The following is a 51301-nucleotide window of genomic DNA, read 5'->3' as shown; positions in this document are numbered from 1 at the left end:
GGCGGGGGTTTATTTTTCAATCCAAAATCTTCGTGCAAATCCTATTGAAAAATGTTATCATCTGTATATGAGGTATTGATAAAAATTCCCAACAATGGGGCAAAGCACGGAGGGTAATACATGCTGGAACAATCTTACTACGATGAAGCTGATAAGATTATTGCTGCATATGGGACAGAGCCAAGATTTCTGATCCCGATCATTCAGGATATTCAGAGCGAATATAAGTATCTTCCGCCGGAATTATTACGATATGTGGCGGACAAACTGAATATTACAGAGGCAAAAGCTTACAGCGTAGCAACATTCTATGAGAACTTTTCATTTGATGCAAAAGGAAAGTTCATTCTTAAGGTGTGCGATGGAACCGCATGCCATGTCAGAAAATCCATGGATATCTTAAATCAATTGTATAAAGAACTTGGATTGTCAAAAGAGAAACACACAACAGATGATATGATGTTCACATTAGAGACAGTATCCTGTCTTGGCGCATGCGGACTCGCACCGGTCATGACGGTAAACGATGTTGTTCATCCGGCTATGACACCGGAGAAAGTAACTGCATTGATAGCAGAATTGAAGGAGGGTGCGAATGAATAGAATAACAAATGTATCGGAGCTTGACGCAGCAGTAAAACAGGCAGAAGAGATGTTGCATGCGGATTCGCACAGGATCCTTGTCTGTGCAGGAACCGGATGTCTGGCGGGTGGCTCTCAGAAAATATACGACCGGTTCTGCGAGATGGCGAAGCAGTCGGAGGGCGTGAAGGTAGAATTTGTCCCGGAGGCGGAGGATACAGTTATAAAAGAATCCTGTCATGTCGGCGTGAAGAAAAGCGGCTGTCATGGTTTCTGCGAGATGGGGCCGCTTGTGCGAATCGAGCCATATAATTATATCTACATAAAAGTAAAGGAAGAAGACTGCGAGGAGATCTTCAACGAGACGATCCTGCACGGAAGACCGGTAGAACGTCTGATGTATCACAAGGATGGTATTGTCTACAGACAGCAGGAAGAAATTCCATTTTATAAGAAACAGACCAGACTGGTACTGAAAAACTGCGGACATATCGATGCAGAAAATATCAATGAATATCTTGCGGTCGGTGGATATCAGGCACTTCGTAAGGTGTTATTTACCATGGAGCCTTCGGAGGTTATTCAGGTCATCAGTGACTCCAATCTGCGTGGACGTGGAGGCGGTGGTTTCCCGACCGGATACAAATGGCAGCAGGTTGCCAGACAGGCGGAGAAGATCCGATATGTTGTCTGCAATGGTGATGAGGGAGATCCGGGTGCGTTCATGGATCGAAGCGTGATGGAAGGCGATCCGCATAAGATGTTAGAGGGGATGATCATTGCTGCATATGCGGTTGGTGCGCAGGAGGGATATGTCTATGTAAGAGCAGAATATCCGCTGGCAGTCAGCCGTTTGAAGACTGCGATCGCACAGGCAGAGGAAGCGGGATTTCTTGGTGAGAATATCTTAGGCTCCGGTTTCTCTTTCCATATACATATTAATCGTGGCGCGGGAGCATTTGTCTGCGGAGAAGGAAGTGCGCTCACGGCATCGATTGAGGGACAGCGCGGAATGCCGAGAACCAAGCCGCCAAGAACCGTAGAGCAGGGCTTATTTGCCAAGCCGACGGTTCTGAATAATGTAGAAACCTATGCAAATGTATCCATGATCATTTTAAATGGTGCGGACTGGTATAAGTCGATCGGACCGGAGAAAAGTCCGGGAACAAAGGCATTTGCATTGACCGGAAGTGTAAAGAATACGGGACTGATCGAGGTACCGATGGGAACGAAGCTGCGTGAGATCGTATATGATATCGGTGGTGGCTTAAAGGATGATATCCCATTAAAGGCGGTTCAGATCGGTGGACCATCCGGTGGCTGTCTGGTGACGGATGATCTGGAGGTCAGTCTGGATTTTGATTCATTAAAGAGTAAAGGAGCGATGATCGGTTCAGGTGGTCTGGTTGTTATGGATGAGAATACCTGTCTGGTTGAGGTAGCCCGTTTCTTTATGAACTTTACACAGAACGAGAGCTGCGGCAAATGCGTTCCATGCCGTGAAGGAACCAAGCGGATGCTTGAGATCCTGGAGCGGATCGTTGCCGGAAATGGTACGTTAGAGGATCTGGATCTGTTAGAGGAACTGGGACAGGCAATCACTGACACAGCCCTTTGTGGACTTGGTAAGAGCGCAGCCCTTCCGGTACTTAGTACGCTGAAGAATTTCCGTCAGGAATACATCGAGCATGTGGTTGACAAACGATGCAGAACCGGAAACTGTAAAGCACTGGTTCGCTATAAGATCGATCCGGAAGCATGTAAGGGCTGTTCCAAATGTGCGAGAAACTGTCCGGTTGGTGCGATCACAGGCGAGATCCGGAAACCATTTGTCATTGATACAGCCAAATGTATCAAGTGTGGTGCATGTATCGATAATTGTGCGTTCCATGCAGTATATACAGAGAATTAAGGAGGGAGACGAACATGGATTATATTACGATCAATTCAATCAAAGTGCCGATCGAGGGCGAGAAGAATGTTCTGTCTCTGATCCGAAAGGCAGGGATCGACATCCCGACATTCTGTTATCATTCAGAATTATCCATCTATGGCGCATGTCGTATGTGCGTGGTAGAAGATGACAGAGGAAAAATATTTGCAGCATGCTCCGAGACACCGAGAGCGGGCATGGTGATCTATACGAATACAAAGAAAGTGCAGCAGTACAGAAAGCTTATTATCGAGCTGTTGTTATCCTCTCATTGCAGAGACTGTACGACCTGTCAGAAGAATGGCATGTGTGCGCTCCAGTCACTTGCCTATAAGGTTGGTGTGCATGCGGTTCGTTTCCTGAATAATAAAAAAGAAGAAAAGATCGATATGAGTTCACCATCTATCGTCCGGGATCCAAATAAATGTATCCTGTGCGGTGATTGTGTGCGTACCTGCGATGAGATTCAGGGACTTGGTGTTATCGATTTTGCATTCCGTGGTTCGAAAATGAAGGTGCAGCCGGCATTTGACAAGCCGCTTGCAGAGACAGACTGTGTAGGATGCGGACAATGTGCAGTTGTCTGCCCGACCGCAGCGATCTCGATCCGTACCAATGTAACCGATATCTGGGATGCGATCGAAGATCCGTCTATCCGGGTGGTCGCACAGATCGCACCGGCAGTCCGCGTGGCAGCTGGAGATAACTTCGGTATACCAAAGGGCGAGAACTGTTTTGGCAAGCTGGTATCAGCACTTCGTATCATGGGCTTTGACATGGTATTTGACACAAGCTTTGGTGCCGATCTTACGGTTATGGAGGAATCCAAAGAATTTGCGGCGCGTCTTGCGTCGGATGAGAAGCTGCCATTATTTACATCCTGTTGTCCGGGCTGGGTCAAATATTGTGAAGAAAAATATCCGGAATTTGCAGATAATCTGTCAACCTGCCGTTCTCCACAAGGAATGTTCTCAGCAGTGATCAAGGATTATTTTGCGGAGAAAGATAAAGAAGATGGTAAGAGAACGATGGTTGTATCGATCATGCCTTGTACAGCAAAGAAGGGAGAGATCCTCCGACCGGATAATTTCACGGATGGCAGACAGGATACCGATTATGTCATCACAACGACAGAGGTTGTGCGGATGATCAAGCAGATGGGACTGCAGTTTACCGAACTGGAAAATGAATCCGCAGATGCACCATTTTCCGTGGCTTCCGGTGCAGGCAAGATCTTCGGAACGACAGGTGGTGTAACGGAAGCGGTGCTCCGTCGCCTTGCGGAGGACAAATCCTATAACACGATCCGTGAGATCAGTTATACAGGTGTCCGGGGATTTGAAGGAACGAAGGAAGCAACGATCGAGTTAGATGGCAGAGAAGTGAAGATCGCAGTTGTACATGGTCTTGCAAATGCAGGACGGTTGCTTGACCGTATCCGATCCGGCGAAGCAAGCTATGATTTCGTTGAGGTTATGGCGTGCAGACGAGGATGTATCATGGGTGGTGGTCAGCCATCCGGCGCAGGCCCAAGAACCAGACGGAGCCGTATGGAAGGTATGTACAATGCAGACGCAAGTTCCAATGTCCGTTTCTCCGAGGAAAACCCGGCAGTTCGCCAGTTGTACGATCATTTTCTTGCCGGAAAAGAACATCGTCTGCTGCACCGGAATCTGTAGAGTTGTATTAATTTGTTGTAACACATAGAATCTGTGATTTTTAACAATTGTCATTCACCATTTGGTGTGCTACACTTAATTCGTAAATTTTTTGCGAAAGGGATTGACAAAGGATGCAGAAAGGAAAAGGCTTAAGCACAGCACAGCACAGCACAGCACAGCACAGCACAGCACAGCACAGCACAGCACAGCACAGCACGCTTAAATAGCGCTTTTTTGCATACCATAAAATATAGAATTGCAGTTGAGAAGACCTGGAACAGGATAATGGAAGATTATCCTGTTTCGGGTCTTTTTTGCGCTTGTGTCAACCCAGAGTAAAAAGAAGAAATTGGAAGGAGAGACAATATGAGAAACAAAAAACAAATGAACAAATTGGCTTTGCAGACAAAATTAAAACGTCTGCTGATCGCCGGAGGACTGGCAGCATTAGTAGCAGTACCACTGTTATCGGGAAATGCAGGTATGCGGAAAGTTGATGCAGCACAGGGGGATGTGAAGATCAATTCAACGAATTTCCCGGATGAAGGATTTCGGAAATATATTTCTAAGAACATTGACCGAAACAAAGATGGTGTATTATCAAAAGCGGAGATTAAGAAAGTTACTGAAATAAAACTGGAGCATTATGATGAAACTGGAAATGAATATGTTTATAATGATCTGACCGGTATTGGTGTGTTTACAGAATTGAAAAGACTGGAATGTGAAAGCCAGAAATCTCTTTCCAAACTGGACCTGCACAAAAATACAAAACTGGAATTCGTAAATTGTGGTCATAACGGCATAAAAGAATTGAATGTATCCAAATTAACGAAATTAAAAGAACTGAGTTGTTATGATAATAAACTGACAAAGTTAGATGTCAGCAAAAATGTAAAACTGGAGATATTAACTTGTGACAGCAATAACTTAACTGGTCTGGATCTTCGTAAGAATACAAAATTGGTAGAGTTGTATTGCAGCAGTAATAAATTGACAAAACTCAATCTTACAAAAAATACAAAACTTCATGATCTGTGGTGTGATAGTAATAAACTGATAAAATTAGATGTCAGTAAAAATACGAAGTTGTCTAGAATTGTTTGCAGTAGTAATAAACTTACGAAGCTTGATGTTACCAAGAATCTTGATCTTGTAGACTTGTATTGCGATACCAATAAACTGACAAAATTGAATGTTGATAAAAACGAAAAACTTATAGGTTTGGTCTGTTCTGATAATAAGCTGGCTCAGTTGCATCTTACAAATAATAAACAGCTTGTAAAGCTGGAATGTGCAAAGAATCAGTTGACCCAGTTGGATACCAGTCATAATAATGCCTTAGTATGGGTAGTGTGTACAAATAACAGGTTAACGAAACTGGATTTTAGTGCAAGTCCTTTATGTAATTCTGTTGTTTGCAATGAGAATAAATTGACAGAAATTATCGTACCAAAGAATATGGAAAACGATAGAATTTACTATGATAAAAATTTGAAGGTATCCATAAAGAAGAAGACAAAACCAGTCAAAAATGGAACCTATTTTGTTGAGGATACTTATAATTATCCATATTGTACCTTCCGTGTTACAAGTACAAAGGCCGGAAACCGGACAGTATCTCTTGGAGCATGGACCAATGCAGGTGCTTTCGGCACAAAAGGCTGGAAAAGCTATATGAAAGGAGTAAAATATGGAAATCAGACTTATAAGCTGACGTCCATTGATTCCGGAGCATTTGCAGGTGGAACATTCTCTGAATATGATGGAAATAATAATATTGTGATCGGAGGAAGTATTAAAACAATTGGTTCCAAGGCATTTGCAGGAACAAAAGTTTTAAAGACGATCACCCTTGGAACATCAGTTGAGAAAATTGGATCATATGCTTTTGCTAACAGCAGGGATTTAAAGGTTTTAAAGATCAAAACAACCAAGCTGACATCCAAAACGTTGAGCAAGAAAACCTTTGCCGGTATCACTTCAAAGACTACGGTCAAAGTACCAAAGAGCAAGCTTAGCGCATATAAGAAGCTTTTCCGTAAGTGCGGACTGAGCAAGAATGTAAAGGTTAAGGCAATCTAAAAAAGCCGGAAAGAGTAATATAATATATTTGTTGCAGAGGCAGCGGTTAAGTTATTATAAAATAAAAACAAGCAGGAAATCTTTTAAAGATTCCTGCTTGTTTTATAACTATATAATATTTTTTTATGCTGCTTCTTTCTTTGCGACTGTATTTGCATTTGCTTCCGGCATCAGCTTCTTGAATAATGGAACGATCTGTGCAGCGATAATAGCTTTTACAAGATCTAATGGAATAAATGCAACAAAGCCTGAAAGGAAAGCAACTTTCCAGGTTAAGTTTCCGTTGAACTTCCACCATAACATTCCGATGATATCAATGAGGGCTGCTGTTAAAATAGCAACGATCGTATAACGGATACGATTGTATTTCTTACCCTTTGTCAGACCTGCAAAGATAGTAACGATAATAAATGAGAATGTATATCCACCGAATACTCCTGTCAGATAACCGATACCGGAGCCGCCGCCGATAAATACCGGAACGCCGACTGCACCGAGGATCATCCATAAAGCAACGATGATCGTTGAGTCGCGAACTTCAAATACCAGTGCAATGAGCATGATCATAAAGTTCAGTAACGTAATGTGTGCTGCATTTGGGAGTGGAGTTGGGATACTTAAATATGCGGATACGCATAAGATTGCTGCAAATACAGCCATCATTGTAATCTCCACGGTTGTGAATTTGTTTTTCATGTGTGTGTTCTCCTTGTTGAATAAATAATATAGGTACAATGGATGCCATCCCTCGATTGGATGAGGTTAAGGGGGATTGACAAAAATATGAAGCGGATAGCAGGGCTAAGCTATCCGCTTCCCGATAACAAATTGAATGTCAACTATTAAATGGCACCCACTGGATAACATTATAGATGCCATGTCTTTGAATGTCAACCGCAAAATGCATTTATTGGTTGACATTTGGATAACTTTACTTAGGAATTGTCATTTACCTTTCAGTGTGCTACACTAAATTCGTAAATTTTACGCGAAAGGGATTGACAAAGGATGCAGAAAGGAAGAGGCTTAAGCACAGCACAGCACAGCACAGCACAGCACAGCACAGCACAGCACAGCACAGCACAGCACGCTTAAATAGCGCTTTTTTGTATGCGATAAATATAGAACGACAGTTAAAGACCTGGAACAGGATAATGGAAGATTATCCCGTTCCGGGTCTTTCTGCGTTTGTATCAACCCGGAGTAAAAAGAAGAAATTGGAAGGAGAGACAATATGAAAAACAAGAAACAAATGAACAAATTGGCATTGCAGACAAAATTAAAACGTCTGATGGTTGCCGGAGGTCTGGCAGCCTTGGTGGCAGTACCACTGTTATTTAGTAATGCAGGAATGAGGAAAGTTGATGCGGCTCAGGGGGATGTGAAGATCAATTCAACGAATTTCCCGGATAAAGGATTTCGGAAATATATTTCTGAGAATATCGACTTGAATAAGGATGGTGTATTGTCAAAAACAGAGATTAAGAGCGTAAAGACAATATATCTGGGTTCTGCGAGTGAAGTAGGTGGCTATATATGTAAAAATCTGACCGGTATCAATATATTTACAGAGTTACAGACGTTGGAGTGTAGCTGTAATAAACTGACGACGTTGGATGTCAGAAAAAATACGAAGTTAGTAAAATTAGGTTGCGACGTCAATAAACTAACGAAGCTAGATGTTAGCAAGAACTCCAAATTAGAATATTTGTCTTGTAGGGACAATAAATTGACGAAGCTGGATGTTAGCAGAAATTCCAAGTTAAAATATTTGGATTGTTATGACAATAAACTTACAGACTTGAATATAAGCAAAAATCAAAATTTAATAGTATTAAATTGTTCGTCTAATAAGCTTTCAAAATTAGATGTGACAAAAAATAAAAAATTAAGTTTATTAAAATGTAGAGATAATAAACTGACAAAGCTGGATGTTACCAAGAATACAAGACTGATTGAATTGGATTGTAGTCGCAATAATCTGAAACAACTGAATTTGAGATATAATGAATGGCTTTCTAACCTGTTGTGTTCATATAACAAACTGACAAGTTTGGATACCAGTTATAATAAGTCATTACGCAACGTGGATTGTTATCACAATAAATTAACAAAATTGGATTTTAGTGCAAGTCCTTTATGTGATCGTATTGATTGCAGTTCAAATAAACTAACAGAAGTTATTATAGCAGAGGGCGTAAAAAAAACTAGTGTTTATTATGATCAAGAGATAGATCGTTCAATAAAAATAAAAAGTAAGAAGACAAAACCGATGAAAACCGGCGAGTATATTACTTTATTTGATGATGGGAAATTTGATTATTATGTATTTCGCATCACTGGAAGCAAGAAAGGGAAAGAAACCGCAACATGTGTATATTATAAATTGGATATAATTGCACCTTATGGTGAGCCATCAAAAAAAGTTAAAAAAAGTTTTAAATTTGGAAATACAACATATAAGGTAACAGCAATCGGGGAAAATGCATTTAAGGAGTTGAACTCCTATTGTGAAGATGAAAATATTTGTAAATCCATTATAATTGGTAATTCTGTGAAAATAATTGGTTCCAAGGCATTTGCTGGTACAGAGGATTTAAAGTACATTATCCTTGATGAATCAGTTGAAGAAATTGGATCATATGCTTTTGCCAACAGCAAGGATTTAAAGGTTTTAAAGATCAAATCCACGAAGCTTACATCCAAAACGCTGAACAAGAATGCATTTGCCGGTATTACGTCAAAGACGACAGTCAAAGTACCAAAGAGCAAGCTTAGTACATATGAGAAGCTTTTCCGTAAATGCGGACTGAGCAAGAATGTAAAGATCAAGGCAATCTAAAAAGCCGGAAAGAGTAATATAATATACGCAAAATTATATAGCCTGCGTATCTGTATATTATGCAGAAATGCAGACTATATGAATACTGTAATTGAAACGATCTTCCAGAATATATTTGTTCCGGAGGATCGTTTTTTGTAATGACATAGAATGGTTAAGGATAATATTATTTGATAAAAAAAGAACTTCTTTCCGCTGGCGGTTTTTATATTGTAAAAATCAGTGTAATTATCTAAATGAGATATAATGATATTGAAAAGATTTTAAATTATTTGTATAGTTAAATGGTAAAAACTTTAGAATTTGTAGAGAAAGAATCGATGATTATGGCAATGTCTACAATTGATAAATATAAGGTATCTTTTGATACGGAGAATATAAATGTAAGAGATATGGTAATTGCAGGATTGGATCAGGTACAATCGAATAGTACGAAAGATTTTAATGAGGTATGTGATAGACTGGAGAAAAAATATACGAATGCAGCAATACACAATTAGGATGAGTAAACTGTCAGAACAAGATTTAGAAAGCGCTGGTGATTATATTGCTTATAAGTTGTTGAATCCTACTACTGCTGTAAATACGATGCAGGGAATAAGAAAAACAATTAACACATTACAACTTTTTCCTGAATGTCATGAGTTGGATGAAGATGTAGAATTAGCTGGATTAAGTGTTCGTAAGATATATTATAAGAGATATAAAATATTTTATATTATTGATCAATATAATAAAATTATTAATATAATCAGAATATTACATAAGTTGGAAAAAAGTAAAACATGGATATACCAGACTTTAACGAATGGAGAAGATAACAATCATGCTTAGAGTTGGCGTTACAGAACTGAATATTGGATTTGAGAATAGGGAAGAAGCAAAGAAATGCTGCCTTGAAGTTATGGAAGAAGCAAGTGCAAATGGAGTAGAGCTACTGGTATTTCCGGAGATGACACTGACAGGATTCACGATGCGGCCATGGTTGTATGCGGAAAGCTGGGATGCGGATAACATCCCGGACAGTGTTTCATTTTTTATGGAGAACAGCAGAAAATATAAGATGAAGATGGCATTTGGGTATATTCGTGCGGTTATGGCAGATAGCGACAAGATGGATGATGAAACGAAAGAACCGGTTTATGAGAACCGGCTGGTGCTTGTGGATGGAGAAAAAGTGGTACTTGATTATGCGAAGATCCATCCATTTTCATATAGCGGTGAGGATAAGGTATATCGGGCAGGAGAAAAGCTTGTACAGGCACAGGTAAAGGATATCCGGATAGGCGGATATATCTGCTATGACCTTCGTTTCCCGGAGATTTTCTCTGCAATGAGAGATCAGTATGAAGCTATCATGGTGATCGCAAACTGGCCGGAAACGAGGGCGGAACAATGGAAAACACTCTTGAAGGCAAGGGCGATCGAGAATCAGGCATATGTGATCGCAGTCAACCGGGTTGGAGATGGAGATGGGCTTCACTATATTCCGGGCTCTCATGTATATGACTGGCTTGGGCGGGATGTATCGATCCGGGTTAGTGAGAAGCTGCGTGTTGCAGATATTGATCCCGGGGCAGTCAGACATGCAAGAACAGAATTTCCACAGACAAATGACAGAAAGAATACATTTTATAAGATGCTTTATTAATGAAATGTGCTTATAGACAGTTGGATCGGCATGAAAAATACATGATATGTTTCATTTTTATTCGACTGGTTATAAGTACATTTCATTTTTTGAATAAAGATAAATTGAAAGTGATAAGATAATAGTATATAATAAATATGGATAATATATTATCAATTATAATAAAAATGACGGATATATAGATAAAATATTATCTATATAAATAATTTGCGGGGTAAAGATACATGAAACCTTTTGTATGGGAGACACCGGATGAATTAGATAAGAAATTGGCAGAAAGAGTTCGCAATATACGAAAGCGTAGATCGTTGTCACAGCAGCAGTTAGCGGAACAAAGTGGCGTAAGCTATGGATCAATCAAACGATTTGAGCAAACCGGACAGATCTCTCTGTTGGGATTGACGCGGATTGCGGTTGCACTGGATATAGCAGATGAGCTTCGGGAATTGTTTACACGGGTTCCGTACAAGGATATTCAGGAGGTTATGAATGAGACAAATAGAAGATAGGATGCTTCAGGTTTGCTATGAGGATCGTTTGGTGGGAACGATGGTGTTAACAGCAGACCGAAAAGCTGCTTTTGAATATAGTGATGAATGGCTGGAAGATGGATTTTCAATCAGCCCTTTTTCGCTGCCGCTGAAAAAGCAGGTATTTGTGCCGAAAAAAGATTATTTCGGCGGGCTGTTTGGAATATTTGCAGATAGTCTTCCAGATGCGTGGGGAAGATTATTATTAGATCGGCTGCTTAGGGCAAATCATATCAATCCGGATGAACAAGGTGTTTTAGAACGTCTTGCTATTGTGGGAGATTCCGGGATGGGGGCTTTGTGCTATCATCCACAGAGCGTTCTGGTGGCGGAGCAGGAAACGGATGATCTGGATGAATTAGCAGAAGCGTGCCATAGAATCATGAATACAGAATATTCGGATAAATTAGATGAATTATATGGGCTTGGTGGAACCAGCGGCGGAGCAAGGCCAAAGATCATGACGAGGATAGATGGGGAAGATTGGATCATAAAATTTCCAGCACATGTTGACAGGGCAGATATTGGACAAATGGAATATGATTATTCGGTCTGTGCAAAAAAATGTGGAATCGTTATGAGTGAGACAAGGTTGTTTCCATCGCAGCGACATGCAGGATACTTTGGAACCCGGAGATTTGATAGAAAAACGGATGGGAGCAAGGTTCATATGGCAACGGCGGCAGCGTTGTTAGAACTTGATTTTAATCAGCCAAGTCTGGACTACCATGACCTGATGAAATTAACAAGAATAATGACGCGAGATAATAAAATGGATGTTGAAAATATGTTTCGCAGAATGTGTTTTAATGTATTTGCACATAACAGGGATGATCATTCAAAGAATTTTTCGTTTGTATATGATACTGAATCAGAAACATGGAGATTGAGTCCGGCATATGATCTGACGTATAGCACAACCTATTATGGTGAGCATACAACATCTGTTGATGGAAATGGACAAGATCCGGGAGAAACGGAGCTTTTGACAGTAGGAGTGCAGGCAGGAATGAAGAAAAAACAATGTCAGGAGATTATAAACGAAATCAAACAACGGGTTGAGGAAGATCTGAAGGCTTATGCAACCTTCCAAACCACATAAAGCTTGTAAAATCCCGCATAATGGAGTAAAATGGAAAAAGCAATTAAGGAGGAAACTTTTATGGGTAAGGACGATTGCATTTTTTGCAAGATTGCAAATGGTGAGATACCATCAGCAACAGTTTATGAAGACAGCATATGTAGAGTAATACTTGATGTAAATCCTGCAAATAAAGGTCATGCTTTAATTATACCAAAAGAACATTATGATGATATATATAGCATGGACGCGGATACTGCTTCAAAGATCTTTACGATTGCGACAGAGGTTGCCAAGGCTCAGAAAGCGGAATTAAATCCTGACGGACTGAACATTATTCAGAACAATGGCGCTGCTGCAGGACAGACAGTATTCCATTTTCACATGCATCTTGTGCCAAGATTCATTAAGGATACGGTTACAGTTACATGGGTTCCGGGTCAGTCAGACAATGAGGAACTGGATCGGTTGTCAAAGGCACTTCGTAAGAGAATTTAAGGAAAACATGGATAAAAGGACAGAGACAGGGATAACTTCAAATCAGTTAAAGCTTCTGGCATGCATATTTATGTTATGTGACCATGTAGGACTTGTTCTAATGAATAATAACTGGATAATGCGGGCTGTAGGACGGCTCGCATTTCCTATATTCGCATTCCTGTTGGTAGAAGGGTACAGGCATACGTCGGATATCAGAAAATATTTTATCCGGCTCTTTTTGTTTGCGCTGATTTCGGAAGTTCCATTTGATCTGGCATCGACCGGACAGGTATTTGATCTGCAGAAGCAGAATATTTTCTTTACACTTGCGGCGGGGCTGGTTGTGCTTTATCTTGGAAAAGTAGCAAAATGGAATCAGATGGGCGCAGTCATCGGAATTGTTGTCATTATGGTAGTTTCAGAGGCTCTGCATTTTGATTATGGAATGGCGGGCATTCTTCTGATCGTATTAATTTATTATTCGACCAAGGATGACACGGCGGAACAAGTATTCAGAAATGCCGGTCTTGTGACCGGACATTATCCGTTTGGCTGGAAGCTGCGTCAGAATATGGGGTTTGCAATCGTATCGGCAGTGCTGTATTTCCTGTTTTACGGAATAAGGCAGCTCTATGCAGTTTTGGCAATCCTGCCGATCAGTCTGTACAACGGAGAGTATGGTCGGAAGAATAAAGTTCTTAAATATACATTTTATGTGTTCTATCCGGCACATTTGCTCATCTTATACCTGCTCAGCAAGGCGGTTTTATAGGATAGCTTTAATGAATTTTTGTCGCAAAACAGAAATTACCTATTGACTTATGGAAATATATCAGTTAGAGTATAGCTGTTTCAGAACTGCATTGCAGTTTGAATACAAATAAATATTTATAAATGCTCTTATTCAGAATGGTGGAGTCATAAGGGACTATGAAGCCATGGCAACCCCGGAACAGGTGAAAGAAAGACCTGTATGGAAGGTGCCTTCCTGAGCGAGTCTGTGATATGCAGACGTCGAACAATGAGAGGTTTGATTTTATCAATCCGCTCAGAGCGGATTTTTCTTTTGCATAAAACCAGGTGGGGATAACTTGTCTGAAAAAAGAAAAATCAAAAGCTATGTGAACGAATACGCATGGCAGTAACTATAGATAGTATTTATACAAGGAGGAAATGATGGAAAAATTATTATTCACATCAGAATCAGTAACAGAAGGTCATCCGGATAAAATCTGTGACCAGATTTCCGATGCAGTATTGGATGCATTGATGGAGCAGGATCCAATGAGCCGTGTTGCCTGCGAGACATCGATCACAACAGGTCTTGTACTTGTAATGGGTGAGATTACAACAAAAGCATATGTAGACATTCAGAAGATCGTTCGTGAGACGATCCGTGAGATTGGATACGACAGAGCAAAATACGGATTTGACTGTGATACCTGTGGTGTTATCACAGCAATTGATGAGCAGTCAGCAGATATTGCAATGGGTGTTGATAAGGCATTAGAAGCAAAAGAGCATCTGATGAGCGATGATGATATCGAAGCGATTGGCGCCGGAGATCAGGGTATGATGTTTGGATTTGCAACAAATGAAACACCGGAATATATGCCATATCCGATCGCACTTGCACATAAGCTTGCAAGAAAACTGACAGAAGTAAGAAAGAATGGAACACTTCCATATCTCAGACCAGACGGTAAGACTCAGGTAACAGTAGAGTATGATGAGAATGGAAAAGCAAAGAGACTCGATGCGGTAGTTCTCTCAACTCAGCATGGCGAGGAAGTATCACAGGAACAGATCCATGAAGATATCAAGAAGTATGTATTTGATACAGTTCTTCCTGCTGATATGGTAGATGAAGATACCAAGTTCTTTATCAATCCAACCGGAAGATTCGTTATTGGCGGACCAAATGGTGACAGTGGACTTACAGGACGTAAGATCATCGTAGACACTTATGGTGGATATGCCCGTCACGGCGGCGGTGCTTTCTCAGGAAAGGATTGTACAAAGGTTGACCGTTCCGCAGCGTATGCAGCAAGATATGTAGCAAAGAACATTGTAGCAGCAGGACTTGCTGATAAATGTGAGATCCAGTTGTCTTATGCGATCGGTGTTGCCAGACCTACATCTATCATGGTAGACACATTCGGAACAGGAAAGGTATCCGATGAGAAGCTGGTTGAGATCATCCGTGAGCATTTTGATCTTCGCCCAGCCGGAATCATCAAGATGCTTGACCTCAGAAGACCAATCTACAAGCAGACAGCAGCATATGGACACTTCGGAAGAACTGACCTCGACCTTCCATGGGAGAGACTCGACAAAGTTGATATGTTGAAGGCATATTTATAAGAGAAACAATTAAAAACCTGTCGGAAGTTTGCAGCTCTTGAATAAGGTTTATAATCACGTTTTTGCCGCATGAGATTGATTTAATATTATGACAAAGCGGTGGTATAAAAATAAGACCTACCAGAGTTTGTTATTTCTGAATAAGGTTTCATAATCCATAGTGTAGTCGACTGAGTTTCATTCAATTTTGTGCCATGTCGTCGCCGCAAAGGTTTTTATCGCGGCAGAGACATGTGCATATAAAATTGAGTGAAACAAAGGTAGGCAAACGTGATTAGAAACCTTAATCAGGAAATAACAACTTTTGGTAGGTCTTATTTTTCTTCTTTACTATCCGGTACATTCTGCTTGATCGGCTTAAACTGCAAGGAGCCGGTGTTTTTCTTTGGCTCTTCGTGATTCACGATCGCTTCTGCCATATTGAATACCTCTGACAGATCAGCCGTATTCATGGAAGAGTACTGAGCCGCCTTTTTGATGATTTTATCTGCCGGAGTTGCTTCTTTTTCTTCCTTTGCTTTTTTAGTTTCGCTGCTTAATCTGGTGGAAGTGACATCTTCAGCTTTTACGGATGGCTTAGCAGTAAGCTCTGTCATGCCATCTGTTACCGGAATGTCCGCAGGCTTTTGGTTGTTTGTATCATCGGCATTTTCTGCTGGTGTTTCGTCCAGAACAACAGCAGCGGCTATCGTATCCTCTGACTTTGTATCATTTGCAGAAACAGTATCATCCGAAGTATTATCAGTATCGATACCTGTATCATTGCCTGTGTTGTGATCTGTGTTGTCTGGTGTATCATCGGCAGCATTATTGCTGGTATTGTCGGTACCGTTTTCGGCATCGCCGCTTGTATTGTTATCAGGACCATTGCCTGCGTTGCCAGCGGTATCGTTATCGGAATCATTGCCTGCATTGTCGTCGGTATCGTTATCGGAACCGTTGCTTGCAGCACCATCAGGATCATCGTCAGGATCATCGTCAGGAAGTCCCTGCTTGATCACCCGGATCAGCATAATTCCGAGGATAATGATCAGGAAGAACATAACTACGATCACGATGATACATATAGTGATAACCTTGTCCTTGTGCTGATCAAAGAAAGAGCCATTGTTGGCATCTGTCGCAGAAGCAGTCGTGACTGCTTCTGTTGGAACTGCTGAAGCGACAAATCGGGTAAATGTTTTCTCAACGGTATCATAGTAGAACCATCCAGGTTCACCGTCCGGACTCATGGCATATACTACGAGGATCGTATCATCTTCATATTTGTGATAGGCGGTTACGGAATTTTTGTTAAACTTATAGGTGAAAGCTGTGTAACCCGACGGCACTGTAACGTCTTCGCCGGCTGTCAGAATGATAAAGCTTTTGTAAGCAGATGCAACATTGATAAATGGAACCGCAGATTTTGCAGTAGTATCAATGATATACCATGCTCCGTTTTTGCTGTCCTTATCTGTCAGATAAGCACATTTAACCAGTCCGTTTGGAGACTGATAGAGAATGATTTCGGTATCATTATATTTCTCTTTTATTTCGGCAAATCCTTCTGGAATAGTAAGCTTGCTGTAATCTTCTGTAAAATAATAATCTTTTCCATCAATCTGGATGATCGCTCTTGTATCTACCAGTTCTTCCACATTAACCGCAATGTCGTAGATATGATTATCGCCGGTTTCAGCAGTAACCTTGATAGAGATATGAGAGGTCTTTCCCGGTTCAAAATCTTCATTTCCGGTAATGGAAACGGATGATTTGCTGTCTTCCGGGATCGCATTGATCGCAAGGCTTGTGGTATCTCCGGGAACGGTTGTCTCATAAGTATATGTATCTTTTGCAAATTCAGGCTTTAATTCACCTGGTGTGATCTGGATCGAAGACAGATAACAGTTATCAGACATTTCCTCTGTGGTATCTTCCGTTGTGTCCTCGGAAGAAGTGTCTGTCGTATCTTCTGTTGTAGATTCGGAAGAATTTGTTTCTGTTGTAGCCGGGGTGTCTGTTGTATTTGGTTCGCTGGTCGTTGCTTCTGTTGTACTGTTGCCGCCAGCGGCTGTTATTGTGATCGTAGCACCTGCATCTGATGCTCCGGCATGTTCTTCGCCCCATGTATAGACATCGGAGCTTCCCGTACTGACATAGGCAGATCCTGTATTTATAGCAGAAAATGTAAAGCTGTTGGAAGCAGAAGTAATATTTCCATCGCCATATCCGGCACAGGATACGGTTCCACCTCCGCCATAGCCATCGCCGGACTGATATTCCAGTAAGGAGGAATCATAGGACAGACAATAGCTGTAAGCACCCAGTGCTTCAGAACAACTGATCGATACGGTTACTGTAACCGAACCACCCTTTTGAATGGATGAGGATGAAAGCGAGATCGAGAACTGGGTAGATGCTGCATAGGAGTGTATGCTGTTTCCATATACCAGACAGCTTAATCCCAGAACCAAGATCATACATAATGCTGCTAATTTTTTTCTTGTTTTCATTTTATATATCTCCTGTATTTTATCATCTATTCATTTACTGCTGCATGATCTGTGCTGCGCCCATCAGATATTTCTGGACTTTTAACAGATCGAGAGCAGATAACATACCACTTCGTTTGATATTTGCGGCTTTCAGGTATGGATCCTTTAAGGTAGAAGCACCGATAATATGCTTCTGTATCTTTAACAGATCCAGTGCATTGATAATTCCGTCACCATTTACATCACCGAAAATAATAACGGTATAGGTGCTGGTATTGCCCGAAACAGTTATTTTTACAATGTCACCGGTACCGATACGGTCAGATGTCTTTTCTTCACCGGATGAAGTTCTTACACTGACAGTTCCGTTTGTACATCCAAGATTGGAGACAAATGCAGATACGGTGGTTGATACTGCTACGCCGGTTATGATTCCGTCGGATACAGTATAGTTACCGTCAAATTCAGGATCTGAGCTGGAATTACCGGAAGATTTACCACGGACGATCGTTAATGTATAAGTACGTTTTGCGCCGCTTTGGGCTTTTACCGTAATTTTTACTGTATTCGTACCCTTTGACAGACTGACTTTTCCTGTTCCGGATACGGAAGCGTTTTTGTTGACCGGACTTGCAGAAATCGTAACAGAACTTGTTTTCTCTGATACGATCAGGGAATACTTGGTTGTTGTATTGACTGCAAATGTTGGTGTCAGGGAATAGTTATCAATACTCAGTGATTTGAGATAGTTGTTTGGATTGCCACTGTCTGCCGGTTTGCTGACCATGGTATCCGGCATATTTTTGTATACCGGGATACAGAATGTGATTGAATTGTTCAGTGTGCCTGCGCCACTGTAGGCATCGTATACCTTAGAGGCTTCAGAGGAAGCCGCCTGAACATTGGTCATATACTGATGGGAGTATAAGGCAGAGGTATTTGTGACATTGAATTTCTGTGTATACAAAGTATTCTGCTTCTGCAGAATGTAATTATTTCCAATGTATTGAGCGCCGCCATAGATGGATTTGTATACGGTGTTCCACGGTCTTCCGTAGGTAGAACCGGAGGATGCCCATTTAAGTGCATTTGTAACGGCGTTTCCGGTTACGCTGTCGAAACCGCCGATGTTATAGAAATTATAGATTCCCGGATATACGGAATGCTTTCCATTTGTGGCAGAACTGAGTGATGAGCCAACCTCCTGTTTGATTCGGGAGGCAATGTGGTATGGGCTGACACCGACTGCCTTTCCGGCTTTGATGATCAGTTCGGAATATGTACTGTTGGAACCGGATGGCTTGGATTTGTACATAAAGGTTCCGTTCAAAATGGATTCCACGCCGGATTTGGACTGAGAATCTTCATAAGAGAGATTCTCAAATGCAAATACGAACCGTTCATACAGATAAACACGGGGATCCAGATAATAGGAGACCAGTTTATCCGATGCGGCATACCAGCAGTTACCATCAAAGGATGCCCATGTATCGGTTTTGATGTTGTAACCGATCGTCGTGGAACGCCAGTTGTAGCGTGGATAACTGCTGGTTCCCTGAACCAGATTTTTGATCTGACCGGATTTGTTTCGTTCATTATCTACAAGATCATCCCAGTCGATTCCTGTCTGGACAGCTTTAAAAGTCCAGGATGGATGAGCCTCATGCAGTTCCCGGAGCTGTGCCTTATAGCTTTCCGGAAATCCCTGATCATTCATATAGGATTCAAAATCTTTGTCGGATTTTTTCCCTGAGGATTCTGTCGTTGCTGTTGTATTGTTTTTATCAGAAGAGTCTGTTTTGTCGATAGTGACATATGAAGCGGATACGTAGCCGGTATAGGTTGTCTTGTTATAAACAAGGGATACTTTATACCAGGAGCTGTTTGAGGTGTTCAGGATTGTAAGCTTGTGACCCCCATTTAACATAATGTTACTGCCGTGATCCGTTACAGGATTGCCGCCGGGGGCATCACGGAAATAAACATTCGTTACTCCATCTTTGATATGACCGGATTTTCCTGCGGCATCAGAAAGTCCGCTGTTCATGAAAAGACAGACCACAAGACAGCAGATAAGTGCTGCGATCGCCAGTATGGCGGATCGGTATGGTCTGTTACTTAGCCGTTTGTTATTCATATGATGCTCTCCTTTGTATATAAATGCACGATTCGATTTTTGTGATAAAAATATATAAGCCTAAAAAATACAATACTGATTTTAGTTTACCATAATCTCAGAAAAAACAAACCCCTTTTTCGTCAAAAAATTAGTGATTTCACAGAAAAAATTGGACGTGCGTACAATATAGAACATATAGGTTGAAATAGAAAATAGGACAGCGGGACAGGTCGAAAATATTTGATTATGAAAATGTGATTGCTGATTTGAAAATAAAAAGAGATGCTGACCGATATAGTGGAGCAGGCATCTCTTTTTTCATGTGTATATTTATCCGATTTTTAATTTAAATTTCTGAATATCTTTGTCAGTATCAACTTTTTCGATCTTTCCGCCCAGACCACGGATCTTTTCATCAAATTTCTCATATCCACGCTGGATATACTTAATATCTGATATAACGGAAAAATCATCTGCAACTAATGCAGCAATCACAAGAGCAGCACCGGCACGAAGATCCGGAGCAGCTACATTTGCACCAGAGAAGGATTCTACACCATCAATGATAGCGGTATTGCCTTCTACCCGGATGTGAGCGCCCATTCTGGCAAGCTCGGCAACATATTTGAACCGATTCTCAAATATGCTTTCTGTTACAATGCTGGTTCCGTTTGAAAGTGCCAGTGTGACAGCCATCTGCGGCTGCATATCCGTTGGAAAACCCGGATAAGGAAGTGTTTTGATATTGGTTGGTTTCAAACGTTTATCAGACATAACTCTTACAGAGTCATCATATTCAATTACATGAGCACCGATCTCATTTAACTTGGAAGTGATAGCTTCCAGATGTTTTGGAATTACATTCTTGATCAGTACATCACCCTTTGTTGCGGCAGCGGCTACCATGAAAGTTCCGGCTTCAATCTGATCCGGAATGATGGAATAAGTTGTGCCATGGAGTTCTTTAACACCACGGATACGGATCACATCGGTTCCTGCACCCTTGATATTAGCACCCATACTGTTTAAGAAGTTTGCAACATCAACGATATGCGGTTCTTTGGCTGCATTTTCAATTGTGGTCTTACCTGTTGCAAGAGCAGCCGCCATCATAATATTGATTGTTGCACCTACGGAGGTGACATCCATATAAATATGGTTTCCAATCAGCTCTTCTGCGTGTGTGGAGATAATACCGTTTGCAATATCAACCTGAGCACCAAGTGCTTCAAAGCCTTTGATGTGAAGGTCAATCGGTCTGGCACCAATATCACAGCCACCAGGTAATGCAACCTGAGAGTGCTTGTATTTTCCAAGTAATGCACCTAACAGATAGTAAGATGCACGAATCTTACGGATGAATTCATCATCTACGCACAGATCACTGTTTGGATTGATAGCGGCGCCACAGATGGATACGGTATGTTCGTCTATGTAGCGTACTGTCGCACCAATACCCTGGATTGCCTGAAGAAGGACACGGGTATCTCTTACATTTGGTACATTTTCTATTATAACTTCCTGATCGGTCATTACAGCAGCAGCAAGGATTCCGAGAGCTGCGTTCTTTGCACCTGCAATAGTTACCTCTCCTTCAAGAGGCTGACCGCCTTTGATCACATATTGTTCCATATTGCACCTCTAAATATTTATAAACATATTTAAAAAGTCCGGTTAAAATTTCTGTCGTTTTTCGATACTTTACCGCACAGATAACTTCTAGATTATAGCATATTTTTGCGAAAAGTAAATAGCAAGTAAAATTATTTATCTGCTTCGCAGTAAATACAACGATAAATCCGGTGTGCTCTGTCTGTAAGCTTAAAGATGTGCTGGATTCCCTGTTCGGTTGAGGTTATACAGCGCGGATTGGTACATTTCTTGATGCCTACCAGACGTTCCGGAAGCTCAATATTTTTCTTTTCCACCAGTTTTCCGTCACGGATAATATTAACGGAGATATCCGGATCGATATATCCAAGGACATCAAGGTTGATGTCGATATCCTGATCTATCTTTAAGATATCCTTTTTACCCATTTTCTGGCTTTTGACATTTTTGATAATTGCTACGGAGCAGTCCAGCTTGTCGAGATGCAGGTCATTATAGATCTGGAGTGCCTTGCCTGCAGCAATGTGATCAAGTACGATACCATTTTGAATACTGTCTATGTTCATCTGTTTGTACCTCCTATGCTAAACCAAGCAGTGTGGCAATTAATGCCATACGGACATATTTACCATTTAATACCTGACGGAAATAACATGCTCTTGGATCGTCATCCACTTCAACAGCAATCTCATTTACTCGTGGCAGCGGATGCAGGACACACATGTCCGGACGGGCAAGTGCCATCTTGCTGTTATCCAGTATGTAAGTATCCTTTAATCGGATGTAATCTGCTTCGTTGAAGAAACGTTCTTTCTGTACTCTTGTCATATAGAGGATATCCAGTTCTCCGATCACATCCTCCATAGATGAAACTTCCTTATAAGGTATATTATTCTTCTCGATCACTTCTGTGCGGATATAATCAGGAATTTTTAATTCATCCGGTGAAATAAGCACAAAACTGATATTTTCATAACGGGACATTGCTTTGATCAGAGAATGAACGGTACGTCCAAACATCAGATCTCCGCAGAAGCCGATCACAAGGTTGTCCAGCCTTCCTTTTTCACGTTTGATCGTTAAAAGATCAGCCAGTGTCTGTGTTGGGTGGTTATGTCCACCGTCACCTGCATTAATGATCGGTACATCAGATTTCATGGATGCAAGCATCGGAGCGCCTTCCTTGAAATGGCGCATAGCTATGATATCTGCATAACAGCTTACAACCTTTACTGTGTCACCAACGCTTTCACCCTTAGATGAGGATGATGAACTGGCAGAAGAAAAACCAAGTACATTACCACCTAATTCCATCATGGCGGCTTCAAAACTTAAACGAGTTCTTGTACTTGGTTCAAAAAATAAAGTAGCGAGCTTTTTGCCTTTGCATAACTCACTGTATTTTTCTTTATGATCAATAATATCCTGAGCAAGATTTAAAATGTGATCGAGCTCTTCCAAACTTAAATCCATTGGGTCTATCAGATGTTTCATGGCGGCCTCCTTACAAATTTGCTATCCCCGATTATAGCACCTGCCTGAATGCCATGCAACCGGTTTTTTCCGGTAAAATCATGGAATGTAAATAACCGCCGGGGGCATACTGTTATTCGCAAGACGTTTCCACTCGTATCCTCGTGCAGCGGTACATAAAGTTGCAAAGGACGCAACTTAAGTACCGGCCTCGGATAATGCTTGCGATATAACAGTATGCCCCAGGCGGTTATCAACATTCCATGGTTTTATGAATTTAAGAGTGTGTACATTACGGCCTTTTCAGCATGACGACGGTTTTCTGCCTCGTCTAGGATATGGTCGAGGTTCTTATCTACGACATCCTGAGAGATTTCGAAGCCGACATGCATTGGCATATCGTGGAATACGATCGCTTTGCTGTCTTTTGTGAAGTCGCCGTTTAACTGGTAAGGCATCATCTTTGCAAGGGTTTCTTCCTTTTGCTTCTGATAAGCAGGATTGTTGAAGAATTCCATATCTACCCATGTATCCGTGTAGAGGACATCCATCTTATTTGCATATTCCTTTGCTTCTTCCATGGACATGGCAGGATCAAGCTCGATATAATGACCGCTTTTCTTTGCTTCTTCATAGAAATCAGGACCACAGGCTGTCTCATTTACAAGTGGAGTCAGTCCGTATAACGTACCCTTCTTCATCTTGGAGAAGAATTCAACATGGGAGTTAAATACATTGTTCTTTGCACCGATGTACATCAGATTGACATCCAGAGTTCCAAACTTCTCAAGGATCGTGAGGGCATCTGCAAGGATCTGGCATGGATGGTAGGAATTATCACAGCCGTTGATAAATGGAACCGTAGCATTCTTGCCAAATAATTCAACAGTTTCATTTTTGATCAGACGTGCCATGATGATATCAACATTACGGCAGACATATTTGATCTCGGAAACAGGCTCGCCGAGTACAAAGTTGGAGTCCTTCCATAACTGGTTGTAGTAGGTACCACCTAACTCGGTAATGCCGGTTGCAAATGAAAGAAAGGTTCTGGTTGATGTCTTTTCAAATAAAGTATAAAGTTTCTTTCCTTTTAAGGATTCGCTGTACTTCTCCGGATTCTTCTTCATATCCAGAGCAAGGTTCAGGATATCCATCAGCTCATCTGCTGTGAATTCCTTGAAGTTTAACATGTTTTTCATAACTGACACCTCTTCTTTAAAATAGTATGTATTCGTCACTGCTTCGCATATATGCATAAATTATACAGAAAAATTGCATATATTCATATAACATAAAATAGAGAAGCAGGGCATATTTATAATATTGTTATTGAAATAATAACAGAAAAATAAATTGTATCACGATATGTATTTTTTTTCAATTTTTTTGTATTTATTTTGCAAACATGCAGGGCGATAACAGATAGATACTGGTACATTATGCATAAATATAGCAGAATAAGCAATATTTTGGTACAGACTTCGTTGACAGCAGTTTATAAATATTTTATACTTTTTGTTATATGAAATCAGAGATGCGGAAGGAGCATCGGCAAGGAGGAAAGTATGAAACAAAGAAGTATTGGTATGTGTATCTTATTGACGATCGTTACCTGTGGTATTTATGGACTTTACTGGTTTGTATGTATTACAGACGATACAAATGAGATGTCGGGTGAGAATGAACTGGCAGGTGGCGGAATGGCACTGTTGCTTACACTTGTTACCTGTGGTATTTATGGATGGTACTGGGCTTACAAGATGGGTGAAAAGGTCGATATCATCAAGAACAGAGGCGGTATGCCATCCAGCAATAGCGGTATCCTGTTTGTAGTTCTTCAGTTATTTGGACTTGGAATTATCGACTACGCACTGGCACAGGATGCGATTAATAAGTACAGCGGAACGAACGGATATGGCCAGCCATATAATGGTGGATATCAGAACCAGCAGTACGGCGGATACAACCAGAATCAGCAGCCATATAACGGCGGATACAACCAGAATCAGCAGTATGGTGGATATGATCAGAGCCAGCAGTATGGTGGTTACAACCAGAGCGGCAATAATCCATACAGCAATGGAAATGATAATAACAACCCATATAACGGACAGTAAGAAACATATATGGAAGAAAAGAAAAATCGTGTCCGAAAGATTATATATCGGGATAGCATTATTCTTTTAGCAGGAATCCTGTATGCGGTATTTGTCAGACTGACCGGTCTGGCAGTACCCTGCATATTCCGGGCACTGACCGGATGGCAGTGCCCCGGTTGTGGGATAACCAGAGCATGCCTGTCTTTAATAAAAGGAGAGATACGGACATCCTTTTCCTATAATCCGTTTTTGTACATTGCAGGACCATGTATCATATATCTGATAGTCAGGGGAGATTTGAACTATATAAAAGGAGACGCATATCGGCTGGGTACAGCGGACACGGTTTTAATCTATATACTGATCATGGCGGCGCTGATATTCGGCGTTGTGAGAAATTTATAAAAAAATTTATAAAATACCATCTTTTATTTGACAGAACATAGCATTATAAAAGTTTTAGTGTAAGATTTTGTTGAATGAAAGATGGTATTTTTATACGGCTTTTTCTTTATTTGCAAGGATGATGCCGGCACAGACAAGAACAAGTGCGACCAGACAGCGGATGTTTAAGGCAGATGTTTCATGCAGAAGCAGAGCTGATAACAGTACGCCAAAGACCGGATTCGAGAAGCCGTAGACGGCGATCCGGGATACCGGGTTGTGCGCTAACAGCAGACTCCATAATGTATAGGCGCAGGCCGAGATGAACGCCATATAGAGCAGAAGCAGGACAGCAGGAGCGGAGTCTCCCGCGATATGTCCGCCTCCAGCAAGTCCGCAAAGGATCATCACGAAGCCGCCGACAAAGAACTGCCAGCCGCTGAGCAGAACCGGATTCTCCTTATCGGAAAAATATTTGATGATAACTGAAGAGAAAGCATAAGCCACTGTTGATAACAGGATGAAGCCTTCTCCGGTGAGAGTGAAATGCGCGTCTACACCATTTCCCAGATTGATGATAACAACTCCGATAAATCCAATCAGACATCCAAGCATCTTTTTGGATGTAACCTTTTCCATTTTAAATAACAGACCCGATACAAGAATCGCCAGAAAGACGTTTGTCGCTTCAATGATCGCTGCCTTGCTTCCGGTCGTATTTGCTAAACCGATGTAAAAGAAGACGTATTGTAGGATAGTCTGGAACAATGACAGGATAAAGATACGTTTGACCGTTGTCCCGTTATGTGGGATCAAAGGCTTTTTATATATGAAGCTGCAGATAAGGATAACCATAAGTCCGGCGAGCAGAAAACGGATGCCGGCGAACAGGATCTGGGATGCGGTATCATTTCCGCCGATTGAAAACATCTGGTAGCCGATCTTGATGCAGGGAAAGGCGCTTCCCCATAAGGCACAGCAGATGAGTGCAAGTGTGATAACAACAGGTGTTTTCGTTAAAAAATTTTTCATGACAGAATAACCTCAATAATAAAAGTATAATTTTAAACAGTAACGGATGACGGCAGATTCACAGATGTGTCGTGCGGTATTACATGATCGAACTGTTCGGACATACTATAGCATAAAAGAAATCCGAAAAAAAAGACATAATTTTATTTAGAGATGAAGGTTGCAAAAACTGTATAAAAACAAATGGAATCTGTTGACAATTTGCACAAAAAAGGCATATAATTTTTGTTATCTGAGCACATAAGATTGCCAGAAAAAATAGCGCAGACATTTCATTCGTGTTTGTAGTTTTATCAAGGAGGGTTTTTGAAATGGCAAAAAAACCGTATTATATTACAACCGCTATTGCATATGCATCAGGTAAACCTCATATAGGCAACACCTACGAGATCGTGTTGGCTGACAGCATTGCAAGGTACAAGAGATTCGCAGGATATGATGTAAGATTCCAGACCGGAACCGATGAACATGGTCAGAAGATCGAGAACAAGGCTTTTGAGAACATGCAGACTCCAAAGGAATTCGTTGACGAGATTTCAGGCGAGATTAAGAATATCTGGGATCTGATGAACACATCTTACGACAAATTTATCAGAACAACAGATGCAGATCATGAGAGACAGGTTCAGAAGATTTTTAAGAAGCTGTACGATCAGGGTGACATATATAAGGGAGAATATGTAGGAAAATACTGTACTCCATGTGAATCCTTCTTTACAGATTCACAGCTTGTAGACGGCAAATGCCCGGACTGCGGAAGACCGGTACAGGAAGCAAAAGAGGAAGCATATTTCTTCAAACTCAGCAAATATCAGGACAGACTGATGAAGCACATTGAGCAGAATCCTGATTTTATTCAGCCGGAGTCCAGAAAGAACGAGATGATCAATAACTTCATCAAGCCGGGACTTCAGGATCTGTGCGTATCCAGAACATCCTTTAAATGGGGTATCCCGGTTGATTTTGATGACAAGCATATTATCTATGTATGGATCGATGCATTATCAAACTATATTACAGGTCTTGGATACGATGTAGACGGTAATAACGATGAATTATATAAAAAATACTGGCCTGCTGACTTACATCTGATCGGAAAAGATATCTTAAGATTCCATACGATCTACTGGCCGATCATGCTGATGGCGCTTGGAGTACCGCTTCCAAAGCAGATCTTCGGACATCCATGGCTGATCCAGAATGACGGTAAGATGAGTAAGTCCAAGGGAAATGTAATGTATGCAGATGATATGGTCCGCCTGTTTGGTGTGGATGCAGTCCGTTTCTTCGTTCTGCATGAGATGCCGTTTGAGAATGACGGAATCATTTCATGGGAGCTGGTTGTAGAAAGAATCAATTCCGAGCTTGCAAACACACTTGGAAATCTGGTAAATCGTACGATCTCTATGTCAAACAAATACTTTGGCGGCGTAGTTACGAATACCGGAGTAATAGAAGAAGTAGATGAAGATCTGAAGAATGTCGTATTAAACTGCCGTATCAAGGTCGCAGAATGCATGGATAAGTTAAAGGTTGCAGATGCGATCTCAGAGATCTTCACCTTATTCAAGAGATGCAACAAATATATCGACGAGACCATGCCTTGGGCACTTGCAAAAGATGAAACAAAGCAGGATCGTCTGAATACCGTATTATATAATCTGGTTGAGAGCATCGTGATCGGTGCGTCCCTTCTGGAGCCATATATGCCGGATACCTCTGTTAAGATCCTGAACCAGTTAAATGCTGCAAAGAGAAAGGTAACAGAGCTTGGAAGATTCGGTCTTTATCCATCCGGAAACAAGGTAACAGAAACTCCTGAGATCCTGTTCGCAAGACTGGATGTAAAGGAAGTTATGGCAGAAGTTGCCAAGTTTGCACCTCCTGTAGAAGAAACTATCTACGAGAAAGCAAAGAAGCAGAAGGAAGAAAAAGAGAATTCCGAAGAAAAGAAGAAAATGAAACAGGCAGAAGCTAAGGTCGCTGCACTTAACAATGATCCGTCTGTTCTGAATAAACAGCAGATCACGATCGAAGAATTTGAGAAGATGCAGTTGATGATCGGCGAGATCATTGCATGTGAGGAAGTACAGAATTCCAGAAAACTTTTATGTTCTCAGGTTAAATTCGGTGAGAACAATGTGAAACAGATCGTATCGGGAATTAAAGGCTCCTATTCACCGGAAGAAATGGTTGGAAAGCGCGTTGTTGCGATCGTAAACCTGAAGCCATGCAAGCTTGCAGGAGTTGTATCAGAAGGTATGCTGCTGTGTGCAGAGGATGCAGAGGGCAATCTGTCCCTTCTTACAACCGAGAAGAATCTGCCAGGTGGTTCATTCATCAGCTAATTAATTTAATAGAAAACGCAGCCCTACAGATATGAAGTCGTTGATTTATTGGGTGGTCTATGATAGAATTTTAATGTCTGCTTATAGTATGGAGGAAAGCAGATTTTGAAAGATTTAGAAATCTTAGCGCCATGTCCCTTTGGATCAACGACGAAAAGGGTGACGAGGATAGAGGTTATCGAAAATTCGGCGGATGCCTCTACGCAGAGTCCGGATGCGCACATGCATGCCAAATATGGAAGAGATTCCAAAACAAAGCAGCATGACCGGATAATTTGATGATGCAGTAAAATATCTGACGGACGATAAAGACAGATATACGAACAGAAAAAGAAATATGCATCATAAGCCGAAAGGAGATAATTGAATATATGTGTGGAATCATAGGTTTTACAGGCAGAAAGCCGGCGAAGGATATCCTGATCGATGGACTGGAGCGGTTAGAGTACAGAGGCTATGACAGTGCGGGTATTGCACTTTTAAATGACGATGATACATTAACGATCCGGAAGAAGGCAGGAAGAGTCAGCGAACTCAGGGAACTGTGTAAGGATGGAGATTATTCATCGACTTGCGGTATCGGACATACAAGATGGGCAACACATGGTGGAGTTACAGATGCGAATGCGCATCCGCACAGATGTGGAAATGTTGCTCTTATCCACAATGGTATCATTGAGAATTACAGTGACATCATAAGAGAGTATGGACTGGCAGATAAGCTTGTATCAGAAACAGATTCTGAAGTTGTGGCAGCCCTGCTGGATACTCTGTATGATGGTGATCCGATCGCAGCGATTCGGAAGGCGGTTAAGATAATTGCGGGTTCATTTGCGCTTTGCATTATGTTTGCAGACAGACCTGGGATCATATATGCAGTAAGAAATGTCAGCCCGATGGTAGCAGCACACAGCGAAGAAGGATCTATCATTGCGTCAGACCTGACAGCGATCATTTCATTCTCAAAAGATTATTTTGTTGTGCCGGAATATCATATCCTTACAATGACACAGGAAGGAATCCGGGTTGAGGATCTGAAAGGCAATGAAGTAAAGCCACAGATGTTAGAGATTACATGGGATATTACAGCCGCTCAGAAAGGTGGATTTCCACATTTCATGTTAAAAGAGATTTATGAGCAGCCGGAATCCCTGAGAAATACGATCACACCAAGAATTGTGAATTCACTCCCTGATTTTACAGAAGACGGGATTGATGATGAAGTATTTAAAAATTGTGAAAATATCACAGTCATTGCATGCGGAACTGCTATGCATGCCGGAATCGTAGGAAAAGCAATGATTGAATCAGAGCTTCGTATACCGGTAAATGTGGAGATCGCATCAGAATTCCGTTATAAAGAACCACTGATCAATGAGAAGACATTGGTTATCGTAACTTCCCAGTCGGGAGAGACAATTGACACATTGGAAGCAATGCGTCTGGCAAAAAGATGTGGTTCCAAGGTTATTTCGATCGTAAATGTAAAAGGGTCTACGATCGCAAGAGAAAGTGATTATGTGTTATATACACATGCCGGACCGGAGATTGCAGTTGCAAGTACAAAGGCATATTCGGTTCAGATGGCGGCAATGTATTTAATCGGCTGCAGGCTTGGACTTGTAAAAGGAATTTATTCAGAAGAGCAGGCAAAGGAATTTATCAGCAAACTGTTGGGAACAATTCCGGTAATAGAAGAAACCCTGCTTCAGGCAGATGAAGTCAAGACTGTTGCTAATTACATAAAAATGGCTCCGGATGCATTCTTTATCGGAAGGGGCATGGATTATACTCTTTCACTGGAGGGGGCTCTGAAGTTGAAGGAGATATCCTATGTTCATGCGGAGGCTTACGCAGCAGGTGAATTAAAACATGGTACGATCGCTCTGATCACAGAGAATGTACCGGTTATCGCGTTAGCGACACAGCCGGCTGTATACGAGAAGATGGTTTCAAATATAAGGGAAGTAAAAGCCAGGGGAGCATATGTTATTCTAATTAGTATGGGTGACGAAGTTACTGACACCCAGATATGTGATAAGCATATAAGAATACCTAAGCAGGATAGTTTATTTACTGTATTTGCAGCGGCTGTTATTTTGCAGTTGATCGCATACTATACATCAGATGCAAAAGGGCTGGATGTAGATAAACCGCGTAATCTTGCCAAGTCTGTTACTGTAGAGTAAATGGGACTTGAGTGGCTGGAGAATAATTGCGGAGGGCGTTATTATGAGCACAGAGAAGACATATTTGTGCGATGAGTACAAATTATATTTTAAGATTGAAGATGATGTCCAGATCCTTCATAATGAAGTCGAGCTGTACAATACATCATTTGTAGGAAACAACAGCTTTTGCCATGAAGAGTATATTGACGGACAGAGAGCACTTACATATTCGATTCCGGCCATGATTACGATGAATCAGTTTATTACAAAGAAGATTCACAGGGACGAACTGGTGGACATTATGTTCAGCATAGCTGATCAGTTGATGTACCTGAAGGCGAATGATATGCCACTCGGTAAGGTTATCCTGAATATTGGATACATGTATCTGAATCTGGAGGATATGAGTGTTCAGCTTGTGTTCCTTCCAATTGATAAACCGATGGAAAAATGCAATATGGAGAAGTTTGTCAGAGATCTGGTAAACAAGCTTGACTTTGCAAATAAGAAAGCTTCAGACTGTGGATATGAACTGATCAAATTCTTTGATCATAATTCATCCTTCTATCTGTCAGAGTTCTACAAGATGATCACAGATATGAAGAATGACAACAATGTTCATCCGGAGGATGAGCAGCATTTCATTGTCAGACCGCAGAAAGCAGAGGCAATAGAAGATAAGGAAGTTCCATTACAGACAACCGTTGTATCAACTCCAAGCTTTAAACTGGCAAAGGAAGTTAAGGATTATTCCGGTAATGATATCGGATTTGATGATGATTCAGACATTACATCAACGACTGTTTTGACGAATGCATCCAAGAGCAAACCGGGTCCTGTTATCGTAAGAACCAGAACCGGTGAGCGGATTAAGATCGACAAACCGATCTTTTGTATCGGTAAGTCTGCACAGGGTGTTGATTATCAGGTAACAGACAACAATTCTGTCAGCCGTCGTCATGCATATATCATCAACGTCAATGGCGTTTATTATCTGCGTGATAACAAATCAACCAATCACACCTATCTTGGTGGCAAGATCATCAACAGCGGCACAGACATGATGCTGATCGATGGCAGCAAATTCAAATTAGCAAACGAGGAATTCACATTCCGCGAGAAATAAACCAAAAGGCTTCGTCCTGTTTCTGACAGACGAAGCCTTTTCATATAACTATTCTGTAAGTATTTTATCAATAGGCAGAAAGACAACAGCGTGTAGTATGTATAGATAGAAAAAAGAACAATATCTTTCATGTAGCAGACCTTTTTACTCTGTATAACTTCGAACTAACCTCGGCGAGCCTCGCTAAGGTCTCGGTTACGAACGTCGGTCCTTAACGAACCACCGTTAGGTGGGAGTTTAGTACCGCTACGTGAGAAATAGAACGAGAGTGTTCTGCGTAGTGAAAGGGTATTGTTCTTTTTTTAGATGAAAAATTGGTGCTGTTGTCTTTCGCCCGTTTATTCCTCGGAAGTGTCGGCTTCCGTAGCGTCAGCGGTCTCAGTGGCGATCATTGCCTGGTCGATCTCCTTCAGGCTGTCGGATGAGATGCTGTAGTATTCACCGTCATCGTTGATAAGTGCCTTGATGACTACAGGATCCTTGTACTGTGGTTTTTCGGTATGAGAAGAAAGGATCGATGCAATACCGTTTGCAAACTTTTTATCATATTCCTCTTTCTTAACGTCATTATAGACACCGTCGTCTACGTCTTTATTAAAGGCTTCAATATAAGCAATAATTTCATCGTAGGACTGGTCAAGGATTGCCAGTGGATATATGGTTACATCCACATAGTAGTCCCCGTTTTCTTTATAGCTTTCCGATACTTCATATCGTGCATCATTGTAAATAGCGGCAGCAACAGTGGTAAAAGTCTGGTTTACTTCAACAGACTGGTTGGTATTCAGATTATAATGTGTGATCAATTGGTTTGCGAGATTGGAAAGGCAGTCCTGATACAGTGCAAGTGCATCGGTTTCATTTCCTTTATTCTGTTTCACATAATTGGTGTAATCACCTTTATAATTAACATCGAGAAGATTTTTTACATACGATTGGTATGCGGTAACTTTTTTCTGACCACAGCCGGTAAAAGCAAAAAGACAGATCAGGATCATAAATGCAGTGGTCAGGCATTTTCTTGTGTGTTTCATAGTAATAAAAATTCCTCCTAATAGTTCGGTTTGATTTCCTTGTCCAATATAGCACAAAATATGTGCTTTGTAACTAAATTAAGAAAAAATAATTGTGCAAAACTATAAGGGTGTGTTATAATCATTTCAATTAGTGCTTACAGAAAATGAGCATCTGTACTGGAATGCATAAGTATAACACACAGAAATAGATGACGATGGCAGGCGCAATGATTGCCCTGACGACAGGAAGATGCTTAAATAATAGATTATTTTGGAGGGATCATCGTGGCAAAAGACAATAATTTTGATGAGGAAGAAGTAAAGACAGAAGCATCATTTAAGACAGTAACATTTGGTGGATATGATAAGAATTCAGTTGATTATTATATTGAAGAGTTAAAGGCTGATCATGAAAAGGAAGTCAATGAGTTAAAGGCAAATGTAAACAAGCTCAGCGAAGCCGTATTAAGCCTTAAGACTATGAGAGAAGTAAACCTGACAGAGTCAAATAAGACAATTGATGGCTTAAAGGCAAAGAATGCAGAATATGAAAGCGAGATTGAATCTCTGAAGGAGCAGGTAAACGCTTATAAGCAGAAGGAATTCGAATCCGCAGGAAGATATGAATCCATTTCAAGAACACTCTTAGAGGCAAGAGAGAGCGCAGATGCGCTGATTGCCCAGACGAATAAAGAGTGTGATGCGCAGCATGCAGAGATGACTGCAAAGTGTGAAGCAATGGAGAAGGATACAACCGATCGTTGCAATGCACTTGAGACAGAGACAAATGCAAAGTGCAAGCAGATGTATGATGAGACGGAAGCAACCTGCGCAAGTCTGAAGGAGCAGGCTTACAACGACAGCGAGCGTACAAGAAATAAAGCACATGAAGCTGCAGAAGCTTTAAGTGCAAAGACAGATTATGAGTGCAGAACCCAGAAGGAAAATGCACAGAAGGAAGCAGAAGCTATTACAAACAAAGCGACCAGCGAAGCATACGTTCTCAGAAAGAATGTAAAGAAGGAATGTGATGCAGTCAGCAAATATATGGGAGAACTTCTGGCTGCCTTAGATGGTGTTGTAGATGCATGTTGTGTAACAAAGGATATTGCAGATAAGGCATTTACAGGTCTGAAGAGTGAAGCAACTTCAATGGTGTCATCCGAGGATGATAAAGAAGCTGCCGGAACGGAAGACGACAAAACAGAGGAATAATATTAACAGCGATATTTAACATACATGAAACTTTTCTATGGCTGACATGGAAAAGTTTTATGTGTCTATGGGGTTACATAAGAGAAAAGAGGGATACATTTGGAGATAGGCAAAATCAGCAATTATTCAGATTTTCTGAGTCATATTGAATATCCCGCAGTTGTATTCTGCGAGGATGGAGAAGTTTTAAGTATCAATAATGCGGCAGTAAAACTGGTTGGAAACCAGATCGATTCGATCACGATGGAGCCGGATAAGTTTATGTCCAGTGATGAGTTTTGGCCAATTTTAAATGAGAAGAAAACGATTATCTGGCATCGGCTTCTTCTGAATATAAATAAGAAAAAAAGACTGGTTGTAAGTGGATTTGTCAATCAGTTTGAATATAACGGGAAAAAGGCATATATGGTACTGTTTGAACTGCGCTCTGATGTAGCAATCGGAAGTATGAGTCTGGAACGTATCATTAACCATGCGGGCATTCTGGCACTGTATCTCTACAAGCCGGACAGCAGATGGCAGACTCGTTATGTAACAAAGAATATAACGGAATTCGGATATAAAGAAGGTGACTTTTACAGTGGAGCAGTAGGGATTCGCGATATTATAGTTAAGAATGACTATGATATTCTGATCGGGAATCTCTATAAGGCGGAGAATACAGGACATACGGATTTTGAGATGAAGGTACGTTTTGTATCGGCAGAGAGTGCAATCACTACTATGATGCTGAACTGTCACATCGTAAAGTCGCCGGATGGATGTGCTGATGGCATTGAATTATTATTTGTAAAAGAAAAAAAGCAGTCCTATGATGGGGAAAAAGGTGAATATATATTATCTGTTATGAACAAAATCAAGAGTCTTGTGATGGTAAAATCCATTAGCAGAGGACATAGCACATTGAAATACATTACACCGAATGCCAGGTTACTTGGAATGAATGTGGATGCGCTTATGGCGGGAAATAAACTGACAGAAGACTATATTCATCCACAGGATCGCGCAAGAGTTATTCAGAATGCGAAGAATGTGTTAAAGAGTGGTGGATCCGATTATGAGGACGAGTATCGTATCGTAGATGATTATGGAAATGTCAGATGGGTTCGTTCCCAGAACAGTATCACACAGGCAGGGGATTCTTCTTATACGATTGAGTTCTTTATAACAGATATTACAGAGAACAAGAAGCTGCAGAACAGTGTAGAGGAGGCTAAGAAAGAGTATGAAGACAAGCTTTCTTACATTATGAACACGAATGTAGATGAGAATGAATATACGAGCGAGAGTATCGATAAAGACAAATGGAACAGTATTGTAAAAGCATTTGCAAGCTTAAGCGGGCTATATTCAACGGTTGTATCTCCGGCGGGAGATCAGCTTGTAGAACCGGCAGGACCGTCTCTGCATATGGGAAGCTTTTATGATCTTTTTGAAAAACCTCAGTATAAGAGTATCATTGTGAAGTTAAATGAGGTGATCCTTCAGAACAATGTTCCGGTCATTATGGAGATGGATGACGGTATAGATGGAAGTATTATCTGCGGAGCCCCGATTAAGATCGGAGAGAAACACATTGCAACCTGGATCCTGTGCGGATATGATACAGCAGATGTTACAAAGATGAAGAAGGTCTATAAGATCCAGTGGAATATGTGCAATATCTTCTCAGAATATGCATATAATGACAAGGTCCTGTCCAAAGAAGCAGAACGGAGCAAATCTGTTGAGATGTTGTTAGAAGAGAAGATCCAGAGACAGAAGATTCTGACAGAAGCACTCAGTTCCATGGACAGTGATGATAATAAGACGATCAGCAATATTTTGGAAAGAACCAGTGATTATCTGGGAATCGATGTTATGGCGATCTATTCCCTGAACGAAGATCAAGAGTATATGTGCAGTCATATCTGGTCAAGAGAAAAGAGCATGTCTGCAGAAGAATATGTGGAAGAATGGCAGCGGGGCAAGAAATTCTTTGCACACAGCAAGGAACGTTCTTACGACTGCATTGTAGCAGATAAGAACCATGACTTTAAGAACTTCCAGAGCAATATGGAGCAGATCGGTGTAACGAGTTTTGTCGCACTCAGCATAGAGATCAATAATATCATCAGCGGTTGTATTGTTATGGCGAACAATCATACAGATAAGATATGGTCAGAGGATGATATTGAATTCTCGAAGGATATTCGAAACGTCATTCAGGGTATCCTTGCCAGAATAGAGGGTGATGGCAACATTCGAATGGTAAATAAGCTTCTGGTAGATACTTATAACCATATCAAGATCGGCATCTTTATCCGTGATGAAGAGACCGGAGAGGTATTGTTCTCCAATCAGCCGTTAAACGATATGCTCGGATATGATTTTACAGGAAAAGACAGTAAGACACTGATCCGTGATCTGAATGATACATTTAAAGGTGTGTCAACGGTGCAGAAGCCATTTTTGACCGAACGGAAAGAAGTGAGCTGGAGAAGTTATATCAGACAGTTCGATAAGATCATGGATTTATCCGAAGTCAGCATGAAATGGCTTGACGGAAGAAAGGCATCTCTTGTAATATTAAGGGATGTACAGGATTAACAGTAACCAGAAAGGGGACCAATCATGGCAAGTTCAGATATCGGTATAGATTTAGGTACCGCCAGTATATTGGTATATGTAAAAGGCAAGGGCGTTGTATTAAAAGAGCCGTCCGTAGTTGCCTATGACAGAGATACAAATAAAATAGTAGCGATCGGTGAAGAAGCCAGACTGATGCTTGGAAGAACACCGGGAAATATCGTAGCGATCCGCCCACTTCGTCAGGGCGTTATATCAGACTATACAATAACAGAAAAGATGTTAAAGTATTTTGTCCAGAAAGCAGTGGGAAGAAGTTACTTTGGAAGACGTCCACGTATCAGTGTATGTGTGCCTTCGCAGGTAACGGAGGTGGAGAAGAAAGCAGTAGAAGATGCAACTTATGCAGCAGGTGCAAGAGATGTATCGATTATAGAAGAACCGGTGGCAGCAGCAATCGGTGCAGGAATTGATATCTACAGACCATGTGGTAATATGATCGTCGATATCGGTGGCGGAACTTCAGATATTGCCGTTATTTCCCTTGGCGGCCCGGTTGTAAGTGCTTCCATTAAGGTTGCCGGAGATGATTTTGATGAAGCAATCGTGCGTTTTATGAGAAAGAAGCACAATCTTCTGATCGGTGAGAGAACCGCAGAGGAGATTAAGATCAAGATCGGAACCTGTTTCAGAAGACCGGAGAACATCACACTGGATATCCGTGGCAGGAATCTGGTAACCGGACTTCCAAAGACAGTAACAGTAACATCAGATGAGACAGAAGAAGCGCTGCGTGAGCCTGCATCCCAGATCTGTGAAGCCGTTCATTCCGTTCTGGAACGGACACCTCCTGAGCTGGCAGCAGACATTGCGGACAGAGGTATCGTATTGACCGGTGGTGGAGCATTGCTCCACGGACTGGAAGAGCTTCTGGAAGAAAAAACAGGAATTACAACCATGACTGCAGAAGATCCACTTCGTGCAGTTGCTATCGGAACAGGAAAATATATCGAATTACTCAACAGTAAGACAGAGTAACGCAGGAGACTTGTTGTGATAAAAGAAGGTTATGTTGAAAAAGTTATCTATAAAAATGACGACAATGGCTACGCCGTTTTCACTGTAGAAGGTGAAGACGGCGAAGACATTTTTGTCGGAACCCTTCACGGTATCAGTGAAGGAATCTACATATCTGCAGAAGGGGAATATGTCAATCATCCCCAGTATGATCTCCAATTCAAATTTACATCCTATGAAATCAAGATGCCGGACGATATGGTAAGTGTAGAACGATATCTGGGTTCTGGTATCATTAAAGGTGTCGGTGAGGCACTTGCAAAACGTATCGTAAAGAAATTCAAGATGGATTCTCTGCGTATCATTGAAGAAGAGCCGGAACGACTGGCAGAGGTCAAGGGTATCTCGGAGCGGAAAGCAAGAGAGATCGCAGTCTCTTATAATGAAAAGAAAGAGATGCAGGATGCGATCATTTTTCTGACCGGATATGGAATATCGATCAATCTGGCAGTGAAGATCTTCAATGAATACGGTCAGGAGATGTATAAAATCATCCGGTCAAATCCATATAAGATCGCTGAGGATATCAGTGGTGTCGGTTTTAAGACGGCGGATGAGATCGCTGAACGAATGGGGATCAGCAGTGATTCGGATTTTCGTATCAGGGCAGCATTGTTATATACATTGTTAAATGCGAGCCAGCTTGGACATATGTATCTTCCAAAGCAGATGCTGGTGGCAAAGACGTATTCACTTCTGGTGGATGACAATGTGCCATATAATGAAGAACTGGAAAATGAGATCGGAAGCCAGATTATAGAGCTTCAGATGGCAGGCAAGGCGATCGTAAAGGAGCTTGACGGAGCTGTAATTGCGGTCTATGCTGCGGTAAATTATTATATTGAGCTGAATTCAGCAAGAATATTGTCAGATATCGATCTGGATTTTACATCAGAGGATCGTCCACTGGATAAGATGCTTGCACAGATCGAGGAAGTAGAGAAGATTACACTGGAAGAAAAGCAGAAACTTGCGATCAAGAATGCAGTCAATAACGGCGTGGCAGTGATCACAGGTGGACCGGGTACGGGTAAAACAACAACGATCAATGCCATGATCAAGATGTTTGAGAAATTGAATCTGGAACTGTTGCTTGCAGCACCGACCGGACGCGCGGCAAAGAGGATCACCGAGGCAACCGGATATACGGCACAGACGATCCACCGGCTTCTGGAACTGTCCGGTGGCGGGATTGATGAAGAAGGAAACAGTTCCACCTATACATTTGCAAGAAATTCAAACAATCCGTTAGAAGCGGATGTAATTATCATAGATGAGATGTCGATGGTAGACAGCAGCCTGTTTTACAGTTTACTGCAGGCGATCATGCCGGGAACCAGACTGGTGCTGGTAGGGGATTCCAACCAGCTTCCATCTGTCGGACCGGGAAATGTATTAAAGGACATCATTCGTTCGGAAGTATTTTCCGTAACAGTGTTGGATAAGATATTCCGACAGGGCGAGAACAGTGACATTATCACGAACGCCCATCTGATCAATGCGGGAAAACAGCTTGCGATCAATAATAAAAGCCGGGATTTCTTCTACATACCAAGACAGGGATCACAGGATATTATCGCAGAATTGAAACATCTGATCTTAGACAGTCTGCCTGGGTTCTTCCAGGTCGATCCGATGAACATTCAGGTGCTTACTCCGATGCGGAAGTATGAGTTGGGTGTTGAGAATCTGAATAAACGGCTGCAGGAGATCCTAAACCCACCGAACAGAAGTATACCGGAGAAAGAGAAAAATGACGTTGTATTCCGTAAGGGCGACAAGGTCATGCAGATCAAGAACAATTACAAGCTGGAATGGAAGATCATGGATGCAAAAGGACGCTTCGTGAAGGAAGAGGGGGTAGGTGTATTCAATGGGGATGTCGGTTTTGTAAAAGAGATTGATGAGTTTGATCAGAAGATTGTTGTCGAATATGATGATGGAAGATTGGTAGATTACCTTTACTCCCAGCTTGATGAACTGGAACATGCATATGCTATCACAATACACAAATCACAGGGAAGTGAGTATCCGGTCGTGGTGATTCCGCTTCTTACAGGTCCGGCAAAGCTGCTGAACAGGAATCTGCTCTATACGGCAGTTACAAGGGCAAGAAAGGGTGTTGTGATCGTAGGCAATATAGGTCTGGTTAAGACGATGATCGATAATATCGACGAACAGAAGCGGTATACGACATTTGCAGAACGACTGGTAGAACTGGCATAAATCAGGAGAGGGATAATTTCCGAATGCATTGAATGTGCGAAGCACATGATATAACAGGAAAAGCAATAAAGGGGGCTATATATGCAGATACAGAACAAATGGAACCGGGCAATGATAGATCTGGTATTTCCAAGACGATGCCCGATCTGTGATGAGGTTATGCCGTATGGTGCAAAAGGAATCTGCGGAAAACATGAGTTGCTGCCATATGTGACAGAACCCACATGTATGAAATGTGGAAAAAGTCTGGATGACGAGGAGTTGGAATACTGTGCAGACTGCAGGACGCATATCCGGAGTTTTGAACGGGCATATCCGGTCTTCCGGTATGTGGAACCGGTCGCATCCAGTGTGCTCGCGATCAAATATCACAATAAACGGGAATATGTGGAATATTATGGAAGTCTTGTTGCAGAACGGATCCGGAAAGCGGGACTTGCAGAACGGCTTCAGATCATTTTGCCCGTACCGGTTCACAGAAGTAAATTACGGAAACGGGGATATAATCAGGCGGAGCTGTTGGCAGATGTGGTAGGACGGAGACTGGATATTCCGGTAGATAACGGACATCTGCTCCGTGTGTCGGATACGACACCACAGAAGGAATTATCACCGCTTGAACGTGCAAATAATATAAAACAGGCATTAGAGGTCCGGACACTTCCGGCGGAATGGAAGACGGTCTTATTAATAGATGATATTTATACGACAGGTGCGACAGTGCAGGCATGTACAGAAGCATTACAGGAGGCTGGCGTGGAACAGGTCTATGTCGGAGTGATATGTATAGGAGAAGGTCGATGAGCTTGCATCGGCCTTTTCTATTTGTGTAAGTTATGAGTCATGATCTGAGTCTGCATGAAATGGACAACTGCCGCAGGTTTTTATATGACACTTGGATTATAGAAGGTTCTGTGTTAGAATAAACAATGTCTGCGGACACTTTGTATTTGCAGACATTGTAACGATATAAAAATGAAAAAAGGCATATTGCCTGGGAGAAAATATGAGATTTCGTCCATGCATCGATATACATAATGGAAAAGTGAAACAGATCGTTGGCAGCAGCCTTCAGGATGAAGGAAATGCTGCAAAAGAGAATTTTGTATCTGAGTACGATGGCGCAGCATTTGCCCGGATGTATAAGGATGCGGGTATACAGGGTGGACATATTATCCTGTTGAATCCGGCGGGAAGCGAGTATTATGAGGAGGATTGCTATCAGGCAGAGCTGGCACTTACGGAATATCCGGGAGGCTTGCAGATCGGTGGCGGTATCAATGCGGAAAATGCCGGACGGTTTCTTGACATGGGGGCATCTCATGTGATTGTTACATCGTATGTATTTAAAAATGGAGAGATCAACTATGACAATCTGGAAGCCATCCGACGGGCAGTTGGCAAGAATCATCTGGTACTGGATCTGAGCTGCAGACGATGCGAGGATGGTTATTATATCGTGACAGATCGCTGGCAGAAGTTCACAAAGGTAAAAATGACAGAAGGAACACTGGATATGCTTGCCGGTTACTGCGATGAATATTTGATCCATGCGGTGGATGTGGAAGGTAAGGCGTCCGGAATCGAGACACATATTGCCGAGCTGCTTGGAAACTGGGGCAGGATCCCTGTGACCTATGCAGGCGGGATCGCGTCCTTTGAGGATCTGGATAAACTGAAGCTGCTTGGCAGAAACCGGGTTGATTTTACAATCGGAAGTGCACTTGATATCTTTGGCGGACATATGCGGTATCAGGATGTCGTGCGATATCCGGAGCAGTAAGAGCTGGCTAATTGTTATGGTATAAAAGTGAAAGACATATGGAGCCGGGAGGCGACGTGTTATAAATATATGTACAGTTGAGAAGGTATCGTACATAAAGAAAATATGGAGGGATAATAAAACATGAGAAAAATGAAAAAAGTTGCTGTTCTTTGTCTGACTGCCGCGATGACCATGTCACTGCTTGCAGGCTGCAGTGGTACAAAGAAAGATGCAGATGGAACGACCGCTGAGACGACAGAGGTTACGACAGAAGCCGAGTCCACTGAGGAAGAAGAAACGACAACGGAGAAGGCAACCGAAGAGGAAACAGAGGAGCCAACAACAGAGGCACTGGGTGTTTCAGATGGTGATAAAGTCATCAATATCAATTTTGATGATAAGGATACGGATGGTTTCCACACCTATACGAATGGTGGAAATGAAGAAATGACCAATGAGGATGGAGAGCTTCACATCAACATCAAAAAGACAGGAAGTGCGGATTATGCAAACCAGATCTATTACGATGGCTTTCGTCTGTATCAGGGATGCGTTTATGAATATTCCTTTGATGTAAGATGCGATATTGAGCGTACGATCGAATGGAGATTACAGATCAATGGCGGAGATTATCATGCATATACCAGTGATGTGATCACGATCGGACCGGAGACGCAGCACATTACAGCACAGTTTACGATGGAAGAGGATTCCGATCCTGCACCTCGTCTTTGCTTTAATATGGGAAAGCAGGAAGGTATGACCGGAGACGAAGCAGAGCATAATATTTATTTTGATAATATCTTATTAGAGGCAGTTGATGCCTCCGGCGCACAGCAGGTAGAAGCAACACCGGATCCTATGGCTATCAATGTGAACCAGGTTGGTTATCTGACCGGCGATTCCAAGGTTGCTACTGTGATCGGAAAAAATGCAAAGTCATTTGAAGTAATAGATGTAACATCAAACAAGTCCGTATATTCAGCAGATCTGCCGGAAGAAGCTACCTACGATCCACCATCAGAGATGTTCTGCAAGCAGGCAGATTTCTCATCCGTAAAGGATGCAGGAACCTATAAGATCAAGACAGATGATGGAGAAGAATCCGCAGAGTTCAAGATCGGTGATGATATCTATGGTGACCTGTATAAGGATGTTGTACTGATGCTGTATAACCAGCGTTGTGGAGTAGAACTTGACAGCAGCATTGCAGGCGAATTTGCACATCCTGCCTGCCATACAGGAGAAGCGGTTGTATACGGGACTGATAAGAAGATCGATGTGACAGGCGGCTGGCATGATGCCGGAGATTATGGCCGTTATGTTGTATCCGGTGCCAAGACGGTACAGGATCTGTTTATGACATACGAGGATAATGAATACAAGGCAGATGATATTGGTATTCCGGAAAGCGGAAACGGTGTTCCGGATATCTTAGATGAAGCAAGATATGAACTGGACTGGATGCTTAAAATGCAGGATGACAATGGTGGTGTATATCACAAGGTAACCTGTGATGTATTTCCTGAGACAGTTATGCCGGAGAAAGAAACGGCACAGTTGATCGCATGTCCGATCTCAAATACAGCCACCGGAGATTTTACAGCTGTTATGGCAAAGGCGTCTGTTCTGTATAAAGAATACGATGCAGATTTTGCAGCAAAATGTCTGGAAGCATCAAAGAAAGCATACGAATATCTGAGTGGCAACATGGATGCGCACGGATTCTCCAATCCGGATGATATTGTAACAGGTGAATATCCGGATACCATTTTCCGTGATGAAGCAATCTGGGCAGCAGTAGAATTGTATGCAGCAACCGGAGATGATTCCTATAAGAAAGCAGTCGATGCGATCATTGAGGGCGACGATATTGTAAACTACGGACTTGGATGGGCAGATGTCGGATATTATGCCCTGTACGATTATATTAAGTATGACGGCGGTTCAGCTAAGGCAAACGAACTGTTCTTCAATGAAGTAGATAAGACGGTAGAACAGATCAAAGACAATGGTTTTGGCGTATGGGTATCACCAACTAAGACATTTGCATGGGGAAGTAATATGAACATTGCAAATAAGGGAATGTTACTTCTGATGGCAAACAAGCTGAAGCCAGATGCAGACTATGTAAAATATGCTTCCTATCAGAGAGATTACCTGCTTGGAAGAAATGCAGTCGGCTATTGTTATGTAACAGGCTTTGGTACAAGAACTCCGCTTCATCCACACCACAGACCATCTCAGGTATTAGATGTAGCAATGCCGGGTATGTTAGTTGGCGGAGCAGACAGTAATCTGGAAGATCCATATGCGAAGGCTGTTCTTCTGGGCAAAGCACCGGAGAGCCGCTATGCAGACAATGCACAGTCATTTTCCTGTAATGAGATAACAATCTACTGGAATTCTCCATTGATCTATCTGCTGTCAGGTCTGGGTAATACAAAATAAAAAAAGAATGCACACACATGAACATGCAGCCGGCAGGGGTATCTGTTCGGCTGCACTGATATAAGAGAGTTATAGTTATGGACACAATAAAGAAGTTATTAAAAAAAGAGATTGTAAGATATGTAATAGCGGGTGGAGCCACGACAGTTGTAAATATCGTTTCATTTTATCTTCTGCGGATGTTCACCGGCTTATCCAGAAGCGGAGCGAATGTCATAGCGATATCGCTGGCGATCCTGTTTGCATTTTTTGCAAATAAGTTTTTTGTATTTACGGAGAGTAGTAAGAAGGATGCCGTGACTTTAAGCCGGGAATTTATATCCTTTGTCGGAACCAGGCTTCTTGCCATGCTGGTCGAAGTAGTTGGAACGAATCTGTTATGTGATTCCTTCCGCTGTAATGAATTCTTATCCAAGATCATTATTCAGTTCTTTGTAGTTGTGATCAATTATGTATTTGGCAAATGTTTCGTCTTTAAGAAAAAAAAGCTGTCTATACGGTTGTTTATGAAGAAAAACTATATTATTCTTCTTGCCGGACTGCTTCCGGCTTGTTTCCTGCTGGGAGTATGGATAGCAGAAAAGATCGGACCATTTGGCGGGAACAGTCTGACCATGGTGGACAGCCTGCATCAGTACCTTCCGTTTTTTTCTGATTATTATGATAAGCTTCAAAATGAAGGAAGTCTGTTTTATACCTGGGATATCGGTCTTGGAAGCAATATGTTGTCGATCATTGCCTATTATATTGCCTGCCCGATCAATTTCCTTGTGGTATTGTTCAAGCAGGAGCATATCTATATTGCGATGAGCTTGTTTATCGGAATCAAGATCATTTTATCCGGTATGTCATTTGCTTATTATATGCGGGAAAAATGTGAGGAACAGGGGAAATATCAGGCAGTGATTCTGATCTTTTCAACGGCATATGCATTAAGCAATTATATTATTGGTTATTCCTGGAACTTAATGTGGATGGATTGCATCCTGATCCTTCCGCTTATTATGGCGGGCTTTGAACGGATGACAGAAACCGGGAATTATAAGTTATATGTGCTGTCCCTGTTCTATGGATTGATGTGTAATTATTATATTTGTTTCATGATCTGTATTTTCCTCGTTATGGAATTCCTGTTGACCAATCATAAGAGCATAAAGAAATTCTTTACGGATGGTTTCCGTTTAGCGGGCTGTTCCTTATTGGCGGCCGGAATGGCAGCATTTCTTCTGATCCCGGCGTACCTTGGACTGAATACAACCGCTTCGGCAAACCGTGTATTTCCGAAAGCAGAATGGTATGGAAGCATCTGGGATCAGATCAAACAGCTTTTTTATCTGACAAAGCCGATCAAGAACCAGCAATTTGACGGCGGGCTGAATATATACTGTGGAACGATCTGTTTTGTTCTGCTGTTTGTATATCTGCTGAACCGTAGGATCAAGCTGTGGGATAAGGTTAAAAATGTGATCATACTTGTAGTTATATTTGCAAGCTTTAACAACCAGCTTTTGAATTATATCTGGCATGGCTTCCATGATCAGTATGGAATCCCGAATCGTTTTTCATTTCTGTTCATTTTCCTGCTACTTGCCATGTGTTGTGAAGTGCTGATGAAGCTTCAGAAGAAGGATATCCTGTCAGTTATGCTTGGGATTGCCTGTGGATATGCATTCCTGATCCTGGCGACAAAGAAGTGTACACTGGAAAAGGAAACCTTGTTATGGACAGAGATCTTTATAACAGCATACGCAGTATGCATGGTCGGCTTCACATTGACGAAGGGTATGTGGAAACGGATCATATCCTATGTGCTTCTGATTGTCTGTCTGGTTGAGACAACGATCAATGGAATTAAGGGATATGACAGCAATGGTTATGTAGATATCAGTCAGTATTTTGGTCTGGAATCGGAGATCCGGAATGCAATTGATTATCTGGACTGCAAGGATAAGCCATACCGGGTAGAGATGATGAATACAAAGATCGTAGACGAACCGACCTTTTATAATCTGAAAAGCGTCTGTCTGTTTGGATCGACAGTATCTGCAGATCTGGTTGATATGATGCATGATTTGGGATATTACACAGGAGCAAATGAGTTTCTGTTTGATGGTGGAAATACAGTATCCAATTCCCTGCTTGGTATAAAATATCTGCTTCAGAGGGATGGCGAGTATAATTATTTTGATGTGAATTATGTAAATGAGGTGGATGGTATACGGTTATACGAGAATCCGTATGCATTGAGCCTTGGTTATATGGTCAATAATGATCTGTTGGATTATGATGGCGATATCGGAAATATGTTTGAGACGCTGAACCAGTTTGTGAAGCTGTCTACCGGTGTGCCGGGAGTATTCTCTGAATTATATCCGGAGGTATCCACATACAGTGATAACTGTGAAGTAACGCGTCAGGGAGATCTGAGTGAGTATTATTCATACAAGCGTACTGATAGCAGCACCTGTAACTTCCAGTTGAGCTTTGATATTACGGATGAGACGAATGATATTTATATCATGGCGAATTGCTCCGGTATCAACAAGGTTCGTATCTATATTGACAATGAAGAGAAGAATTATGAAAGACTTCAGAATCAGACCTATCATGTCGGACATCTGGTAAAGGGACAGAAGGTAACGGTTGAGTATTGTTTCCGCGATACCCAGGCAAATACAGGAACTGCCCGGCTGATCGTTGCAGATATGAACTGGGAATCCTTCCTTCAGGCATATGATATCCTGCAGAGCCAGCAGCTTCTTATCGGAAAGATGGAAGATGGATATGTGAAGGGTTATATTACGATCTCATATCCGGGACTGCTGTTCACATCGATCCCATATGATGCCGGATGGACAGCATATGTCGATGGCGAAAAATATGAGATTGACAAGGTTGGAAATGCATTTATTGCATTGAAGCTTGCCGCGGGTGACCATGTGATCGAATTCAAATATTTTCCACCGGGTCTGAAACTCGGACTGATCTTTACCTTTGCATGCTGGCTGCTGTTTGGCTTCCTGTGTGGAAGAAGACAGTTTCAGAACCGGAAGGTGGAGAACGCATCAGGCAGGAGAAAACGCAGAACACAGAGTGCCGGCATAAATGAAACGGAGTCGGATGCAACAAGTGATCTGCCAGAACCGGACGACCGGAGCCTGTCAGTAGATGAAGCGGTGGAGCAGACAGAACCGGAGGCTTTAGATGATGATTATTATAAGCATGTAGATGAGATCCTGAAGGATGTATTTGATGATGATCCAAAATAAAGAACAGGCAGTACAACCATAATGCGTACACTTTTATGAACTGGGAATTGACAGATGTATAACATATATAAAAAACATGGCATATGGAACCTTGAAATTTGTTTATATCTGCCAGATTCCTGGAGATAGTGTAAGCAGATCATTAGTTATATCTAGTAAAAAATATCAAAAAAGGCCTATAGATTTTATGAAAAATCTATAGGTTTTTTTATCATCTCGTTGACCTTAACATTCATTTATAATATAATAACATGTGGAGTCAAAGTATTAGATTCAAAAAAGTAGAAATAGAGGTGCATCAATGGAGAAAATTAAGGAGTTGGGTTGGAAACCGGTCGCAGCAGCCGGTGCGGTACTTGGTCTTCTGGCAGGTATCTTAGGTGTTGCAGGTGTAGGAGTGGGTGCTCTGATCGTTGGAATACTTGCTGCAGTTGTAACATTTGGAGGAGTATTCATCGTCTGTGGTGACGGTACGAGTGGAAGTGGCGGAAAGGGAGATAAATATAAAAAGTTATTTATGAACCTGCCGATCGGTTTTGCACAGGCAAAGATCATAGATGATCCTGTAAATGGTGTCAGTTATCAGATCGTAGATGCAAACGAGATCTTTGGTGAGTATTTCAAGCTGGATGTCAGTGATTACACCGGCAAGAACCTGAAAGAAAGCAAGATCGAGGTTCTTCAGGATATCAACGCCTGGTTTACGGCATATAATAACTCCGGAACAAAAGAAGGAGATCTGATGGATGTTGAGATCACAATGGAATCTCTTCAGAAGGTATTTAACACCGTAATGTATAAGTCAGAAGCAGATTACATTAACATGGTGGTTATTGATATCACAGATCAGAAAGATACAGAGAACAAATTGTCCAAGGCAATTGTTGATGCGAATGCAGCCTATAAGACACAGGCTGAGTTCCTTGCAAATATGAGCCATGAGATCCGTACACCTATCAATGGTATTCTGGGTATGCTCCAGCTTACACTGATGGCTGATGATCTTCAGGCAGATTACAGAGATAACCTTGTAACTGCAAAGAACTGTGCGGATACACTGCTCCGACTGATCAATGATATCCTTGATATCAGTAAGCTGGAAGCAGGAAAGTACAAGATCAAAGAAGAAACATTTGATATCAAACAGGCGATCGAGGAGACGGTTGCTGCTCAGGTACCACTTGCAAATAATAAGGGGTTACAGCTCGACTGTTCATTTGGAAACAATATTCCAAAGCTGGTAAAGGGCGATGGACAGAGAATTCAGCAGGTATTAAACTGCCTGTTATCAAACGCGATCAAGTTTACGTCAGAGGGAAGTGTACGTGTTAAGATCGCATCCATGGATATGGAAGGGGAAAATAAGGTTAAGATCCGTATGGCAGTTGCAGATACCGGTATTGGTATTTCAGAGGCTAACATGAGCAAGCTGTTTATCCGTTTCAGCCAGGTTGATTCTTCTGATACAAGAAGATATGGTGGATCCGGCCTTGGCCTTGTAATCACAAAGCAGATCGTTGAACTGATGGGTGGCAACATTCAGGTTCAGAGTAAGGAAGACATTGGTTCTACGTTCATCGTAGAAGTACCTATGAAGGTTGTAAAGGCATCGGATGATGCATCAGTAGAGATTGAGCAGGAAGAAGAACCGGCTGTATTCTCAATCAATGCACACAGCAAGGCAAGAATCCTTGTAGCTGAGGATGAACCGGTTAATCAGCAGGTAATCGGTAAGTTACTTGGTATGGCAGGCTTCTCTTACGATATTGCAGAGAATGGTCAGAAAGCAGTTGAACTCTTCAAGCAGAAGATTTACGATGCAGCGTTATTTGATGTACAGATGCCTGTTATGGATGGTATCGCAGCTACACAGGAGATCCGTGAGATCGAGCAGAAAGAGAAGAGAAAGAGACTTCCAATTATCGCAGTAACAGCAAGAGCCATGTTTGGTGATAAGGAACGTATTCTTGAGAATAAACTGGATGATTACATAGCAAAACCATATAATCTGAACGATGTTGTTGAGACATTGAACAAATATATTGATGATTAACATAAGGAGGTCATTTGACAATGGCAGGTAATTTTTTTCAGAATGCATTTGAAAAGACAAAGTCATTAGCTAATCAGGCAGTTGACAGCACAAAGTGTGCTGCACAGAAGACAAAGATAAAAGGCAAGATCTCATCTGAGAATTCCAATCTTGACAGAATCTATACAGAGATCGGAAGATATTATTACAACCTGAACAAGGAAGAGGCACCGGAGGAGATCAAGCATCTGTTTGACAGTGCTGCAAAGGGATTAGAGAATATTGCAGCTCTGGAGAAGGAATACAGAGAAGTAGAAGAACAGGAACACCGTATCATGAACAGTGGCAATCAGTATCAGCAGACACCACCACAGGGTATGTATAATCCGCAGATGAACGGAATGCCACCACAGGGTATGTACAATCCACAGATGAATGGAATGCCACCACAAGGCTACAATCCACAGATGAACGGAATGCCGCCACAGGGCATGGCACCACAGATGAACGGAATGCCACCACAGGGTATGGTACCACAGATGAATGGAATGCCACAGCAGGGCATGTATAATCCACAGATGAACGGAATGCCGCCACAGGGTATGGCACCACAGATGAACGGAATGCCACCACAGGGTATGGCACCACAGATGAATGAGATGCCACCACAGCAGAATCCTGCACCTGCTCCACAGGCAGGGCCTGTACAGGAATCCGTACCTGCAGTTGCACCGACATCCCAGCCGGAAGCGGTTCCGCAGAATGAAGAAGTATCCCAGTAGTGAGTGCATAAGGTCAGAGAAATGCAAAAATCCAGATAAATATCTGCAAAATGCGTATATGACAAAAAGAAGCACAAACTTCAGAAATTACATAAGAATCAGAAAAAGATCTGTTACGGCAGGTCTTTTTTTGTTGCCTGAAAAGGGATAGATAAATGTGTGCAAAACTGACAGATATTAAATGATTGTGTCAAGTTAAGAATGGTAAAAATTAGTTTATTTTCTGCGTATTTACAATGTTTTTTCGGGATGGTAACGTATGGATACGCTGATGGCAGGACATCAGAAAAATGAAAAAAAGGAGAGTGATACAGCGTTTGTTTTTGAGAAGACATTAATGATCCTGTTGGTAAGTGCAGCAGTAGTTCTGGATTTCAAGACATGGAGGATTCCGAACTGGCTGGTATTGATCGGGATGGAAACCGGGATATTCGTGACGATCCAGAGAGAGGGCTGGAGAATGGGAGGCATACAGGTGGTACTTGGTATTGTCCTTCCGATTGCATTGCTGTTCCTTCTGTATCAATTTGGATTCCTGGGAGCCGGAGATATCAAGCTGTTTGCAGCCCTTGGTGCATTTATCGGAATGGAGGTCTGGCGGATCGTTCTGTATTCGTTTCTGTTTGGTGGGGTTTTGTCTTTGCTGTATATGGTAAAGAATGTATGGATCCCATGGCTGAAGCATCGAAGACGAAGACGGCACCGAAGGAATAAGATCCATTTTTCCATGGCAATATTACTGGGATGTCTGTTGTATTGCCAATGGGGTTGATATTTGAAGAAAGAAGCTGGGAAAGGAGGAAAAAGTGCGGCAGTTAAAACTTGGCATAGTTGGAATGGAATCAAAC

The 51301-nt window shown here is 41.7% G+C and carries 39 protein-coding genes and 1 riboswitch (1 of these 40 running past the window's edge); of the genes, 30 read left to right on the top strand and 9 right to left on the bottom strand.

Going from position 1 to position 51301, the window contains the following annotated elements:
* Positions 1 to 120: 120 nt before the first annotated feature.
* The 4 genes from OCV60_RS00425 (at position 121) to OCV60_RS00410 (ending at position 6261) form a co-directional block, all read left to right on the top strand.
* On the top strand, positions 121 to 603 hold the full coding sequence (locus tag OCV60_RS00425; protein WP_118675518.1) for a complex I 24 kDa subunit family protein: 483 nt from the start codon (positions 121 to 123) through the stop codon (positions 601 to 603).
* The gene (locus OCV60_RS00420; RefSeq protein WP_117784674.1) at positions 596 to 2494 is read left to right on the top strand and encodes an NADH-quinone oxidoreductase subunit NuoF; all 1899 of its coding nucleotides are present in this window, start codon (positions 596 to 598) and stop codon (positions 2492 to 2494) included. Before OCV60_RS00425 ends, OCV60_RS00420 begins: the two co-directional genes overlap by 8 nt.
* 14 nt (positions 2495 to 2508) lie before the next feature.
* Positions 2509 to 4194, top strand: a complete 1686-nt coding sequence (locus tag OCV60_RS00415) for a [FeFe] hydrogenase, group A (protein WP_262528945.1) — start codon at positions 2509 to 2511, stop codon at positions 4192 to 4194.
* 348 nt (positions 4195 to 4542) lie between these two features.
* On the top strand, positions 4543 to 6261 hold the full coding sequence (locus OCV60_RS00410) for a leucine-rich repeat protein (RefSeq protein ID WP_262528943.1): 1719 nt from the start codon (positions 4543 to 4545) through the stop codon (positions 6259 to 6261).
* Between the two features lie 123 nt (positions 6262 to 6384).
* Here OCV60_RS00410 and OCV60_RS00405 read toward each other — a convergent pair whose 3' ends face one another.
* Positions 6385 to 6957, bottom strand: a complete 573-nt coding sequence (locus OCV60_RS00405; RefSeq protein ID WP_117784677.1) for a biotin transporter BioY — start codon at positions 6955 to 6957, stop codon at positions 6385 to 6387.
* 538 nt (positions 6958 to 7495) lie between these two features.
* On the opposite strand from OCV60_RS00405, the gene OCV60_RS00400 reads away from it, so the two are divergent.
* The 9 genes from OCV60_RS00400 (at position 7496) to metK (ending at position 15209) form a co-directional block, all read left to right on the top strand.
* Positions 7496 to 9103 (top strand): leucine-rich repeat protein, encoded by a 1608-nt coding sequence (locus OCV60_RS00400; protein ID WP_117784678.1) that lies wholly within the window; start codon positions 7496 to 7498, stop codon positions 9101 to 9103.
* A 320-nt stretch (positions 9104 to 9423) separates the two neighbouring features.
* Positions 9424 to 9603: a hypothetical protein gene (locus OCV60_RS00395; protein WP_117784679.1), complete on the top strand. Its 180-nt coding sequence runs from the start codon at positions 9424 to 9426 to the stop codon at positions 9601 to 9603.
* Complete coding sequence (locus tag OCV60_RS00390) at positions 9584 to 9937, top strand: type II toxin-antitoxin system RelE/ParE family toxin (RefSeq protein ID WP_117784680.1); 354 nt, start codon at positions 9584 to 9586, stop codon at positions 9935 to 9937. Before OCV60_RS00395 ends, OCV60_RS00390 begins: the two co-directional genes overlap by 20 nt.
* Positions 9912 to 10754 (top strand): nitrilase-related carbon-nitrogen hydrolase, encoded by an 843-nt coding sequence (locus OCV60_RS00385; RefSeq protein ID WP_262528938.1) that lies wholly within the window; start codon positions 9912 to 9914, stop codon positions 10752 to 10754. The genes OCV60_RS00390 and OCV60_RS00385 overlap by 26 nt, the downstream gene beginning before the upstream one ends.
* 224 nt (positions 10755 to 10978) lie before the next feature.
* A complete protein-coding gene (locus tag OCV60_RS00380; protein ID WP_117784682.1) occupies positions 10979 to 11263 on the top strand; it encodes a helix-turn-helix domain-containing protein in 285 nt (94 codons plus the stop codon).
* Complete coding sequence (locus OCV60_RS00375; protein WP_173789206.1) at positions 11244 to 12386, top strand: type II toxin-antitoxin system HipA family toxin; 1143 nt, start codon at positions 11244 to 11246, stop codon at positions 12384 to 12386. The genes OCV60_RS00380 and OCV60_RS00375 overlap by 20 nt, the downstream gene beginning before the upstream one ends.
* A gap of 60 nt (positions 12387 to 12446) precedes the next feature.
* Complete coding sequence (locus tag OCV60_RS00370) at positions 12447 to 12863, top strand: HIT family protein (protein ID WP_021944027.1); 417 nt, start codon at positions 12447 to 12449, stop codon at positions 12861 to 12863.
* A 7-nt stretch (positions 12864 to 12870) separates the two neighbouring features.
* On the top strand, positions 12871 to 13617 hold the full coding sequence (locus OCV60_RS00365; RefSeq protein ID WP_117784684.1) for a TraX family protein: 747 nt from the start codon (positions 12871 to 12873) through the stop codon (positions 13615 to 13617).
* A 125-nt stretch (positions 13618 to 13742) separates the two neighbouring features.
* Positions 13743 to 13873: riboswitch (SAM riboswitch) on the top strand.
* A gap of 148 nt (positions 13874 to 14021) precedes the next feature.
* Positions 14022 to 15209, top strand: a complete 1188-nt coding sequence (gene metK / locus OCV60_RS00360) for a methionine adenosyltransferase (protein ID WP_021944025.1) — start codon at positions 14022 to 14024, stop codon at positions 15207 to 15209.
* 314 nt (positions 15210 to 15523) lie between these two features.
* On the opposite strand, the gene OCV60_RS00355 is transcribed toward metK, so the two are convergent.
* The 6 genes from OCV60_RS00355 to OCV60_RS00330 form a co-directional block, all read right to left on the bottom strand.
* On the bottom strand, positions 15524 to 17704 hold the full coding sequence (locus tag OCV60_RS00355) for a cadherin-like beta sandwich domain-containing protein (RefSeq protein ID WP_262528932.1): 2181 nt from the start codon (positions 17702 to 17704) through the stop codon (positions 15524 to 15526).
* Positions 17705 to 17738: 34 nt separating this feature from the next.
* Positions 17739 to 19823, bottom strand: coding sequence for a dockerin type I domain-containing protein (locus OCV60_RS00350; protein ID WP_262528930.1), 2085 nt, complete (start codon positions 19821 to 19823; stop codon positions 17739 to 17741).
* A 312-nt stretch (positions 19824 to 20135) separates the two neighbouring features.
* Positions 20136 to 21437, bottom strand: coding sequence for a UDP-N-acetylglucosamine 1-carboxyvinyltransferase (locus tag OCV60_RS00345; protein WP_262528929.1), 1302 nt, complete (start codon positions 21435 to 21437; stop codon positions 20136 to 20138).
* A gap of 131 nt (positions 21438 to 21568) precedes the next feature.
* Positions 21569 to 21982 carry an aspartate carbamoyltransferase regulatory subunit gene (locus OCV60_RS00340; RefSeq protein ID WP_008400467.1) on the bottom strand — a complete coding sequence of 138 codons (414 nt, stop codon included), beginning with the start codon at positions 21980 to 21982 and terminating at the stop codon, positions 21569 to 21571.
* 13 nt (positions 21983 to 21995) lie between these two features.
* Entirely contained in the window at positions 21996 to 22910 is a 915-nt protein-coding gene (gene pyrB, locus OCV60_RS00335; protein WP_021944021.1) for an aspartate carbamoyltransferase, read from the bottom strand.
* A gap of 248 nt (positions 22911 to 23158) precedes the next feature.
* Positions 23159 to 24091 (bottom strand): ornithine carbamoyltransferase, encoded by a 933-nt coding sequence (locus tag OCV60_RS00330; protein ID WP_021944020.1) that lies wholly within the window; start codon positions 24089 to 24091, stop codon positions 23159 to 23161.
* Positions 24092 to 24457: 366 nt separating this feature from the next.
* Between OCV60_RS00330 and OCV60_RS00325 the strand changes: the two genes are divergently transcribed.
* Both OCV60_RS00325 and OCV60_RS00320 read left to right on the top strand, forming a co-directional pair.
* Positions 24458 to 25009, top strand: a complete 552-nt coding sequence (locus OCV60_RS00325; RefSeq protein ID WP_021944019.1) for a DUF4234 domain-containing protein — start codon at positions 24458 to 24460, stop codon at positions 25007 to 25009.
* Between the two features lie 9 nt (positions 25010 to 25018).
* Positions 25019 to 25396: a DUF2752 domain-containing protein gene (locus OCV60_RS00320; protein WP_021944018.1), complete on the top strand. Its 378-nt coding sequence runs from the start codon at positions 25019 to 25021 to the stop codon at positions 25394 to 25396.
* A 90-nt stretch (positions 25397 to 25486) separates the two neighbouring features.
* On the opposite strand, the gene OCV60_RS00315 is transcribed toward OCV60_RS00320, so the two are convergent.
* The gene (locus OCV60_RS00315; RefSeq protein WP_117784687.1) at positions 25487 to 26407 is read right to left on the bottom strand and encodes a DMT family transporter; all 921 of its coding nucleotides are present in this window, start codon (positions 26405 to 26407) and stop codon (positions 25487 to 25489) included.
* 311 nt (positions 26408 to 26718) lie between these two features.
* Between OCV60_RS00315 and metG the strand changes: the two genes are divergently transcribed.
* From metG to OCV60_RS00300, 3 genes are all read left to right on the top strand, one after another.
* The gene (gene metG / locus OCV60_RS00310) at positions 26719 to 28755 is read left to right on the top strand and encodes a methionine--tRNA ligase (RefSeq protein ID WP_021944016.1); all 2037 of its coding nucleotides are present in this window, start codon (positions 26719 to 26721) and stop codon (positions 28753 to 28755) included.
* A gap of 371 nt (positions 28756 to 29126) precedes the next feature.
* Complete coding sequence (gene glmS, locus OCV60_RS00305; RefSeq protein ID WP_021944015.1) at positions 29127 to 30944, top strand: glutamine--fructose-6-phosphate transaminase (isomerizing); 1818 nt, start codon at positions 29127 to 29129, stop codon at positions 30942 to 30944.
* Between the two features lie 43 nt (positions 30945 to 30987).
* The gene (locus OCV60_RS00300; protein WP_021944014.1) at positions 30988 to 32052 is read left to right on the top strand and encodes a DUF6382 domain-containing protein; all 1065 of its coding nucleotides are present in this window, start codon (positions 30988 to 30990) and stop codon (positions 32050 to 32052) included.
* A 338-nt stretch (positions 32053 to 32390) separates the two neighbouring features.
* On the opposite strand, the gene OCV60_RS00295 is transcribed toward OCV60_RS00300, so the two are convergent.
* On the bottom strand, positions 32391 to 33086 hold the full coding sequence (locus tag OCV60_RS00295) for a hypothetical protein (RefSeq protein ID WP_021944013.1): 696 nt from the start codon (positions 33084 to 33086) through the stop codon (positions 32391 to 32393).
* 267 nt (positions 33087 to 33353) lie between these two features.
* On the opposite strand from OCV60_RS00295, the gene OCV60_RS00290 reads away from it, so the two are divergent.
* The 12 genes from OCV60_RS00290 to OCV60_RS00235 all read left to right on the top strand — a co-directional run.
* Positions 33354 to 34283 carry a hypothetical protein gene (locus OCV60_RS00290; protein ID WP_118675510.1) on the top strand — a complete coding sequence of 310 codons (930 nt, stop codon included), beginning with the start codon at positions 33354 to 33356 and terminating at the stop codon, positions 34281 to 34283.
* Positions 34284 to 34382: 99 nt separating this feature from the next.
* The gene (locus OCV60_RS00285; protein ID WP_173789211.1) at positions 34383 to 36872 is read left to right on the top strand and encodes a PAS domain-containing protein; all 2490 of its coding nucleotides are present in this window, start codon (positions 34383 to 34385) and stop codon (positions 36870 to 36872) included.
* Positions 36873 to 36896: 24 nt separating this feature from the next.
* Entirely contained in the window at positions 36897 to 37889 is a 993-nt protein-coding gene (gene mreB, locus OCV60_RS00280; RefSeq protein ID WP_021944010.1) for a rod shape-determining protein, read from the top strand.
* A 15-nt stretch (positions 37890 to 37904) separates the two neighbouring features.
* Positions 37905 to 40154, top strand: a complete 2250-nt coding sequence (recD2, locus tag OCV60_RS00275; RefSeq protein WP_186847284.1) for an SF1B family DNA helicase RecD2 — start codon at positions 37905 to 37907, stop codon at positions 40152 to 40154.
* 81 nt (positions 40155 to 40235) lie between these two features.
* Positions 40236 to 40958, top strand: coding sequence for a ComF family protein (locus OCV60_RS00270; RefSeq protein ID WP_262528912.1), 723 nt, complete (start codon positions 40236 to 40238; stop codon positions 40956 to 40958).
* A 202-nt stretch (positions 40959 to 41160) separates the two neighbouring features.
* Positions 41161 to 41937 (top strand): phosphoribosylformimino-5-aminoimidazole carboxamide ribotide isomerase, encoded by a 777-nt coding sequence (hisA, locus tag OCV60_RS00265; protein WP_021944007.1) that lies wholly within the window; start codon positions 41161 to 41163, stop codon positions 41935 to 41937.
* A gap of 123 nt (positions 41938 to 42060) precedes the next feature.
* The gene (locus tag OCV60_RS00260) at positions 42061 to 44370 is read left to right on the top strand and encodes a glycoside hydrolase family 9 protein (protein WP_262528908.1); all 2310 of its coding nucleotides are present in this window, start codon (positions 42061 to 42063) and stop codon (positions 44368 to 44370) included.
* Positions 44371 to 44447: 77 nt separating this feature from the next.
* Positions 44448 to 47639, top strand: a complete 3192-nt coding sequence (locus OCV60_RS00255) for a GtrA family protein (RefSeq protein ID WP_117784692.1) — start codon at positions 44448 to 44450, stop codon at positions 47637 to 47639.
* A gap of 301 nt (positions 47640 to 47940) precedes the next feature.
* Positions 47941 to 49692: an ATP-binding protein gene (locus tag OCV60_RS00250; protein WP_117784693.1), complete on the top strand. Its 1752-nt coding sequence runs from the start codon at positions 47941 to 47943 to the stop codon at positions 49690 to 49692.
* A gap of 20 nt (positions 49693 to 49712) precedes the next feature.
* Positions 49713 to 50453, top strand: a complete 741-nt coding sequence (locus OCV60_RS00245; protein ID WP_117784694.1) for a hypothetical protein — start codon at positions 49713 to 49715, stop codon at positions 50451 to 50453.
* 259 nt (positions 50454 to 50712) lie between these two features.
* Positions 50713 to 51225 carry an A24 family peptidase gene (locus OCV60_RS00240; protein ID WP_021943391.1) on the top strand — a complete coding sequence of 171 codons (513 nt, stop codon included), beginning with the start codon at positions 50713 to 50715 and terminating at the stop codon, positions 51223 to 51225.
* Between the two features lie 34 nt (positions 51226 to 51259).
* A protein-coding gene (locus tag OCV60_RS00235) for a P-loop NTPase family protein (protein ID WP_021943392.1) crosses the window boundary here: on the top strand, positions 51260 to 51301 show its 5' end (the start). The gene runs 918 nt beyond the window's last position; 42 of the gene's 960 nt are visible here — the first part of the coding sequence; the start codon lies at positions 51260 to 51262; the stop codon falls past the right edge of the window.

Source organism: Coprococcus ammoniilyticus, assembly GCF_025567345.1.
Classification (GTDB): Bacteria; Bacillota; Clostridia; order Lachnospirales; family Lachnospiraceae; genus Coprococcus; species Coprococcus ammoniilyticus.
The sequence above is the reverse complement of the archived record's forward strand: the minus strand, read 5'-3'. Positions and strand labels throughout refer to the sequence as shown.

Coding starts and splice junctions, on each gene's coding strand:
- OCV60_RS00425 (WP_118675518.1), top strand. CDS start 121: ATGCTGGAACAATCTTACTACGATGAAGCTGATAAGATTATTGCTGCA.
- OCV60_RS00420 (WP_117784674.1), top strand. CDS start 596: ATGAATAGAATAACAAATGTATCGGAGCTTGACGCAGCAGTAAAACAG.
- OCV60_RS00415 (WP_262528945.1), top strand. CDS start 2,509: ATGGATTATATTACGATCAATTCAATCAAAGTGCCGATCGAGGGCGAG.
- OCV60_RS00410 (WP_262528943.1), top strand. CDS start 4,543: ATGAGAAACAAAAAACAAATGAACAAATTGGCTTTGCAGACAAAATTA.
- OCV60_RS00405 (WP_117784677.1), bottom strand. CDS start 6,957: ATGAAAAACAAATTCACAACCGTGGAGATTACAATGATGGCTGTATTT.
- OCV60_RS00400 (WP_117784678.1), top strand. CDS start 7,496: ATGAAAAACAAGAAACAAATGAACAAATTGGCATTGCAGACAAAATTA.
- OCV60_RS00395 (WP_117784679.1), top strand. CDS start 9,424: ATGATTATGGCAATGTCTACAATTGATAAATATAAGGTATCTTTTGAT.
- OCV60_RS00390 (WP_117784680.1), top strand. CDS start 9,584: ATGCAGCAATACACAATTAGGATGAGTAAACTGTCAGAACAAGATTTA.
- OCV60_RS00385 (WP_262528938.1), top strand. CDS start 9,912: ATGGAGAAGATAACAATCATGCTTAGAGTTGGCGTTACAGAACTGAAT.
- OCV60_RS00380 (WP_117784682.1), top strand. CDS start 10,979: ATGAAACCTTTTGTATGGGAGACACCGGATGAATTAGATAAGAAATTG.
- OCV60_RS00375 (WP_173789206.1), top strand. CDS start 11,244: ATGAGACAAATAGAAGATAGGATGCTTCAGGTTTGCTATGAGGATCGT.
- OCV60_RS00370 (WP_021944027.1), top strand. CDS start 12,447: ATGGGTAAGGACGATTGCATTTTTTGCAAGATTGCAAATGGTGAGATA.
- OCV60_RS00365 (WP_117784684.1), top strand. CDS start 12,871: ATGGATAAAAGGACAGAGACAGGGATAACTTCAAATCAGTTAAAGCTT.
- metK (WP_021944025.1), top strand. CDS start 14,022: ATGGAAAAATTATTATTCACATCAGAATCAGTAACAGAAGGTCATCCG.
- OCV60_RS00355 (WP_262528932.1), bottom strand. CDS start 17,704: ATGAAAACAAGAAAAAAATTAGCAGCATTATGTATGATCTTGGTTCTG.
- OCV60_RS00350 (WP_262528930.1), bottom strand. CDS start 19,823: ATGAATAACAAACGGCTAAGTAACAGACCATACCGATCCGCCATACTG.
- OCV60_RS00345 (WP_262528929.1), bottom strand. CDS start 21,437: ATGGAACAATATGTGATCAAAGGCGGTCAGCCTCTTGAAGGAGAGGTA.
- OCV60_RS00340 (WP_008400467.1), bottom strand. CDS start 21,982: ATGAACATAGACAGTATTCAAAATGGTATCGTACTTGATCACATTGCT.
- pyrB (WP_021944021.1), bottom strand. CDS start 22,910: ATGAAACATCTGATAGACCCAATGGATTTAAGTTTGGAAGAGCTCGAT.
- OCV60_RS00330 (WP_021944020.1), bottom strand. CDS start 24,091: ATGAAAAACATGTTAAACTTCAAGGAATTCACAGCAGATGAGCTGATG.
- OCV60_RS00325 (WP_021944019.1), top strand. CDS start 24,458: ATGAAACAAAGAAGTATTGGTATGTGTATCTTATTGACGATCGTTACC.
- OCV60_RS00320 (WP_021944018.1), top strand. CDS start 25,019: ATGGAAGAAAAGAAAAATCGTGTCCGAAAGATTATATATCGGGATAGC.
- OCV60_RS00315 (WP_117784687.1), bottom strand. CDS start 26,407: ATGAAAAATTTTTTAACGAAAACACCTGTTGTTATCACACTTGCACTC.
- metG (WP_021944016.1), top strand. CDS start 26,719: ATGGCAAAAAAACCGTATTATATTACAACCGCTATTGCATATGCATCA.
- glmS (WP_021944015.1), top strand. CDS start 29,127: ATGTGTGGAATCATAGGTTTTACAGGCAGAAAGCCGGCGAAGGATATC.
- OCV60_RS00300 (WP_021944014.1), top strand. CDS start 30,988: ATGAGCACAGAGAAGACATATTTGTGCGATGAGTACAAATTATATTTT.
- OCV60_RS00295 (WP_021944013.1), bottom strand. CDS start 33,086: ATGAAACACACAAGAAAATGCCTGACCACTGCATTTATGATCCTGATC.
- mreB (WP_021944010.1), top strand. CDS start 36,897: ATGGCAAGTTCAGATATCGGTATAGATTTAGGTACCGCCAGTATATTG.
- OCV60_RS00270 (WP_262528912.1), top strand. CDS start 40,236: ATGCAGATACAGAACAAATGGAACCGGGCAATGATAGATCTGGTATTT.
- hisA (WP_021944007.1), top strand. CDS start 41,161: ATGAGATTTCGTCCATGCATCGATATACATAATGGAAAAGTGAAACAG.
- OCV60_RS00260 (WP_262528908.1), top strand. CDS start 42,061: ATGAGAAAAATGAAAAAAGTTGCTGTTCTTTGTCTGACTGCCGCGATG.
- OCV60_RS00255 (WP_117784692.1), top strand. CDS start 44,448: ATGGACACAATAAAGAAGTTATTAAAAAAAGAGATTGTAAGATATGTA.
- OCV60_RS00250 (WP_117784693.1), top strand. CDS start 47,941: ATGGAGAAAATTAAGGAGTTGGGTTGGAAACCGGTCGCAGCAGCCGGT.
- OCV60_RS00245 (WP_117784694.1), top strand. CDS start 49,713: ATGGCAGGTAATTTTTTTCAGAATGCATTTGAAAAGACAAAGTCATTA.
- OCV60_RS00240 (WP_021943391.1), top strand. CDS start 50,713: ATGGATACGCTGATGGCAGGACATCAGAAAAATGAAAAAAAGGAGAGT.